The sequence below is a fragment of the Rhodanobacter denitrificans genome (genome assembly GCF_003335105.1).
GTDB classification, from domain to species: domain Bacteria; phylum Pseudomonadota; class Gammaproteobacteria; order Xanthomonadales; family Rhodanobacteraceae; genus Rhodanobacter; species Rhodanobacter denitrificans_A.
In genome coordinates, this window is the sequence record NZ_QFWQ01000013.1 from 1 (window position 1) to 45,308 (window position 45,308).

Consider the following 45,308-nt stretch of genomic DNA (forward strand, 5'->3'; position numbering starts at 1 on the left):
CGTGGAAACGGGGTAGAACCCCTGCCATATTCTGTCCGTTGAAGGCTAACGCTGGAGTTGAGCGGCGGCTGAGCCGTCCGCCTCGAACGACATGTTAGCGCTCACCAGCGGCAAGCCCCATAGCAAGCGACGCCAAGCCCAAATAGAAACTGCACGGCCAGGAGCATGCGTATAGCGAAGGTGTAGCGAATAAAGGTGCCCTGGGCGGCGGCATCTATGGCGAAGAGCCTGTGAGACTCAGGGAAGGTTGCCTCGATCTCTTTGAGCGCGGGAATAGTGAGATTGAGCAGTTGACGGCTCCGAGCATCCACGAGCGAGAAGACGACGGCGAGCAGAGCCGTAAACAGGCCGAGAAAGACCAGTAGTTTTGGGCTTAGACCGTGCTCTAGCGCTGTGAACACGCCGCCGTCGGCAAAGATGGAGAGAAGCACAAAGAAGTTGAAGCCCCTAAGGCGCTGCTCGGCGTTGAACTTGAAGTGATCCCAGACAAGATCTTTGCCGTCCATGTGGTCCCCTGTGAACGCAAACGCTGGAATTAAGCGGCGGCGGAGCCGTCCGCTTGGATGACTGGTTAGAGGGGTCAGCCGGAAAGCCAGAGGTTTGACGGATCGCACGAGTCGTGCGAACCAGGCCAGAAAAGCTGGCCACCTTGCTCAACGAAGTGACCTGCAATATCCGATAGGAGACGAAACGAAAGTAGTGCGGCTTGCCAAGAATCTATGCCCGTTATGTCGGGCAAGCGCTGCTTGATGCCTATGGCTTCGATGGGACATGACCATGAGACGTCGCTCGATTGATAGGCAGCGCCAACTCGCAACGTGAGAACGAATCGGGTGCCATCGGCGGCAACAGCGTCCAGAGTTCGTTCGGCGATCGGAGACTCCAAAGTGAAACCCTCTAACTTAAATTCGATTGTTGAATGAAGCCTAATCCCGCAGCCTAACCCGATAAAGCGGGCTACAGGTGCCGGAAACTTCCTACACAGATCAACGATTTCCCCTGCTCGCGCCGCCTATACCTGCAGCCTAATCCTGCAGCCTTTCCCCCCGAGGCGGCGGCCATGCAGCGATCCTCTCACTGGGAGCCGGTACCGGCAAGCGCGGTCGATGGTGGTACCCCTGCGCGACCGCGGCTACTCGACGAGATGCGTGCGCGCATGCATCGCCTGGGTCTCTCCCTGCGCACGGAGGAGGCTTATGTCGGCTGGGTACGGCGTTTCATCCTTGCCAATGGCAAGCGGCATCCGCGCGAGATGGGCGCGCCCGAGGTCGAGGCGTTCCTGACCGGACTGGCGACGCACGGGCAGGTGGCCGCTTCTACGCAGAACCAGGCGCTGGCCGCGCTGCTGTTCCTGTATCGCGAGGTGCTGGGGATCGAGTTGCCGTGGCTGGACAACATTCGTCGCGCGAAGAAGCCGGAACGCCTGCCGACCGTGCTGACGCGCGAGGAAGTGGCGGGGATGCTGGGGCAGATGAGCGGCGTGACCTGGCTGATGGCGGGTCTGCTGTACGGCGCCGGCCTGCGCCTGATGGAGTGCGTGCGGTTGCGCGTGCAGGACGTGGATTTCGCGCGACGCGAGATCGTGGTGCGCCAGGGCAAGGGTGGCAAGGACCGGCGCACGATGCTGCCGGTGCTGGTGGCCGAGGCGCTGCAGGGCCAGCTGGCCGAGGCGCGCCGGCTGCATGAGCGTGACCTGGCCGCCGGCTTCGGGGCGGTATGGCTGCCGCATGCGCTGGAGCGCAAATACCCGAACGCTGCGCGGGAATGGGTCTGGCAGTACGTATTTCCGGCCAGCACGCGCAGCCTCGATCCGCGCAGCGGCGTCGAGCGGCGGCATCATCTGGACGAGACCGTGCTGCAGCGTGCGGTGAAGGCGGCGGTGCGGCGGGCGGGCATCGCCAAGCCGGCCACGTGCCACACCCTGCGCCACTCCTTCGCCACTCACCTGCTGGAGGCAGGGTCGGACATACGCACGGTGCAGGAGCTGCTTGGCCACAAGGATGTATCCACCACCCAGATCTCCACGTGCTCAACCGCGGCGGCCACGGCGTGCTCAGCCCGCTGGATCGTTGAGGGCAGGGTCACGCGCATCGCCGCGGCCGGTTCTAGGTGCGGCGCGGCCAGTTCAACTCCACGCTGTGCTCCGCCCCGTCGTCGGCGAGCGGGATGCGGCCGTCGGCCTGCGCTTCGCCATCCAGCCACAGCGTGCTCGGGGTGCCGGCGTCGCTCTGGCGCAGGCGGATCCGGTAGAGCGTGTCGTGGTGGCGGTAGTCGACGGAAAAGCCTTCCCATTCCGGCGGCAGCACCGGCGCGAAGCGCAGCTTGCCGGCTTCCAGGCGCACGCCGAGCAGCGACTCCACGATCAGCCGGTACATCCAGCCGGCGGAGCCGGTATACCAGCTCCAGCCGCCGCGGCCGGTGTGCGGGGCGACGGCGTAGACATCGGCGCTGACCACGTAGGGCTCGACCTTGTAGACGTCCATGCGCGCGGCGTCGGTGCCGTGGCTGACCGGGTTGATCATGCGCAGCAGTTCCCACGCACGCTCGCGGTCGCCGAGTTCGGCGAACGCCATCGTGGCCCAGATCGCCGCATGCGTGTACTGGCCGCCGTTCTCGCGCACGCCGGGCACGTAGCCCTTGATGTAGCCGGGGTCGAGCGCGGATTTGTCGAACGGCGGCGTCAGCAATTGCACCAGGCCGGCGTCGCGGCGCACCAGGTGGGTGTCCAGCGAGCCCATCGCCTGCAGTTGGCGTTCGGGCGAGCCGAGCCCGGACAGCACCGACCAGCTCTGCGCGATCGAGTCGATCCGGCATTCGTCGTTGCTGCTGGAGCCGAGCGGCGTGCCGTCGTCGAAGTAGGCGCGGCGGTACCAGGCGCCGTCCCAGCCGTGCTGCTCCAGCGCGGTGCGCAACTTGGCCACTTCGCCTTCGCAGCGTTGCGCGAACGCCTCGTCGTCGTGCAGCCGGGCCACCTCGGCGAAGCGGGTCAGCACCTCGCCGCTGAAGAAGCCCAGCCACACGCTCTCGCCGCGGCCCTGTTCGCCGACCCGGTTCATGCCGTCGTTCCAGTCGCCGCCGCCGATCAGCGGCAGGCCGTGCGCGCCGCGCTGCGCGAAGCTGTGTTCGATCGCGCGCACGTTGTGGCGGTACAGCGTCTCGTGCAGGCCGGAGGATTGCGGCAGGTCGTAGTACGACTCCTCGCCGGGGTGCAGGGCGCGGCCCTCGATGTAGCCGACGCGCTCGTCCAGCACGCCGCGGTCGCCGCTGGCCAGCACGTAGCGCGCGGTGGCCAGCGGCAGCCACAGGTAGTCGTCGGAGCAGGTGGTGCGCACACCGCGGTCCAGCGGCGGGTGCCACCAGTGCTGCACGTCGCCTTCGGCGAACTGGTGTGCGGCGCACAGCAGCAGCTGCGCGCGCGCCAGCGCGGGCGCGGCGTGGATCGTCGCCATCGAATCCTGCAGCTGGTCGCGGAAGCCGAACGCGCCGCCGGACTGGTAGTAGCCGCTGCGCGCCCACAGCCGGCAGGCGATGGTCTGGTACAGCAGCCAGCCGTTGGCGAGCACGTCGAGCGCGGGCTCCGGCGTGCGTACCTGCACCGCGCCGAGCACGCGGGCCCAGTGCGCACGCACCTTGTCCAGCGCGTCGGCGGCGCTGCCGCTGCCGCGGAAGCGCTGCACCAGCGCGCTGGCCTCGGCGGCGTCCCGGCCCAGGCCGAGGCGGAAGATCAGCTGACGCTGCTCTCCGTCGTCCAGCGTCACCATCGTCTGCAGCGCGGCGCACGGATCGTGGCCGGCGCCGAGCCGGCCGGACAGGTGGGCGCGTGCCAACCCGGCCGGCGCGCGCATGCTGCCGTTGCGGCCGAGGAATTCGCTGCGGTCGCCGTCGATGCCGCGCGCGGGGTCCTCCACGTCGAGGAACGCTACCCGGTTCGGGAACTCGCTGTTGTACGCGTTGCGCGCGAACAGCGCGCCGCTGGCCGGGTCCGACTCGGTGACCACGTGCATCGCGGTCTTCTCGCGCAGGTCGCCGAGCAGCCATTCGACGTAGCCGGTGACGCTGAGCCGGCGCGCCGCGCCGGAGTCGTTGCGCAGCTTCAGCACCGAGAACTTCACCGACGCATCCAGCGCCACGTAGATCCACAGCTCGGAGTGGATGCCGTCCTCGTGGTGCTCGAACACGCTGTAGCCGAAGCCGTGGCGGGTGATGTAGTTGCCGCTGCCGCCGCAGGGCAACGGGGTGGGCGACCACAGCTGGCCGGTTTCCTCGTCGCGCAGGTACAGCGCTTCGCCGCCGCCGTCGCCGACCGGATCGTTGTGCCACGGGGTGAGCCGGAACTCGTGCGCGTTCTCGCCCCAGGTATAGGCGCTGCCGCTGTCGGAGATCACCGTGCCGAACTGCGGGTTGGCCAGCACGTTGCACCACGGCGCGGGGGTGGCGCTGCCGGCGGTCTGGGTGATCACGTACTCGCGGCCGTCGGCGCTGAAGCCGCCGTGCGGATTGGCCAGCTGCAAGCCGCCCGCGGTGTCGGCGCCGAGCATGGCGCTGCCGATGCGCCGGGGCCGGCTCGGCTCGAAGCGCGGTGCATGCGTTTCCACGTGGCGGCGGTTGATCTGCTCGGCCAGGCTGCCGCGGCTGTCGCCGAGCACCATCCGCGCGCTGGCCAGCATCACCAGCCGGTCCTCGCCGGACAGCTGCTGCCCCGGGCGCACGAAGATGCCGCCGGGGCGGTCGAGCAGGCTGGCCTCGCTGCCGGAGGCGATCAGGCCCATGATCAGGTCGTGCAGCTCCTGCCGGTAGCCGGCGCGGTCCTCGTTCCAGATCACCAGGTCCACCGCCAGCCCCTTCAGCCGCCAGTACGCGTGCGCCTGCACCAGCTGGCGCACCAGCTCGATCCGCGACGGGCTGGCGATCTGCAGCAGCACGATCGGCAGGTCGCCGGAAACCGACTGGCCCCACAGCCCGGACTGGCCGCGCCGGTTGCCGCGCAGCAGCGCCGAGTCGGCGCGCAGGCTGGCATTGGGGTACAGGATGCCGGTGGCCATGTGTTCGTACAGCTGGGCGTCGGCGAGGCTGGCGTTGAGCTGGCGCAGCAGCACCTGGCTGTGGGTCCAGGCCAGGTCGAACACGCGGTCGGCGAGGTTGCGGTCGCGGTACTTGCCGATCAGCCGCAGGCAGTCGTCGCGCTGTTCGGCGAAGCCGGTGACGAAGTCGATGGTGGCGGTCTGCTCCGGCTCCAGCGTGATGCGGCAGCGGATCGCCACGATCGGGTCGAGCACCGCGCCGGCGCTGTTGGACAGCTGCGCCTGCTCGCGGTCGAGCATCTGCGGCTCGGCGGTGTCGCGACCGCGGCCGATGAAGCGCGCGCGATCGGTCTCGTAGGAAATCTGGCTGATGTCGGCATCGTGCACCGCCAGCAGGTGGAACAGCCACGGCGGCCGCTCGTCGGCGCTGCGCGGCCGCCGCGTGCACACGATCGCCTGCAGCGCCGGCAACAGCTCGGTCTGCACGAACAGCTTGCTGAAGGCGGGGTGCGCCGCATCGGCGGCCGGCGGCGCCAGCACCACCTCGGCGTAGCTGGTCAGCTCGATGGTGCGCCGGGTGCGGCCGCGGTTGGTGAGATGGGTGCGCCGCAGGCTGATGTCGTCTTCCGGCGACACCACGATCTCGGTGTGCGCGTCGAACTCGCGTTCGCGCACGCGGAACTCGGCGCGCGCGTCGGAGAAGATCGCTTCGTACAGCTCGGTCTTGCGCCGCGTAGGCTGGTAGGTGGTCGACCAGCAGTCGCCACTGGCGACGTCGCGCAGGTAGCAGAACATGCCCCAGCAGTCGCGCGTGATGTCCTCGTGCCAGCGGGTCAACGCCAGGTCGCCGCGGCGGACGTAGCCGCCGCCGGCGCTGCTCAGCATCACGTGGTAGCGGCCGTTGGAGAGCAGCTGCACCGCCGGTCGCGGGCGGTCCGGATCGGTGAACACGCGCAGCCGCGCCTCGACCGGTCGCGCCGCGCCCTCCGATTCGGGGAAGCCGGAGGCGTGCAGGTACTCGGCGGCGGTCTTCGGCACGCGCTCCTGCAGCAGCAGGCCGGTGGCCTGGAACTGCGGGTCGGCCTCGAAGCGCCGCTGCATCGGCCGGCCGAGCAGCGCGTGGCCCAGCGCCAGCAGGCTCATGCCCTGGTGGTGCGCCATGAACTGCCGCACCAGCGCCGAATCCTGTCCCAGCGGCAGCCGCGCCGGGGTGCAGTCGATCGCCTCGTACAGGCCGTAGCGGCCGCCGGCGCCGGCTTCGGCCAGCCGCTGCAGGTTCCGCGTCGCCGCCGCTGGCGCCACCATCAACGCCAGCGCGGTGGCGTACGGCGCGATCACCACGTCGTCGCCCAGTCCGCGCTTCAGGCCCAGTCCGGGCACGCCGAACGCGCGGTATTGGTAGGTGAAGTGCGCGTCCAGCATGTTGTAGCCGGATTCGGAAATGCCCCACGGCCGGCCGAGCTGGTTGCCGTACTCGATCTGCCGCGCCACCGCGGCGCGGCAGGTCTGGTCGAGCAGGGTACCCTCGTAGCTGGGCATCACCAGGTTCGGCATCAGGTATTCGAACATCGAGCCGGTCCACGACAGCAGCACCGGTTCGCCGCCCACGGTGGTGAGCAGGCGGCCCAGCGCGAACCAGTTGTCCTGCGGCAGCTGGCCCAGCGCGATGCCGACGAAACTGGCCAGCCGCGCCTCCGATGCCAGCAGGTCGTAGTAGCCGGCGTCGAGCCGGCGCTGGTCCGCGTTGTAGCCGATCGCCAGCAGGTCGCGCGCACTGTCGTACAGGAAGCGGAAATCCATCTCGGCCAGCTCGCCGGCCTGTTGCGCCAGCTGCTCGATCGCGGCGACGCGCTCGGCCGCGCGTTCGCGCACCGCGTCGGCGCCGGCCTCGGTCGGCCAGCACAGCGGCTCGATCCGGGCCAGCTGGCGCAGGACGGGGATGCGGCTGAAGCCGGCGTCGTCGTCGTCCGGCGGATCGAGTTCGAAGGCGAGCGCCTCGTCGACCAGCTGATCGGCCTGGCCGAGCAGCGCATCGAGCCAGAATGCCGCGTCGCCGCCGGGCTCGGGCGCGAGGATCGGCACCAGCGCGCGGGCGTGTCCGTCCAGCCGCTGCAACAGCGCCAGCGCGTCGCTGCTGCGGGTCGGCGGCACCTCCAGCGCGTCCTGCAGTGCCTGCTGCAACGGCCGCAGCGCGCGGGTGGCGTCTGCATCGAGCGCGTCCTGCAGCAGCGCCAGCGTGTCGCCCAGGCCATGCAGCACGCGCGGCTGGAACACCGGCTCGTCGACCAGCGCCAGCAGGCCCCGGCGCAGGGTCAGCAGGTGGCCGGCGAGGTTGCCGCTGTCCACCGCCGAGACATACAGCGGCGGCAGCGGCTGCAGGCTCTGCGTGTCGTACCAGTTGTAGAAGTGGCCGCGGTGGCGCGGCAGCTGCTGCATGGTGGCCAGGGTCAGCCGGGTGCGTTCGAGCAGGCGGCCGCCGTCGATGAAGCCGAAGTCGTGCGCGGCCAGGTTCGCCAGCAGCGCCATGCCGATGTTGGTGGGCGAGGTGCGGTGGGCGATCGCCGGGCCGGGCTGCTCCTGCAGGTTGTCCGGCGGCAGCCAGTGCTCGTCGGCGCCGACGTGGACCTCGAAGAACGCCCAGGTCTTTCGCGCCAGCGTGCGCAGGAAACGCCGCTGCGCCGCGCTGGGAGCGAACGTGTCGGGCGCGCGCGGCTGGCTGATCCACCAGGCGATCGCGGGCGAGCCCAGCCACAGCAGCAGGAACGGAACCGCCAGCCACAGCGCCATGGGGCGTTCGAGCGCCAGCACGATGCCGAGCAGGAGCGCCAGCGCCGGGCCGATGCCCATCAGCCGCCACAGCGCCGCCGGCGCACTGCCGCCGCGCCGCTCGACCTCGCCGGAGGCCCGCCACTGCAGCAGGTGGCGCCCGCTGACCGCCATCCGCCACAGCGTGCGCACGATTGCGTCGAGGTGGTACAGCGCCTCGTGCGGCAGCCAGGCCAGCCCCAGCGCCATCCGCGCAAGGTGCTGCATGCCGGTGCGGAAGCTGGCGCGCAGGTGCTGGTCGAGCTGCACCTCGCGCGGCTTCTGCACCAGTTCCAGCAGCGCCGACAGCAGCGCCGGCAGCAGCACCATCGAGAGCACCGCCAGCGTCCACGAGAACGCTGGCACGATCGCCAGCCAGCCGACCAGCAGCAGCGCCAGCACCGCCACCGGCACCAGGCTGCGGCGCAGGTTGTCGAGGATCTTCCAGCGCGACAGCGCAGTCAGCGCGTTACGGCGCCAGCCGTCGTGCGCGGTCGGCGCCCACGGCAGCAGCCACGGCAGCAGCTGCCAGTCGCCGCGGATCCAGCGGTGGCGGCGCTTCACGTCGTCGCCGTAGCGGGCCGGGTAACCTTCGAACAGCTCCACGTCGCAGAGCAGGCCCGAGCGCGCGTGGCAGCCTTCGACCAGGTCGTGGCTGAGGATGCGGTTCTCGGGGAAGCGGCCGTCCAGGGTGCGCTCGAACGGATCGATCGCGTAGATGCCCTTGCCGATGAACGAGCCTTCGCCGAACACGTCCTGGTACACGTCCGAGACCATCTGCGTGTAAGGGTCGATGCCGGCGTCGCTGCCGTACAGCTGCGCGTAGCGCGAGCGCGCGGTGCTGGGCAGGCTGATCCCGACGCGCGGTTGCAGGATCGCGTAGCCGCTGACCACACGGCGCCGTTCGGGGTCGTACACGGCGCGGTTGAGCGGGTGGTCGATGGTGCCCACGAACGCCTGCGCGGTGTCGCGCGGCAGCTCGGTGTCGGTGTCCAGGGTGATCACGTACTGCACCGGCGGGAGTCTGGCGATGTCGCCCACGACCAGCATGAAGCAGTGATGCCCGTTGCCGCGCAGCAGCGCGTTGAGGTCGGCCAGCTTGCCGCGCTTGCGCTCGTGGCCCATCCAGCACTGCTCGCCGGCGTTCCAGCGGCGTGGGCGGTGGAACAGGAAGAAGCGGTCGGCGCCGGCGCTGGCGTAGCGCTCGTTGAGCGCCTCGATACGCCGCCGCGCCAGCTGCAGCAGCGCATCGTCGCCGGGCAGCGATTCATGCTCCGCGTCGGCGAAGTCGGTGAGCAGGGCGAAGTGCAGGTGGTCGTCGCGGTTGCCGAGGAAGCGCACCTCCAGCGCCTCGACCAGGTTCTCCACGTCCTGTCTGGCGGCGATCAGGCTGGGCACCGCCACCAGCGTGCGCGCGCTGGCCGGGATGCCGTGCGCGTAGTTCATCCGCGGCAGCCGCCGCGGCGCGATCGTCAGCGTTGCCATCCAGTTGAGCAGGCTCAGGCCCAGCTGGCTGGCCAGCACGATCGCCGGCAGTGCGATCGCGACGACTGCCCACGTCGGCAGCGATCCGTGTGCGGCGACGACGACCAGCGGCCGCGCGAACGCGAACGTCAGCAGCGCCAGCAGGCCCAGGTAGATCGGCAGCGGCGCACGGTCGAAGCCGCGCCGCAGCCGTTCGCGCAGCCGCGGGCGGATGCCGAGGCGCTGCTCCAGCCGGGGCCGGCCGCGGTCGATCAGGTAGTAGCCCACGTGTGCGGACAGCGGCGCGGTGTCGTCGCGGACCTCGTCCCGGCCCAGCGCCTCGGCCGCCTCGGCCACTTCCAGCTCGGTCAGCCGGTGCTTTCGCGCGATCGCCTCCACCACGTGGCGGTAGCGGTCGCGGGTGGCGAAATCCATCGCCGCGTAGACGCCGGCAGGGTCCTCGCGCAGGCAGCGTTCGACCAGGCTGCAGCGCTCGACGAAGTCGCGCCAGTCGATCGCCGACAGCGTGCGCAGGCTGCCGATGCTGTTGCCGATCGAGACCTGGTTGGCGGCCTGCTGCTGCGCCTCCTGCTGCACCAGGTGCTCCACGCTCTGCCCCGACGCGGCCAGGCGCTGCTCGATCCAGCTCAGCGGCAGTGCCAGCGCCGGGCTCTGGCCCTGCAGCCGGCGCGCCATCTCGGCCACGAACGGGCCGTTCATAGGCGGGTCCGAGCGCGCCATGTCGGCCACCACCAGCACCACCGAGTTCGGGTCGCGTTCGGCGGTGGCGGTCATGTTTTCGGCCCAGCGCGCGCCCTTGCCGCGGCTGCGCCAGTCCGCCATCACCCGCGCGGCGACGCGGCGCAGGTTCTCGATCAGCGCCAGCCGCAGCATGATCGGGATCGCCCACAATTCGCCCAGGCTGAGCGGGGCCACGTCCTGATAGGCATCGACGAAGCGGCGCAGACTGTGCGTGTCGACCCGTCCATCGCCGTGCGAAATGATCTCCAGCGCGATGTCGTACACCCGCGGCAGGCCCGCCGAGGGGCCGTTCGCCAGCCGCGGCAGCTCGCGGCTGTAACCCTTGGGCAGGTGCCGCCGCGCGATGCGGATCTGCTCCTCGATCAGGTAGAAGTTGTCCAGCAGCCACTCGCCGGCAGGAGTGACCCGGCGCCGTTTGCGGGTCGCGCTGGTCAGCCGCTCGCAGGTGTGCGCGAGCACCGCCTCGTTGTCCGCCAGCCGTTCCAGCAGCAGATCCATGCTCGAGCGCGCGCTGAGCCGGTGCTGGCCCGCCAGCGCGCGGCCGTGCCGCTCCATCTGCTCGATGCTGAACAGTTCCGCGCGCAGCGCCGGCTCCTGTTCCGGGCGCGTGCGCGCGGCGGCGCGGCGGCGGCGGAACGCCTCCAGGCGTCGCAGCTTGAGCAGATCGAGCAGGTTGCCGATGTTCACAACGGTTTTCCTCGAGCCTCGCACCGGACCGGCCGCGAGGCGTCCATGCGGGCGGAGCGTCGGCGTGGTCCGTGGGGGAATGGCCATCGCCGCTGTGCCCGACCCTACGCGTCGGCATGTGAAGGGCGCGCACGCTAGGATGGATGCCCGACCTTCACCGGAGTCATGCCGTGCCGCTGCAGATTCGCGCCGCCACCCTCACCGACCTGCCCGCACTGGCCGCCTGGAACGCGGCGATGGCGTGGGAAACCGAACACCGGCGGCTCGACCCGGCGACGCTGGAACGCGGCGTGCGCGGCGTGTTCGAGCAGCCGCGGCGGGGCTTCTACCTGGTCGCCGAACACGATGGCGCCGCGGTCGGCTGCCTGCTGGTGACCTTCGAATGGAGCGACTGGCGTTGCGGCGATTTCTGGTGGATCCAGAGTGTTTACGTGCTGCCAGCGTCGCGCCGTGCCGGCGCGTTCCGCGCGCTGTACGCCGAGGTGGCGCGGCGCGCCGCCGCCGCCGGCGCGGTCGGCCTGCGCCTGTACGTGGAGACCGAAAACCAGCGGGCGCAGGCCACCTATGAAGGGCTCGGCATGCAGCGCTGCCACTATTTCATGTACGAGGCGCTGCTGGCGGAACCGGTTTCGTAGGGCGGGCACGGCCCGTCGCTCTGCATCATGGGACGGCGCGAGAGCCGGCGGGCGTTGCCCGCTCTACGGGTTCGTCACTGGGCGCGCTCGGCCAGCAGCAGCTCCTCGAACGCCGCCGCCGGCACCGCCGCGCCGAACAGGAAGCCCTGCAGCTGTGAACAGCCGGCGTGGCGCAGGAAGGCGGCCTGCTCGCGCGTCTCCACGCCTTCGGCGATCACCTGCTTGCCGAGGCTGCGCGCCATCGCGATGATCGCGCTGGTGATGGTGGCGGTGTCGCGGTCGCTGGCGAGGTCGCGCACGAACACGCGATCGATCTTCAGCGCGTCGATCGGAAAGTGCTTCAGGTACGACAGGCTGCAGTAGCCGGTGCCGAAGTCGTCCAGCGACAGCCGCACGCCGCGCCGCTTGATCCGCTGCAGCAGGCCGGTGGTGGCGTCGCCGCCGGACATCACCATGCGCTCGGTCAGTTCCAGCTCGAGCAGGCCGGCCTCCAGCCCGCTCTGTTCCAGCACTTCGTCGAGCCAGTGGTAGAACTCGGGATGCTGGAACTGCAGCGGCGACACGTTGACCGAGACCGGGATCGGCCGGCCCAGGTCGCGCCACCGCTGCGCCTGCAGGCAGGCCTGGCGCAGCACCCAGGCGCCGATCGGCAGGATCAGCCCGGAATCCTCGGCAACCGGCACGAACTGGTCCGGCGTGTACAGCTCGCGCCCGTCCACGTGCCAGCGCAGCAGCGCCTCGGCACCGACGATGCGCCCGCCGTGTGCTTTCACCTTGGGCTGGTAGTGCAGGTCCAGCTCGTGCTGCGAGAGCGCCTGGCGCAGCGCCGCTTCGATCCGCCGCCGCGCCCGCGCCCGCTCGTTCATCGACGCGGTGAAGAAGCGGTAGCCGTGCAGGCCCTGCGCCTTCACCGCCATCAGCGCGGTCTCCGCGTGCTGCAGCAGCGCGTCCGGCTCGATCGCGTCGTCGGGGTACACGCTGATGCCGATGCTCAGGTGCAGGCCCAGCTCGGCCACGCCTTCGACGCAGGTCTGTTCGCCGTGGTTGATCAGGGTCTGGCACAGGCTGGCCGCCTCGCCGACGCTGTCCAGGTGCGGCAGCACCACCACGAACTCGTCGCCGCCGTAGCGGCTGAGCAACTCGTCGCCGGGCAGGCAGCCGTGCAGCCGGGCGGCGAACGCGCGCAGCACGCGATCACCCACCGCATGGCCGTGCTGCTGGTTGACCTGCTTGAAGTTGTCGATGTCGATGTACAGCAGCGCGGCGCGCTGCTGGCGCCGGTTCGCGGTGGCGATCGCCTGGCCGACCTGCCCGTGCAACTGGTTGCGGTTGGGCAGCCCGGTGAGCGTGTCGTGCTGGGTCAGGTGGATCATCTTCAGCGCCAGCGCGCGGGTCTCGCTGACATCGTGGAACACCAGCACGCCGCCGATCACGTTGCCGGCGTGGTCGTGGATCGGCGCGGAGGAATCCTCCACCGGCGTGTCGAAGCCGTGGCGATGGCGCAGCAGGGCCTTGCCAGCCAGGTCGACGATGGTGTTCAGCTCGATCGCCCCGCGCAGCGGGTTGGCCACGGCGTGGCCGTGCCGGGCGTCGATCAGCTGGAAGATCTCCTCGATCGGCCGGCCCTGCGCCTCGGCACCGCCCCAGCCCGTCATCGCCTCGGCGATCGGGTTGAGCGAGGTGACGCGCAGCTGCAGGTCGGTGGTGATCACCGCGTCGCCGATCGAGCGCAGGGTCACCTCGGCCAGCTCGCGCTCGCGGTGCAGTGCGTCCTCGAACGCCTTGCGCTGGCTGATGTCCTGCACCTGCAGGACGAAGTACAGCGGCGCGCCCTGCCCGTCGCGCACCAGCGACACGCTGAGCAGGATGTGCACCACGCGCCCGTCCCGGTGGAAGTTGCGCTTCTCCAGCTGGTATGACTCGCGCTCGCCGGCGAGCAGCTGCGTCATCAGTTCCGCGTCGGCGGCCAGGTCGTCCGGATGGGTGACGCCGGCGATGTCCAGCGCCAGCAGCTCCTCCTCGCGGTAGCCGAGCATCTGGCACACCGCCGCGTTGACGCGCAGGAAGCGGCCGTCCGGGCGGGTCAGCGCCATGCCGATCGCGGCATGCTGGAACGCGCTGTAGAAGCGCTGCTCGCTCTCGTGCAGCTGCAGCTCCAGGCCGCGTCGCTCGGTGATGTCGACCAGCGCGGTGAAGATGCCGCGGACGCGGCCATCGGCGTCGAAGTCCGGCTGGAAGTTGCCGTGCGCGTAACGCCGCTCGTGGCCGTTGTACAGCTCGCCCTCGTAGCTGGCCATGTGGCCGGCGTAGGCACGCTCCAGCGCCGCGCCGGCCAGTTCGTGGTTGCGCCGGCCGACCACGTCGATCAAGCGCCGGCCGATCAGCCGCTGCGGGTCGATGCCGAGCCAGCGGCGATGGGTGTCGTTGGCGAAGCGGAAGCGCTGCTCGAGATCGAGATAGGCCAGCAGCGCGGGCGCGCCGCGCGAGACGTGCGCGGGCCACTCGAAATCATCCGGAAGCGATGGCAATACCTCGGCAGGCGTAGGCGGCCGCATGGTCATTCCGTCAGCATGGCGCCCCCCTCGGCGCGCCGCCATCATGCGCCGAGTTGATGCGCTTGCCCAGCCGTCGCCGGCGGGCATTCTTTCCCGCCTGCTCAGTGCAGGGCGGTCGCCGGTGCGCCGAGCCGGCCGGCGTCGTCCAGCACCACGCGGCCCAGCGCGTGCAGCTCGGCGGCGATCCCGTAGCGGTCCGCCAGCAGCGCCAGCAGCGGTCCCAGCGCCTGCGGCTGCAGCGGATAGCCGTGCGCCAGCGCGCGGGCATGGCCGCCGTCGCCGCGCTGCGCCACGGTAACCGCCACCACGCCGAGGCCGGGCGCTTCGTGCGCGAACAGTGCCGGCGGGTCGTAGCCGGGATCCACGGCGGCGAGGGTCTCCGCCAGGTAACCGCTGGCGGCTTCGCTCGCGCCTGCGCCGGGCGGCTGCAGCTGCAGCGGCAGCTGGTGTGCGTCGAGCAGCGCGGCGTACTGGCGAAGCTCGAACACGATGCCGGCGAAGTCGTGCGCGCGCTGCCTGATTCCGTCGGGGTCGAGCGCGCCAGCCTGTCCGGCCAGCCACTGCGAAGGCGACTGCGCCAGTACCTTGCCATCGGCATAGCGCAGGGCCAGCCCGCGCGCGCTCATCGTCGATTCTTCCTGGTGCGGCTGGAGCAGCGCCGCCTCCAGCAGCACCCACAGCGGCGCCAGGTTGACGTGCTCGTACTGCACGCAGGTCAGCGCGAGCAGGTCGTTGCGGCTGAAATAGCGCGCGTGCTCCAGCCGGATGCCGAGCGCGCGCATCAGCCAGTCGGCCGTGCGCGTGCCCATCTCGCCGCGGCCGACCAGCTGGACCTCCAGCTGCTCGGACAACTCCTCGGCCTGTTCCGCCGGTACCAGCAGGCTCATCGGCAGCAGCCGCATCGGGCCGTCGGCGTAGACCGCCGACGGTTCCAGCGACTGCGCCGGCATGTGCCCCTCGTGGGTGCCGAACGCGACCACGTTCTCCAGATGGCCGCGCGGCACGCGCCGGGCCAGCTCTTCCAGCGTGGTCCACACCGGGAAGCCCGGCCGCAGCAGCTCGACCTGGTCGAACAGCGCGGCGGCCAGCGCCAGCCGCGCGGCGTCGACCTGCGGCACCAGCCCGTGCAGGTCGGCGGCGACCAGTGCGGCCAGCTCGGCTGCCTCGTCGCGGGTGAAGGTCATCCGCGCCGCCGGCTCGCCCGCGACCGGTTCCAGTGCCAGCACGACTGGCAGGGCGAGCAGCGTTTTCGATTCCACGAGCGAGGGTCCGCAAGACATGAAGAGACCGGATTCTACCATTCAGCGATTTGGGCTTTCGCCGCGCGGCATGGCGGGTTAGCCTTGACAAACTTGAGTGGTGGACTGTCCTGAGCATGGAAAACACGCAAAAGCGCGTCGGGGTGATCGGCGGCGTGCGCATTCCGTTCTGCCGCAACAACACCGCCTACGCCGACGTCGGCAACTTCGGCATGTCGGTGAAAGTGCTCGGTGCGCTGGTCGAGCGCTTCGGCCTGCACGGGGTGGAGCTGGGCGAGGTGGCGATGGGCGCGGTGATCAAGCACTCGTCCGACTGGAACCTCGCGCGCGAGGCACTGCTGAGCTCCGGGCTGGCGCCGACCACGCCGGGCATCACCACGGCGCGCGCCTGCGGCACCTCGCTCGACAACACCATCATCATCGCCAACAAGATCGCCGCCGGACAGATCGAAGCCGGCATCGCCGGCGGTTCCGACACCACCTCCGACGTACCGATCGTCTACGGCGCCCGCCTGCGCAAGCGCCTGCTGGCGATGAATCGCGCGAAGACGCCGCTGGACAAGCTGAAGGTGGCGCTGCGCGGGTTCTCGCTCGGCGAGCTGAAGCCGTCGTTCCCCGGCGTGGCCGAGCCGCGCACCGGCAAGTCGATGGGCGACCACTGCGAGCAGATGGCGAAGGAGTGGCATATCGCCCGCGAGGCGCAGGACCAGCTGGCGCTGGACAGCCACCACAAGCTGGCCGCCGCGTACGATGCCGGCTTCTTCGAGGATCTGCTGGTGCCGTTCCGCGGCCTGCGGCGCGACGGCTTCCTGCGCCCGGATTCGAGCCTCGAGAAGCTGGCCGCGCTGAAGCCGGCGTTCGACAAGAGCTCCGGCCACGGCACGCTCACCGCCGGCAACTCCACCGGCTTGTCCGACGGCGCCGCCGCGGTGCTGCTGGGCAGCGATGCGTGGGCCGCGCAGCGCGGCCTGAAGGTGCAGGCGTACCTGCGCGATGCCGAGGTCGCCGCGGTGGACTTCGTGCACGGCGAGGGCCTGCTGATGGCGCCGACCATCGCGGTGCCGCGCATGCTGGCGCGCCACGGGCTGAGCCTGCAGGACTTCGACTACTACGAGATTCACGAGGCGTTCGCGGCGCAGGTGCTGTGCACGCTGCGCGCGTGGGAGTCCGCCGACTACTGCAAGCAGCGGCTCGGTCTGGACGCGCCGCTCGGCTCGATCGACCCGGCGAAGCTCAACGTGCACGGCTCCAGCCTCGCCGTGGGCCATCCATTCGCCGCCACCGGCGCACGGATCGTCGCGACGCTGGCGAAGCTGCTGGAACAGAGGGGCTCGGGCCGCGGCCTGATTTCGATCTGCACCGCCGGCGGCATGGGCGTCACCGCGATCCTCGAACGGTGATGGGCCGGCGGCTTCAGCCACGATTCGCCCTGGCGGGTGCATAAAGGCCGCCATGTTCCGCCTGCGCACCACCACCACCCTCAGCCTGCTCGCGCTGGCCGCCGGCGTCGCCGGTACCGGCTGGCTCAGCACGCAGACCGATGTCTGGCCCGGTCCGCCGGCGCGTTATACCGTGCAGGTCGACGCGCCGACCGCGCTGCGCGCCCGCCCTGCCCCGCACCGCGCGCGCGGCGCGCACGGCCCGACGCGCGTGGCGCAGGTGCGCCGGTCGCTGCCACCGGTGGTTGCCAGCGACGAGGCGCAGGCCGCCGTCGCCGCACCCGCACCGACACTGGTGCCGCTGGCGACGCCCGCCGATACCTCGCAGTCGTGGGACCAGTTGCATGGTCACCTCGACGGCCGCGTGCTGCTGCACGTCGACGTCGACGCCAGCGGCCGGGTCAGCGCCGCCAGCCTGGCCGAGTCCAGCGGCGACCCGATCCTCGACACGCACGCCCTGCGCAGCGTGCGCGGCTGGCGCTTCATGGTGCCGCCGGACCACCCGGACGGCCTCAGCGGCGAACTGCCGATGCGCTTTTCCTCGCGCGGCGATGGCATCGCGAAGCTGCCGTAGGGTTTTGTCCGGCCGCAGTGACGCGGACAGTTCGAGAGCAAGAGCTTTCTCCCTCCAAAGGAGGACGAGAGCTCTTTAGCTCTTGGACAGCGATCTTTCCGGAGTGAAAGGCGCGGCGAGCGAGCTCACAGCACGCCCTTGGCGCCCACTCCGAATGCGGTGACCAGCCGCGTGATGATCAGTTTCGACGAGAGCGCCACGTCGGGGAAATCGCCGACCGGTTCGTAACAGGCGTAGAAATTCGGGTCGGTGGCCCGCAGCGGCTGGCAGCCGGGTTTGAGGTCGTAGCTGGTGGCGTAGCGGAACGGCCACAGGTCGAACAGCGGCAACTGCTCGGAGATGCTGCCGATGGCCTGGTTGATGTCGGTGAGCACCGGCACCTTCGACTGCCGCGGCGCGATCACCCAGGCGTTTTCCGGCTGGGTGATCCGGGTGATGCTGAGGCGCAGCTGATCGGCGAACGCGTGGTCGTAGACAATCACCCCGGCCTCGGTGTTGTAGCGGTCCGAGCGTGGGTCGAAGTTGTGCGAGCCCACCATCGCGAACGTCCCGTCGACCACGATCGACTTCGCATGCAGGCCGAAGCGGTGGCCTTGGCTGTGCAGCGGCGCCGGCCGGTTGCCGCTGCCGCGGCTGCCGAGCAGGTGGAAGCGGGCGCGCCTGGCCTTGGCCGGGCTCGCGGTTTCCGGCGGCAGGCCGGTCATGTCGGTGTCGAGGTTGGCCAGCTCGTAATCTTCCATCGCGCTGGGCGCATGCGGCTTCATCTCGTGGATCTCGAAGCCGAACTTCTTCAGGTAGCGCTTGCGGTGCTTGTACGACATGGCGTAAACCGCGAACGCGTCGGTCGATGCCAGCGAATTGGTCGAGACGATCACCTGCGGCGGCTCGCCGAGCCGGTGCAGGCGCCGGAAGATGCTCTGGGCGCGACGGCTCATCACCAGGTATGGCGTCTGCAGCACCACCTGCTCCTTCGCCTCGCTGATCATGCGCATGATGTGGCGGGTGAACTCCAGCGCGCGCTGCTTGTCCGGCTTGTCGGTCTTCGATGGCAGGTCGCTGAAGTAGTCGACCTTGCCCACGCGCAGCGAAGGGTCGACCAGCCAGGCCTGCAGCCAGGCCGGATCCTCGGCCGCCTGCTGCACCTGGGCGACCCGCAGCGGCCGCCGATAGTGCGGCGCCGGCCATGTCGGCGGCGCACTGTCGGCAAGGATGCGGCGGTTGACGTCGCGCAGGTGGGTGAGCGGGATCGAGCGCCGATGGTTCCAGAACAGCGTGAAGCTGGCCGCCATCTGCGCCGCGGCGGGGCCGCCGACCATCACGTCGCGGTCGATGTAGTCGAATGCGTCATCCCAGTTGAAGTAGCGGTTCTGGTAGTTGCGGCCGCCGGTGATGCCGATGCGGTCGTCCACCAGCAGCAGCTTGTTGTGCATGCGCTGGTTGAACTGCATGAAGCAGCAGACGATGCCGGCGGCGAATTCCAGCGGCTGGGTACGTGCCTTGTGGAAGGTGGGGTTGTACAGCCGCACCTGAAGGTTCGGGCTGACCCGCGCCAGCCGGTCGAGCAGAGCCGGGTCGTTGAACGAGAACAGCTGGTCGGCCAGGATGCGCACCTGCACGCCGCGCCGCGCCGCCTGCACCAGTTCGTCCAGCATCAGCTGCCCGGCGTCGTCCTGGTCCCAGATGTAGGTCTGCACGTCGATCGACTGGCGCGCTGCCCGCACCAGGTTGATCCGTGCGGCCATCGCCGGCTCGCTGTCGTCGAGCAGGGTGACCACGTGCACCGGCTGCTGCGGCGTGGAGGCGGCCAGCGCCTCGGTGGCGGCGGCCAGCAGTGGCGAGGGGATCGCGCAATGGTCGGCCCGGTTGCAGCCGGCGCTGCGGTCGGCGCTGGCGGCGACGATCGCATCGGCCCGGCGGATCTGCGCGCGCGACACCGTGCAGCCCTGCAACAGCAGCAGCGCGAGCAGGAGCGGCAGGGCGAATCGGCGCAGGACGGGCATGCGGGGATGATACGGGGGATGTCTGTTGCGCCCGTGTCCATGGCGCGTCGACGGCCGATGCGCGCCGGTCAGGGCGACCAGAACGCGTCCAGCCGGGCGTTGCCCGGCTCCAGCGTGTCGCCCAGGTGCAGCACCGCCAGCGCACCCGGCGGCATGCCGCGGAATTCGTCGGAGCGGCCTTCCACCAGCAAGGCAACCAGTCGCTCGATGCCGGGATTGTGGCCGACCAGCAGCACCGTGCCGGCGTCGGCTTGCTGGTCGAGCAGCGCCAGCAGTTCGCCGGGCGAGGCGTCGTAGATTTCGTCGGCCGTCTGCGGCACCGGCGCGCCGTCGATCGCGGCCAGCGCCAGCCGGGTGGTCTCACCGGTACGCCGGGCGGGCGAGCAAAGCACGCGGTCCGGCCGCAAGCCATGGCTGGCCAGCCACAGCCCGGCAGCCTGCGCCTCCCGCTCGCCGCGTGTGCTGAGCGGCCGCTGGCGGTCGTCGCCGGCGGTGTCCATCGGCACGGCTTCGGCGTGTCGCAACAGGATCAGTTCGTGCATGGAGGACTCCGGGGGTGGGTTGGCGTGGCGCGCGACCGGCAGCGGGGCACGCCTCACGATGGCTGGCGCTTGATCCAGCGCAGCAGGGCCTTCCAGTCCTGCTGGTGGCTGCGGACCTGTTCGGACTGGTAGTCGAAGATGCCCTTGCCGAGGCCGGCGAGCAGCACGTAGGCCTGGCTGTCGCGCAACTGCGCGGCGATCGGGAACGGCGACTGTTCGGCGAGCCGGGCCAGCGCGTCCTGGCTGGCGTGGGTCCACGGCTTGAGCCGGTTGGCGACCAGCGCCACCGGCAGCTTGCCGCGGTGGATCCGGCGGATCGACTGCAGCTCGCCGAGGAAGCGCAGCGTGGCATCGAGGTCGAACGAAGAGGGCAACACCGGCACCAGCAGCACATCGGCCACGTCGATGTAAGGCTCCAGCTCGCGCTCGTCGGCGCCGGCGGGGGTGTCGATCAGCAACTGCTGGGTGTCCGCCGGTACCCGCTGCAGGTTGCGCCGGCCGCTGTCGAAGGCCAGCACGCCCGGCACGCTTTCGGGCCGCAGTTCGGCCCAGTGGAAGCTGGAGTGCTGCCGGTCGGCGTCGATGATCGCGGTGCGCTGCCCTGACTGGGCCCAATGCGACGCCAGTTGCGTCACCAGCGTGCTCTTGCCGCAACCACCCTTGCTGCTTGCCACCAGCGTCGTAAGCATCGGATCACCCCTGCCACGGAAGGTGGTCCAAGCCTAGCGGGCAAGGTGGGAAAGGGGAATGCCCTGCGCGGGAGTGCGTGGACGGGGAGCGAGAAACGGGATGGGAGCCTTGAGCGATGCGGCGCACGCTATCAAGGCCTTTCCCGAATCCCGAATTACTGCGCCTTGCGCGGCTGCCAGTCGGCGGGGGCTTCGGTGGGGATATTGCGGTCACGCAGGGCGGCCAGCAGCAGGCTCGCCTCGGTACCGCCGTTGCGGGCCAGCGCCAGCAGATGCTGGGCCAGCGCCGGTTCGTCCTGCGCCCGGGCCAGCAGCTGGTTGAAGTTCTGCACCTGCCAGACCAGCTGGCGCCGGGCGTCCCTGGCGTCCTGCTGCTGGGCCGGGTCCTCCGCCAGCACCTCGCGCAGGTGCAGGCCGAGCGAGCGGGCGAGCGGGCTGGAGCCCCATTCGAGGGTCTTGCCCAGCTTCAGGCAGTCGGCCCGGATCGAGGCGTCCTCACTGGCGTTTTCGCACAGCTTGGCGACCAGCGGCAGGCTCGGCTGCGGCTGGGTACCGGCCAGCCCGAAGACCAGTACGGCCTGCATGCCGGCCGTTCCGCCCGGATGCGCCGGGTCCAGCGTGGCGGGCGGCGGCGGCAGCACGCCGACCGCGTTGGCCAGCGCCTTCAGGCTGGCACCGGTGTAGTCGTCGTACAGCTTGCCGGCGGCCGCCTTGGCCAGGTCCGCGCGGGCCGCGTCCTGCTTCATGTCGTGCGCGTCGACACCGAGCTTGATCAGCCATACGGCGGCGTTGTCCGGTGCCTGGCCAAGCAGGTGTTCCAGCGCGGCGGTATTCGGGCAGGCATCGGCTTGCGCGTCGCAGTCGGCCAGTTGCGCCCAGAACAGCGCGGCATCGGCACCGTCGACCTGGGTGGCGCGCTCGATCAGTCGGTGGAAGCTGTTTTCCGGCGGCTGGTTGAACAGCGGCCGGGCCAGCAGGGCAGCGCCGAGCAGCCGTTGCGGGTCGTCGTTCGGCGCCAGCACGCTGACCAGGTCGCGCTGGAACGCGAGCTGGGCCTTGTCGCGGGCCTGGGTCGCCTTGTCCGGGGTGCGATGGCCCTTGTCGGCAGTGGCCTTGCCGGCGAATGCCGGTGCGGCGGCGAGCGACAGGGCGCAGGCCAGGGCGAGACAATGCCATCCACGCATCATGGGTCGGTTCCGCAATCGGGCAAAGCGCGCAGCATACCTCCCGCGGATTAAGCGCGGCTGATCCAGCGGCCGTCGAAGACTGATCGAAGCGGCAAGGCTTGCTAGGATGGGTTCCCCGGCGCAGGGCCGCGCCCCCACGATCATCGTTCGGGAGACGCGTAGTGGATCATCTGTCGACATTCGCCGACGGCGCACCCTGGTTCGTCGGCTGGGGCACGCTGGCCCTGATCAATGCCGCCCTGGCGCAGGGCAAGAACCGCAGCGGCCTGCTGTGGTTCTTGTTGTCGCTGCCATTCGGCCCGCTCGCCACCTTGTTGCTGGTGCTGCTGCCGAAGGTGCGTTCGAAAATGTTTTGAGGGTCGGGATTCAGGAAACGGGAGTCCGCCAAACCGGATCCCGCTACACCGCCGCTCTTTCGAATCCCCCAATCCTTGCTCTTATTCGCCCAGCGCCTCGCGCATGAATTCCGGCTGGGCCAGCGCGGCCTTGTGGATCTCGGCGTTGTAGTAGCGGGTGGCGAAGTTCTTGGCGCTGGCGCCGCGCTCGCGGAAGCCGGACAGGTCGCCGCCCTTGCGCGCCATGGTGCAGCTCCACCAGCCGGTGGGGTAGCACGGCTGCGGGAACGGCAGCGTCTTCACCGCGCTGAAGCCGGAGGTGCGCATCGCCGAGCGCATCGACTTGATCAGTTCAAGATGCGCCAGCGGCGATTCGCTTTGCTGCACCAGCAGGCCGCCGTGGCGCAATGCCTTGTGGCAGCTGGTGTAGAACGCGGCGTTGAACAGGCCTTCGGCCGGCCCGACCGGGTCGGTCGAGTCGACGATGATCAGGTCCAGCGAGTCGGGATCGGCCTCGGCCATGTACTTGATGCCGTCGATGAACAGCAACTCGGCGCGCGGGTCGCCGTTCGCCTCGCACAGCTCTGGGAAATACTGCTCGGCCAGGCGGGTGACGCGCTCGTCGATCTCCACCTGCACCGCATGCTCGACTTCCTCGTGCTTGAGCACTTCGCGCAGCGTGCCGCAGTCGCCGCCGCCGATGATCACCACGCGCTTGGCGCGCGCATGGGTGAACAGCGCCGGGTGGGTCATCATCTCGTGATAGAGGAAGTTGTCGCGGCTGGTCAGCATCACGCAGCCGTCGATCACCATCAGGTTGCCCCAGTCGGTGGTCTTGTGGATCTCGATGGTCTGGAACGGGGTTTTCTCCGCGTGCAGCAGCTGCTCGGTGCGGAAACCGATGGAGGAACCGGAAGCCTGGTGGGCCTCGGTGAACCAGTGGGCTTCGTTCGACGTGGACTGCTGCGACATGGGGGTGTTCCTGGCGAACCGGGTGGAAGGACAAAGACCGCCAATTGTAGCGGCAACGGCGGTGAACGTCCCGAGAGCCCCCGGCGGCGATTTGCGCATATCGTCACAACCGCCCATTACAATGGCGCCCCGGCATGGCCGGCGCAGCGCGCCGGCCGCCGACAAGCCCGATCGGCCCCGCGGCGTGCGAGGCTTCCGGTCGCTCGGGCTCGTGCTCGTGTAGAGCTGAAAGCGTCAAGGCTCGCCGCTGCGACGACATCATTCGTTTGCACGAGGAGCAACGCTGATGGCGAACCATTGGACTGTCGACACCGCCCGTCATACCTACGCCGTGCCGCACTGGGGCGATGGCTACGTGGACGTGGACGATGCCGGCGAGATCGTGATGCGCCCGCGCGGCGCGTACGGCCCGGCGCTGTCGCTGCCGCGGATCGTCGAGCGCGCCTGTGCCGAGGGCCTGCGGCTGCCGCTGCTGGTGCGTTTCCCGGACATCCTGGCCGACCGCCTGGCGCGGCTGCAGGGCGCGTTCGCCAAGGCGATCGGCGAGTGGCACTACGCCGGCGGTTACACCGCGATCTACCCGATCAAGGTGAACCAGCAGCGTGGCGTGGCTGGCGAGCTGGTCGCCGCCGGCAGCCACGGCTTCGGCCTGGAGGCGGGCTCCAAGCCTGAGCTGATGGCGGTGCTGGCGATGGCGCGGCCGGGTTCCATCGTGATCTGCAACGGCTACAAGGACCGCGAATACATCCGCCTGGCGCTGATCGGCACCAGGCTCGGCCTGCGCGTGCACATCGTGATCGAGAAGCTGTCCGAGCTGGACCACGTGTTCGCCGAGGCGAACACGCTGGGCGTGGAGCCATTGCTCGGCGTGCGCGTGCGGTTGGCCTCGATCGGCGCCGGCAAGTGGCAGAACACCGGTGGCGACAAGGGCAAGTTCGGCCTGTCGCCGAACCAGGTACTGACACTGATCGAGCGGCTTGACGCGGCCGGCCTCAAGCACACGTTGAAGCTGCAGCACTTCCACATGGGCTCGCAGATTTCCAACGTGCGCGACATCGCCAACGGCATGCGCGAGGCCACGCGCTATTTCGTCGAGCTGTGCCGGATGGGCGTGCCGCTGGAGATCGTCGACGTCGGCGGCGGCCTCGGCGTGGATTACGAAGGCTCGCGCTCGCGCAGCCACAACTCGATCAACTACTCGATCGAGCAATACGCCGCCACCATCGTGCAGTCGCTGGCCGAGGCGGTCGAAGCCGAAGGGCTGGCCGCGCCGCACATCCTCACCGAGGCGGGTCGCGCGATGACCGCGCACCACGCGGTGATGGTGGTCAACGTGACCGAGGTGGAGCCGGTGCCCGCCGGTGCGATCCCGCCGCCGTGCGCGGACGAGCCGGCGGTGCTGCGCCGGCTGCGCGAGACCTGGGAGGAACTGGACCGGCGCCCCGCGCTGGAACTGTTCCACGAAGCCCAGCACCACCTCAGCGAAGGCCAGACGCTGTACGCGCTGGGCCAGCTCGCGCTGGCCGACCGCGCGCGACTGGACGAGATGTACTACGCGATCGCCAACGCCGTGCGCACGCGCCTGCTGCCCGCCGAGCGCTCGCACCGGCAGGCGCTGGACGAGCTGGACGAGAAGCTGGTCGACAAGTACTTCGTCAACTTCTCGGTGTTCGAGTCGATCCCCGACGTATGGGCGATCGGGCAGATCTTCCCGATCGCGCCGATCGCCCGGCTGGACGAGCGGCCGGCGCGGCACGGCGTGATCGTCGACCTCACCTGCGACTCGGACGGCCGCATCGACCATTATGTCGACGCCGAGGGCGTCGACGTCAGCCTGCCGCTGCACGCGCTGCGGAATGGCGAAAGCTACCGGCTCGGCATCTTCATGGTCGGCGCCTACCAGGAGACGCTGGGCGACATCCACAACCTGTTCGGCGACACCGATGCGGTCAACGTGCGCGTGGACGGCGACAGCTTCACCTTCGCGCATATACGCCGCGGCGACACCACCGACCTCATGCTTGACTATGTCGGCTACGACCTCGAGGCGCTGCGCCGGAGCTACCGCGAGCGCATCGCCGGCGCGGGCGTGACCGGCGCCGAAGCCGCGCAGCTGTACGGCGCGCTCGATGGCGGGCTCACCGCGTACACCTACCTGGCCGAGGACGTGCGCTGATGGCATGACGGTGGCACGGGCCTGGCCCAAGGTCCGATGGCGGCGGTCGCGGCGGTGCCTACAATCCGGTGGACGGGCGCACTGACGTGGCCGCGTCTCCCCCATTCCTCTCCGAAGGAGCAGCCCATGACAAGTCTCAACGGCAAGGTGGCCCTGATCACCGGCGCGGCCAGCGGCCTCGGCAAGGCGATCGCCGAGCTGTACGCGAAGAACGGCGCCAGCGTGGCGATCGCCGACATCAACCAGCAGGCCGCCGATGCGGTGGCGGCCGGGATCAACGCGGCCGGCGGCAGGGCGCTCGGCGTGGCGATGGACGTGACCAGCGAGGAGGCAGTCAATGCCGGCACCGACAAGGTGGTCGCCGCCTTCGGCCGTCTGGACATCCTGGTCTCCAACGCCGGCGTGCAGATCATCAACCCGATCGACCAGTTCGCCTTCGCCGACTGGAAGAAGATGCTGGCGATCCATCTCGACGGCGGCTTCCTCACCACCAAGGCCGCGCTGAAGCACATGTACCAGGGCGACCGCGGCGGCATCGTGATCTACATGGGCTCGGTGCACTCGCACGAGGCCTCGAAGCTGAAGTCCGCCTACGTTGCCGCCAAGCACGGCCTGCTCGGCCTGGCCCGCACGCTGGCGAAGGAAGGCGCGCCGCACAACGTGCGCTCGCACGTGATCTGCCCCGGCTTCGTGCGCACGCCGCTGGTGGAGAAGCAGATCCCCGAGCAGGCGAAGGAGCTGGGCATCACGGAAGACGAGGTGATCCGCAACGTGATGCTGAAGGACACCGTCGACGGCGTGTTCACCACCGTCGAGGACATCGCGCAGACCGCGCTGTACCTGGCCACCTTCCCATCCGCTGCGCTGACCGGCCAGAGCATCGTGGTCAGCCACGGCTGGTTCATGCAGTGACCAATCCTGATCCGGCGCCGTCGCTGGCGGAGATGGCGGCCCGCGATTACCGCGCCATCGCCCTGGTGCTGCAGGGCGGCGGTGCGCTCGGCGCCTACCAGGCCGGCGTATTCGAGGCGCTGGACGAAGCCGGCCTGCAGCCAACGCGCGTGGCCGGCATTTCGATCGGCGCGCTGAACGCCGCGATCATCGCCGGCAACGCGCCCGAGCGACGGGTGGAACGGCTGCGCGAGTTCTGGGAAGCGATCTGCCGCCCGCCGCTGTGGCCGGCTACGCCGGCACTCCCCTGGTTCGACGCGGTGGCGTGGCCCACCTCATGGCTCAACGGGCTGAGCGGCCTGGCTGCCTGGCGCGCGATGACCGAGGGCCAGGCCGGCTTCTTCCACCCGCGCCAGCCGCCGCCGTTCCTGGGCGGGCACGCCGCGCCGGGCAACGTGAGCTGGTACGACACCACGCCGCTGCGTGCCACGCTGGAGCGGCTGGTCGATTTCGACCGCCTCAATGACCCGCGGGCGATGCGCGTGGCGGTCGGCGCGGTGAATGTGCGCAGCGGCAACTTCGCCTACTTCGACAATCGCCGCGAACGCCTGCGCCCCGAGCACTTCATGGCCTCCGGCGCGCTGCCGCCGGGCTTCCCGGCGGTGGAGGTCGACGGCGAGTTCTACTGGGACGGCGGCATGGTCTCCAACACCCCGCTGTACGAGGTGCTGAGCGAACGTCCCGGTTGCGACACGCTGGTGTTCCAGGTCGACCTGTGGAGCGCTCGCGGCGCGCTGCCGCGCGACCTTGCCGACGTGGCCGAGCGCAGCAAGGAGATCCAGTACTCCAGCCGCACCCGGCTGGTCACCGAGTTCATGCGCCGCACGCAGGAGCAGCGCCGGCTGCTGCACGACGTGATGGCGCTGGTGCCGGCCGACCGCCGCAACGATCCGGCGTACCGCCACGCCGAGGCGCGCGCGGCGGCGGCGCTGACCAACGTGATCCACCTGATCTACCGGGATCGGCCGCACGAAGGCCATTTCAAGGACTACGAATTCAGCGCCGCCAGCATGTGCAGCCACTGGCAGAGCGGGCTGGACGACATGCGTCACACGCTGGCACATCCGCACTGGCTGGCTGCGCCCGATCCCGAACACCCCTTCGTGACGCATGACGTGCATCGCGGCGAGGCGGGTTAGCGCTTTCACCTGTTCAAGGGTCCGATGTTGAGCGGCAGCTGCCCAGGGGAACATCGAATAGCCTCGCCGCAAGCGCCGTCATCCCGGCGAAGCGCTTTTCAACAGCCGGAGGCTGGTCAAGCCGGGATCCAGCGCCGTTGCGCTTCAGGTCGCAGTCACTGGATTCCAGCTGGCGCTGGAATGACGAGCTTTGAGGCCAGCGCGATTCGCTCAACTGTCCCGCGCGACCTGCAGCCCCGCCGCCGACTGGCTGACCGGCATCACCTCGATGCGGCAGATGTCGAGATGCGGCGGCAGGTTGGCGATCCACCAGATCGTGTCGGCGATGTCGCCGGCAGTGATCGGGTGGCTACCGGCGTAGAGCTGGTCGGAGGCGGCCTGGTCGCCGCCGGTGCGTACCAGGGTGAACTCGGTCTCGGCCATGCCCGGTTCGATCGAACTCACCCGCACGCCGGTGCCGTGCAGGTCGGTGCGCAGGTTCTGCGAGAACTGGGTGACGAAGGCCTTGGTGCCGCCGTACACGTTGCCGCCGCGGTAGGCGTAGCTGCCCGCGATCGAGCTGATGTTGACGATCGCACCACGGCGCGCGATCAGCTGCGGCAGCAGCAGGTGAGTCAGCGTCACCACGGCGGTGACGTTGGTGTCGATCATCTGCTTCCACTGCGCCAGGTCCGCCTGCTGTGCCGGCGCGGTGCCCAGCGCCAGGCCGGCGTTGTTGACCAGCAGGTCGATGTTGGCGAACGCGGGCGGCAGGGCCGCGTGCGCTGCGCGCATCGCCGCCTCGTCGCGCACGTCGAACGCCGCCGTGTGCACGCGCTCCGCGCCATGGCGGTCCACCAGCGGCTGCAGCCGTTCGGCGCGCCGACCGCTGGCGATCACCCGCCAGCCGCCGGCCACGAAACGTTCCACGGCGGCGGCGCCAAACCCGGAGGTGGCGCCGGTGATCCAGGCAGTCATGGTTGTCATGCGTGCCAGTGTAGTGCGGGCGCGGATCCGGGCGAGCGTGCTGGCGGCCGTCCGGATCGCGCGGCATCACTCACTTGCCGGAGGCGATGTAGCTCAGCTCCGCGTTGTAGCTGTCCACGTGCGAGGACTGCTGCGTGGTGACGGCATTGAGCGATTTGCGCATCGCGTCGGCGTCGCTCTTGCCGTATACGCTCTCGACCATCTTCCAGAGATCGGGATTCGCTTCCGCGCCCAGGTCCGCCCAGCTCTTGGCGGGGAGCACCACGATGAAATCGGGGGCGCCATCACCGGCGTCCTGCACCCGGCCGATCTGGAAGTAGTGCGGCCACTGTGTCTTCTCGGCGGCGGCGGCAATCTTCTTCGCCACGGTTTCGAAGGTCGCGATGGGCTCATGGCCGGGCTTGAGCCGGAAGTAGATCACCTCGATCAGCGGGGGCGGCGCCATGCTCATGCCCTTGGGCATGTGGGTCATCTCGGGCATCGCCCGGAAGAACGCGCTCGTCTCGCTCTTCAGGTGCGGGTTGACGTCGGACTTGATCACGCCGAGGCAGGCCTTCACCGCGGCGTCCATCGCGTCGAAGCTGGCCCACGGCACCGGGTCGGAGACGTAGGAGTAGCTGTAGGTGTCGCCGGTTTGGTGCGTCCAGGCGGTCCAGTGGTACTTGAAGCCGTGCTGGTGCAGGCACTGGTTGAAGTTCCTGGTACCGGCCTCGTAGGCCTGCTGGTCCGCGGGCGCCACGGTGTCGGTGAAATCACGGATGACACGCACATCGTCCGCCGCCTGCGCGGTGGCACATGACAGCGCAAACGCCAGCACCGGCCAGACCGTACTGTTCTTCATACGAACCTCCCCTGGGCACTTGCCCCTTGCGTGGACAGGACATCCCCTGATCGTCAAATGGTGGACGATGGCTGCCAACGATGCGCGGCACCGGCGAAGCAGGACGTGAAGGCGGCGATGGGCCGGATTCACATTTTTTTAAGCTGGAAGGTCAATGAAAAGGCCGCGCTGTGAGCGCGGCCTTGAGGTTTCAGTGCAGCTGGACGGGTAAAAGCCTAGTGGCCTTCCTTCAGCGCGATCGCGTTGATGCCGGCGCCGGCCAGGCGCTGCTTGGTCGATTCCAGTTCCGTGGCCGAGCGGAACGGGCCCAGCCGTACGCGGTTGTAGGTCTGCCCGCCGATGCTGACCGACTGCACGTTGGCGACGAAGCCCTGCAGCGCGAGCTTGGCCTTCAGGGTCTCCGCGTCGGCGGCATTCGGGAACGCACCGACCTGCAGCAGGTAGCCGCTGCCGGTAGCGGGCTGCGGCACCGCACTGGCCGGTGCCGCAGTGACGTCCTGGGTGACCGTGGCCGGTACGTTCGCCGGCGCCGGCTTGGCTGCCTGCTGCGCCTGCAGTTGCGCCGCCTGCTGCTTCTGCTGCTGCTCGACGCGCGCCTGCGCGCTGATCTCGGCGTCGGGAATGCGCACTTCCTTCTCCGACAGCACCGAGTAGAAATCGAATTGCGGCTTCTTTGGCGCGTTGTCGCCGGCGCCCGCTTCGAGCACGCCCGGCGCGCTGCCGCGCTCGGCGGTTGCCTGCGGATTCGCCTGCGGACCGTCGGCCCTGCGCAGGCCGGTCAGCAGGCTGCCGCGCATCATCACCGCCATCAGGATTGCGCCGGCCACCAGGCCGACGACCGCGTAACCCCAGCCCGGGAAGCCGTTGCTGCCGTTGCGCACGGCCTGCCGGCCCCTGCCCTTGCGTGCTGCCATTACATCTTCTCCGGGGCGCCGAGGCCCAGCAAATCCAGGCCATTCTTCAACACCTGGCGGGTCGCCACCACCAGCGCCAGGCGTGCGTTGCGCAGCGCGGCGTCCTCGACCAGGAACTGGTGCGAGTTGTAGTAGGTATGGAACGCGTTGGCCAGCTCGCGCAGCCACGCCGCGACCACGTGCGGCTCCAGGTTCGCCGCGGCGGCCTCGACCAGCTCGGGATACTTCGACAGCTCGGTCAGCAGGATCTGCTCGTGCTCGTTGTCCAGCTGGTCGAGGTGGGCGAGGCCGGCGGCGAGGTCGACCGTGAAGCCTTTCTCCGGTGCCTGGCGCAGCACGCTGCAGACGCGCGCATGCGCGTACTGGATGTAGTAGACCGGGTTGTCGTTCGACTGCGAACGCGCCAGGTCGATGTCGAACACCAGCTGCGAATCGCTCTTGCGCGAGATCAGGAAGTAGCGCGTGGCGTCGCGGCCGACCTGGTCGATCAGGTCGCGCAGGGTGACGTAGCTGCCGGCGCGCTTGGAGATCTTCACCTCCTCGCCGCCCTTCATCACCGTGACCATCTGGTACAGCATGTAGTCGGGGTAGCCCGTGGGGATGCCGCAATCGAGCGCCTGCAGGCCAGCCTTCACCCGCGCCAGCGAGCCGTGGTGGTCCGAGCCCAGCACGGTGATGGCCTTGCCGTAGCCGCGCTGCCATTTCGACAGGTGGTAGGCGACGTCCGGCACGAAGTAGGTGTAGGTGCCGTCGGACTTGCGCATCACGCGGTCCTTGTCGTCACCGAAATCGGTGGTGCGCAGCCACAGCGCGCCGCCTTCCTCGTAGGTGTGGCCGTGCGCGACCAGTTCGCGCACGGTCTCTTCCACCTTGCCATCGCTGTACAGCGAGGACTCCAGGAAGTAGGTGTCGAAGCCCACGCCGAATGCCTGCAGGTCCAGATCCTGCTCGTGGCGCAGGCTGGCCACGGCGAAGCGGCGGATCGCGTCGAGGTCGTCGACGTCGCCGGCGCCGGTGACCGTTTCGCCGTCGGCGACCACCGATTCGCGGTCGAGGTAGGCGCGCGCCACCTCGGCGATGTAGTCGCCGCGGTAGCCGTTCTCCGGCCAGTTGCTGTCGTCCGGGGTGATTCCGCGGCTGCGCGCCTGCACCGAAATGGCGAGGTTGGCGATCTGCACGCCGGCGTCGTTGTAGTAGAACTCGCGCTTCACGTTCCAGCCGCTGGCGTCGAGCAGTCGGCTGAGGCAGTCGCCGATCGCCGCGTTGCGGCCGTGGCCCACGTGCAGCGGGCCGGTCGGGTTTGCCGAGACGAATTCCACGCCCACGGTCCTGCCGTGGCCACTGGCGTTGCGCCCGTAGGCGTCGCCTTCGGCCATGATCCGGTGCACTTCGGCGTGGTAGGCAGCTGGAGCGAGGAAGAAGTTGATGAAACCGGGGCCGGCGATCTCGACTTTCTCGACCAGGGTGTTCGCCGGCAGCGCGGCCACCAGTTTCTCGGCCAGTTCGCGCGGCTTGGCGCGGGCCGGCTTGGCCAGCAGCATCGCCACGTTGCTGGCGAAATCGCCATGCTCGCGGCTGCGCGCGCGCTCGATCACGAAACCGGGCAGGTCGAGGTCGGCAGGCAAGGTGGCGGCGCCTTGCAGGGTCTGGATAGCCTGCCGTACCAGTTCGCGCAGCTGTTCTTTCACGGATGGGGTCGGTTTCGTGATGGAACCGCCAATCCTAACAGACCGGCCCGCGGCGAAACGCGCCGCCATGAGCGATGACGGCGCGGGTCGGCAGGTTGATCCGGATATGACGGAATCATGATGCGCCGCCGCGAGGCCGCCTGTGGATAAGTCTGTGGGGAAAGCCGTGGGCCACGGTTCCCCGCAGCCTCGTGGATGCCAGCCACCCTGTGATAAAAAGAAATTATTCTTCAATATCAATACATTAAAACATCAATCTAGAGTCGACAGGTGGATAGGCCCGGCAGGGCCGGTATCACCGTTTTGTGCATAAGTTCCCGAGACTTGGCGACACTTCCGCTCGGTGAAGGCGTCATGATTTCGTCATGCCGCACTGCGACAATGATCTGGCCGGGGCATGAACTCCCCTCCATGTCACGGCCCGGGGACGCCGCTCTCCCCCACCTCCCACAATCGGCCTCGCGGCGTGGCTCGTGCCACGCCGTTTTTTTGCGGGGCGGTTTCAGAGCAGGCCGCGGGCGGCCATCGACACCGGTTCGCCGCTGCCGATTACCAGATGGTCGAGCACGCGGACGCCGACCAGTTGCAGCGCATCGCGCAATTCGTGGGTGATCGCCCGGTCCGCGGCACTGGGTTCGGCGACGCCGGATGGGTGGTTATGGGCGAAGATCACCGCGCAGGCGTTGTGCTGCAGGCAGGCTCGCACCACCTCGCGCGGGTGCACGCTGGCGCCGTCCACGGTGCCGCGGAACAGTTCCTCGAACGCCAGCACGCGGTGGCGGTTGTCGAGGTACAGACAGCCGAACACCTCGTACGGCAGGTGGCGCAGCCGCGCCCGCAGATAGTCGCCACTGTCGCGCGGGTTGCCCAGGCTGGGTTTCTCCAGCAACTGTTCGGCCAGGCTGCGACGGGCCAGCTCCAGCGCGGCGGCGATCCGCGCGCGCTTGGCCGGGCCCAGTCCGCCGACACGGATCGGCCGCTCGGGCCGGGCCAGCAAGGCGCCCAGACTGCCGGCGTGGGCCAGCAGTTCGCGCCCCAGCGCCAGCGCATCCTTGCCGCGACTGCCGTTGCCCAGCAGCACGGCAAGCAGCTCGGCGTCGGACAGCGTGCCGCTGCCGCGCGCCAGCAATTTTTCGCGGGGGCGCTCCCCCTCGGGCCAGTTGCGGATGCTCATGACCCTACCGTGCCGGAGGCTGTCGCCGCCGGGCAGCGGTATGCGCGAACGAATCCGGTAAGCTACATGTCTGCCCGATTGTCAGGCCCGCCTTACATGAGTCTTGCCCAACGTCGCATCCTGCTGGGAGTGTCGGGTGGCATCGCCGCCTACAAGTCCTGCGAACTGGTCCGCCGCCTGCGCGACCTCGGCGCCGAGGTGCGCGTGGTGATGACCGAGGGCGCCACACGCTTCGTCAGCCCGACCACCTTCCAGGCACTGTCCGGTCAGCCCGTGCGGGTGAGCCTGTGGGATGCGCAGGCCGAGGCGGCGATGGGCCATATCGAACTGGCGCGCTGGGCCGAACGGATCCTGGTGGCGCCGGCCAGCGCCGACCTGCTGGCGCGGCTGGCGCACGGCCTGGCCGACGACCTGCTGACCACCTTGTGCCTGGCCAGTGCGGCGCCGCTGTACCTGGCGCCGGCGATGAACCAGCAGATGTGGGCGCACCCGGCGGTGCAGGCGAACCTCGACACGCTGCGCCAGCACGGCGCGCTGATCCTGGGGCCGGCCTCCGGCGAGCAGGCCTGCGGCGACATCGGCAATGGCCGCATGCTGGAGCCGCACGACTTGCGCGATGCGCTGATCGCCTCGTTCGGCGATCGTTCGCTGGCCGGGCTGAAGGTGGTGGTCAGCGCCGGCCCCACCTTCGAGGACATCGACCCGGTGCGTTTCATCGGCAACCGCAGCTCGGGGAAGATGGGCTTCGCGGTGGCCGCCGCCGCCGTGCAGGCCGGCGCCGAGGTGACCCTGGTGGCGGGGCCGGTAGGTCTGGCCACGCCGGTCGGCGTGGCGCGGCGCATCGACGTGCGCAGCGCGGCGCAGATGCACGCGGCGGTGCTGCAGGCGGCGGTACAGGCGGATATCTACATCGGCGCGGCGGCCGTCGGCGACTACCGCCCGCAGGAGGTGTCCGCGCAGAAGCTGAAGAAGCGCGACGGCGGCGACCTGGTGCTGCGCCTGGGCGAGAATCCGGACATCCTGGCCAGCCTCTCGGCGCAAACCACGCACCCGTTCCTGGTCGGATTTGCCGCGGAGACGCATGATGTGGCCGCTTATGCGCAGGACAAGCTGCAGCGCAAGGGGCTGGACATGATTGCGGCGAATCAGGTGGGCGACGGCCTCGGTTTCGAGGCCGCCGACAATGCATTGACCCTGTACTGGGCCGGCGGCGCGGTGGAGCTGCCGCGCGCGGCCAAGTCCGAATTGGCGCGCCGGCTGGTCGCCCACGTGGCCGAACGCTACCGGGCGATGCGCGGATGACGATCGACGTCGAGCTGAAGATCCTCGATCCGCGCCTGGGCGACAGCATCCCGTTGCCGCAGGCGGCTACCGCCGGCAGCGCCGGCATGGACCTGCGCGCCGCGCTGGAGCAGCCGCTGACATTGCAGCCCGGCGAAAGTGCGCTGGTGCCCAGCGGCATCGCGATCCACATCGGCGACCCGGGCTGGTGCGCGCTGGTGGTGCCGCGTTCGGGGCTGGGCCACAAGCATGGGCTGGTGATGGGCAACCTGGTCGGGGTGATCGACGCCGACTACCAGGGGCCGCTGATGATTTCGTGCTGGAACCGCGGCAGCCAGGCGTACACCATCGCCGTGGGCGACCGCGTCGCCCAGTTGCTGCTGGTGCCGGTGGCGCAGGCACGGCTGAACATCGTGGCCGATTTCGCGCCGAGCGCACGCGGCAGCGGCGGGTTCGGCTCGACCGGCGTCCAATAATCAGGCGGTCGGCCCGGCAGCACCGGTCCGGCCCGCAGTACAGCCGCGGGGGCGGGTATGGCGTTGAACATCGGCAATGAACGGCTGCGGGGTTTCCAGGTCGACTGGCGTGATCTGCTGCCCCTCGCTGGCGGCACTGCCCTGCTGCTGCTGGGGTTGTTCTGCGCCTGGCAGACCTGGCTGATCGCCGACGAAAGCGATGCGATCCGGCGGGTGCATCTGGCCCAGGACGAGGCGGTCAAGGCACTGTCCGAGGAAATCGCCAGCCAGCGCGCCGGGGTCGAGAAGGTGCTCGCAACGGTGGATCCGGCGGCGCTGATGAGCGCCCCGGCGCAATCCGCCGCGGCGCTGCGCCAGCGCCTGCCGCAGGTGAAGACGCTGGAGCTGTACAGCGGCGACCTGGGCGAGGTGCTGCACGCCAACTATCGCGTGTTCGGCTATGCCAAGGCGGCCCAGCTGATGGGGGCGCAGAGTGCCGATGGGATGCCCCCGGCGCAGAGCGTCTCCTACGGCAGCGGCGACCGCCGGTTGAGCCTGGTGATTCCGCTGGGGCCGCCGCCGCAGGCCCAGGCCTGGGCCTGGGTCGAATTGCCGTTCGCGCCGCTGAAGCAGCGTTTCGACGCGATTTCCCCGGCCGGCGGCCGGCTCGACCTGCGTCAGGGCGACGATCGCGGCAACGTGCAGTTGTATTCGCATGGCACCGCCTCGGCCGAGGCCGAGGCGGTCGGCAAGCCGGTCCCCGGCAGCGCGTTCAGCGTGGGTGCCGGCCTGCCAGGCGCCTTCATCGTGTTGCCGCGGTCGTGGCTGCTGAGCGGGCTGCTGGCCCTGCTCGGCCTGGGCGGCGGCGTCCAGCTGCTGCGTCTGCGCCTGCGCTGGAAAGCGGCGCCGGAGGCGGAGGAGCCAGACGTGCCGCTGCCGGCCCGCCAGGTCGCCCTGGCCCGGGCGGCACCGCCGGAGCCGCCGGCCGCGCCGCCGGTCGCCGCGCCGGCCGGCATGGACCCAAGCATCTTTCGCGCGTACGACGTACGCGGCGTGGTCGGCAAGAGCCTGAACCGGGACGTGGCGCGGGCGCTGGGCCAGTCGATCGGCACCTTGATGGGCGAGAAGGGCCTGCGCGAAATCGTGGTCGGCCGCGACGGCCGGCTGTCCGGGCCGGAGCTGGCCGGCGCGCTGGCCGAGGGCCTGCGCGAGGCCGGCGTCGACGTGATCGATATCGGCGCGGTGCCGACCCCGGTGGTGTACTACGCCACCTATCGCTTCAACACCGGCTGTGGCGTGGCGGTCACCGGCAGCCACAACCCGCCCGACTACAACGGTTTCAAGATCGTGGTGGGCGGCGAGACGTTGTCCGAAGGCGCGATCCAGGACCTGTATCAGCGCATCGCCGGCGGCGCGCTGGCCGGTGGCGGCGGCGGCGGCCTGCGCCAGGTCGACGTGGTGCCGGACTATATCGAGAAGATCGTCTCCGACGTGCTGGCAGAACGCCGCCTGAAGGTGGTGGTCGACTGCGGCAACGGCATTCCCGGCGCGATCGCGCCGCAACTGCTGGAAGGCGTTGGTTGCGAGGTGGTGCCGCTGTACTGCGACGTCGACGGCACCTTCCCCAACCATCACCCGGATCCGTCGGACCCGCACAACCTGGAAGACCTGGTCCACGCCGTGCGGCAGACCGGCGCCGACCTCGGTCTGGCGTTCGACGGCGACGGCGACCGGCTCGGCGTGGTCAGCCGTTCCGGCGAGATCGTCTATCCGGACCGCCTGCTGATGCTGTTCGCGCGTGACGTGCTGTCGCGCCAGCCTGGCGCCACGGTCATCTACGACGTGAAGTGCACGAGCCACCTCAAGGGGCAGATCCTGGACGCGGGCGGCAGCCCGCTGATGTGGCGCACCGGGCATTCGCTGATCAAGGCGAAGATGCGCGAGACCGGCGCCGAGCTGGCCGGCGAGATGAGCGGGCATTTCTTCTTCAAGGAGCGCTGGTACGGCTTTGACGATGGCCTGTATGCCGCCGCGCGGCTGCTGGAGATCATCGCCGGCGACCTGGAGGGGCGCAGCGCGGAGGGGATTTTTGCCACCCTGCCCAAGAGCATCTCCACGCCGGAGCTGAAGGTCGAGCTGGCCGAGGGCGAGCACTATCGCTTCATGGACAAGCTGCGCCAGCAGGCCAGCTTCGAGGGCGCCAGCCTGATCACCATCGACGGCCTGCGCGCGGACTGGCCGGACGGCTGGGGTCTGGTGCGCGCGTCGAACACTACGCCGGTGCTGGTGCTGCGCTTCGAGGCGGACAACCCGGTCGCGCTGAAGCGGATCCAGCAGGTCTTCCGCAACCAGCTGCTGGCGGTGGACGCCGCGCTGAAGCTGCCTTTCTGAGAAGCCGCGGGCCCTGTCGCCGGGGTCCGCACGCAGGCGCCCGCTTTCCGCGGTGGAAAACGGGCGCTTGCGTCGACAGGAAGATGCCCGCCACGGCTATGGCGGAAGGAGGACGCCGCCGGTTCCCCGGCTGACGTTACTGCGCCGGCTGCGCCTGCGCCGCCCTGAGTTCGCGGTAATGCGCCAGCTGCCTGGCCTGCGACTGCACGGTCTGTTCGCGCAAGGCCTGCTGGCGGCGCAGCGTATTGCGCTGGCCGGCGACCACGTTGCGCTGCTGGGCGATGCTGTCGGCGAGTGTCCTGGGTACGGTGCCCTTGGCGTTCTCGATGTCGGCGGCGCGGCCGAGCAGGTCGGTCAGCGCCTTCTCCTGGCTGCGCAGGTTGATCTGGGTGGTGTGGATCTGCTGGTCGACGGTGTCCAGCGCCTGTTGCTGCGAGATCTTGTAGGACTCCTCATCCGGGTAGGCCGACAGCATCTGGGCATCGGCGTTCGCCTGCTCCTGTGCGGCCCGTTGCCGGGCGGCCTGTTCGGCGGCCAGCTTGTTGGCGGCGGCGCGCTCCTCGGCGGTCAGCTGGCGCGGCACGTGCTGTATCACCATGCCGCGGTCGTTGACCAGGTCGTAGCCGTATTTCATCGCCTCGGCGGTGAGGCTGTCGCTGAAATGCATCAAGCCCTGGGCGTCATACCACTTGTAGCGGATGTTGCCACTGTTCTGTGCGTGTACGGACACGCCGGCGAGCAGCATGACGGTAGCGGCGATGAGCAAGGTAGTGCGCATGAACTCCCCCTTGGGGAGCCGAGTATAGCCGCCGTCGCGGCGCTGCCTAGCGCGGCGCTGGCGGCCATGATCGCCACTGTGACCGGGTTCGCTGGAGTGCGTCGGCCAGTACGCCGCGATCAGTGCCGCACCCCATGGCGCTCGCGGTAGGCCAGCAGGCGGGCGTATTCGGTCGCCAGCTGCGGCTGTTCGCCGGCATATGCCAGCACGTCGTCGAGGCTGGTGATCGCGATCACCGGAATGCCGTAGTCGGCCGCCACCTCCTGCGCGGCGGAGCGCTCGCCCTGGCCGCGCTCCTGCCGGTCCAGCGCGATCAGCACGCCGGCCGGGGTGGCGCCCTGGTCACGGATCAGCGCCAGCGATTCGCGCACCGCGGTGCCCGCGGTCATCACATCGTCCACGATCAGCACCCGGCCCTTCAGGGGTGCACCGACCAGCACCCCACCCTCGCCGTGATCCTTCGCCTCCTTGCGGTTGTAGGCCCAAGGCAGGTCGCGGCCGTGGCTGTCGGCCAGTGCGATCGCGGTGGCGGCGGCCAGTGCGATGCCCTTGTAGGCCGGGCCGAACAGCATGTCGACCGCGATGCCGGCCTGCACCACGGCGGCAGCGTAGGCGCGGCCGAGCTGGGCCAGTGCGGCACCCGAGTCGATCCGGCCCATGTTGAAGAAATACGGACTCTGGCGGCCGGATTTCAGGGTGAACTCGCCGAAGCGCAGCACTTCGCGGCGCAGGGTGAGTTCGATGAAGTCGCGCTGGTAGTCGTGCACGGATCGTCTCGCAAACGGTGGAAGTCGGGGCCGCGGCAGCGGGCGCTGCGGGCCGGCATGGTCGCCATGGTACAGCCGCCGTGGACCAGCCCGTTGCGGGCGGACACGCGGACGACGGAGCGGGCCGGCATGGTTGCTATGATGACCCGCCGCCCGAGGAGTTCGCATGCGCATCATCAGCTTCAATGCCAACGGCATCCGTTCGGCCGCCAGCAAGGGCGTGTTCGACTGGTTGCGCCGGCAGCGTGCCGACGTGGTCTGCCTGCAGGAAACCAAGGCGCAGGAAGGCCAGCTCACCGACCCGATGTTCCGCCCCGATGGCCACCATTGCTTCTACCGTGACGCGACCAGCAAGAAGGGCTACAGCGGTGTGGCGATCTATGCGAAACGCGAGCCCGACCAGGTGCTCACCGAACTTGGCTGGGACGAATTCGACAACGAGGGGCGGTACATCGAGGCGCGCTTCGGCAAGCTCAGCGTGGTTTCGCTGTACTTCCCCTCCGGCTCCTCCGGCGACGAGCGCCAGCAATTCAAGTTCAAGGCGATGGAGTGGATCACGCCGATCTTCGACCAGTGGTTGAAGAGCGGCCGCGACTACGTGATCTGCGGCGACTGGAACATCGTGCACACGAAGAACGACATCAGGAACTGGAGCTCCAACCAGAAGAATTCCGGCTGCCTGCCGGAAGAGCGCGCGTGGCTGGACCTGCTGTTTCAGGAGCGCGGCTGGGTGGACAGCTTCCGCGCGGTCAAGCCGGACGCGGTCGAATACACCTGGTGGTCGAACCGTGGCCAGGCACGTGCGAACAACGTGGGGTGGCGCATCGACTACCAGGTCGTCTCGCCAGGCTTGCGGGAGCGTCTGAAGGCCTGCTCGATCTACCGCGACGAGCGCTTCTCGGACCACGCGCCGTACACCGTCGATTATGCCGACTGAGCCGGTGGCGACCCGGCCGGCGAAGCCGTCGGTATGGCAGGCGTTCGCGCAGCCGGCGGCATGGACGATGTTCCTGTTCGGCTTCTCCTCGGGCCTGCCGTTCCTGCTGGTGGCCGGCACGCTGGCGTACTGGCTGAAGGAAAACGGCATCGAGCTGAAAGACATCACGATGATCGCCAGCGCCGGCATGACCTACGCGTTCAAGTTCGTGTGGGCACCCCTGCTCGATCATGGGCGGATTCCGGGTTTCGCGCGACTCGGGCAGCGCCGCGGCTGGCTGCTGTTCGCGCAGCTGGGCGTGGTGCTCGGGCTGCTCGCGATGGCGCTGCTGACTCCGCGGCAGCTGGTGCCGTTCGTCGTCGCCACGCTGGTGGTGGCGTTCTTCGGTGCCACCCAGGACATCGCGGTGGACGCCTACCGCATCGAGATCGCGCCGATCGAGGCACAGGGTGCGCTGGTCGCCACCTACTCGCTCGGCTATCGCATCGGCCTGCTGCTCGCCGGCGCGGTGGCGCTGATCCTGGCCGACCACCTGCCGTGGCGGCTGGTCTACGCGCTGATGGCGCTGGCGATGGCGGTGCCGCTGGCGACCACGCTGGTCGCGCGCGAGCCGGACGTGCTGCGGATACGCGCCGTGGGCTGGCGCGACGCGATGCGCGAGAGCGTGATCGATCCGTTCACCGATTTCTTCCGCCGCTACGGCTGGGTGCTGGCCGGGGTGACGCTGCTGTTCCTGCTGCTGTTCAAGATGCCGGAACAGGCCACGATCGGCGGCATCATGAGCCCGTTCTACCGCGACATGGGTTTCTCCAAGACCGAGATCGGCACGATCACCAAGATCTACGGGATCTGGATCGGCATCGTCGGCGTGTTCCTCGGCGGCGCCGCGGTGGCGCGTTGGGGCGCGTGGCGCCCGCTCGGCGTCACCATCGTGCTGTGCGGCTGCAGCAACCTGTTGTACCTGCTGCTGATCGCCCATCCCGGCAACCTGCTGGTGCTGACCCTGGTGATCTCCGGCGAGAACCTCACCCTGGGCATGCTGGGGCCGCCGACCGTGGCGTTCCTCTCCTCGCTGGTCAACCGCCAGCACACCGCGACGCAGTACGCGTTGCTGAGCTCGCTGGTCAACCTGCCCGGCAAGCTGCTCGGCTTCTTCGCCGGCGGCATCGCCACCGCTACCGGCTACGGCGGCTACTTCGTCATCACGGTGCTGGCGGTGCTGCCGGCGATGCTGCTGTTCGCCGGCCTGTGGCGCTACTTCCGCGGCGAAGAGCGTGCGCGCGCCGCGGCGGAAGGCTCCGCCTGAGCCGCCGATCGTCGGAGCGTGGTTGCGCTCACAGCGGAATTGCCAAGTCGGCCACGAAATCGTCATCGCGACGTGTACCGGGGCGGCAGTTGTGCAAGCATCCATGGCACAGGGCATATGTAACATGGAGTGACGGTTATGCCGGACATGGTCCTGCAGCATGTCGACAGCCTGCTCGTCGAGCGCATCAGGTCGCTGGCCAGGGATCGCCAGTGTTCAATCAACGATGTGATGCTGCACGCGCTGCGCAACGGCTTGGGCATCTCGGCCGCGCAGCGACTGAGCGAGAGTCTGCGTGATCCCGACGCGCTAGCCGTCCTCGATGGCGATTGGGAGGCTGCGGAACAGGGGGTATTCCAGGAAGCGCTGCGCGCACTGGCGCAGACCCGGCCGACTCAGCTGGCGCCGGAAAGTATCGGTTATGCCGGGCGCGCGGCGGGCGCGGAATAGATCGCTCCCAGCACCCGCGGACCGCGCGCGCCGGTGACCGCCGGCAGGTTGCCGGGCAGGCCAAGCAGGCGCTGCCGTGCCAGCCACGCGAATGCGGTAGCTTCGAGGAAATCCGGGTCGATGCCGTAGCGCGAGGTGCCCAGCAGCACGCACGGCGCCAGCAGTTCGCCGAGACGGCGCATCAGCGCATCGTTGTGCACGCCGCCGCCGCAAGCCAGCACTTCCTCCGCCTGTGGCGCGTGCCGTGCGATCGCCGAGGCGATGCTGCGCGCGGTGAGCTCCAGCAGCGTCGCCTGTACGGCGGCCGGATCCAGCGTGGCGAGCGGCGCGTGCGTGGCCAGCCAGTCCAGGTGGAAGTATTCGCGCCCGGTACTCTTCGGTGGCGGCAGCGCGAAGTAGGGGTCGGCCAGCAAGGTATCGAGCAGGCCGGCGTCGACGCGGCCGCTGGCGGCATACGCGCCATGGCGATCGAACGGTTCGCCGCGCTGGCGCAGGCACCAGGCGTCAAGCAGGCCGTTGGCCGGGCCGGTATCGAAGCCGAACACGCTGCCGTCGGCGCCGAGCACGGTGATGTTGGCGATGCCGCCGAGGTTGAGCACGACCCGTGCGTGCCCCGGGCGCGCCAGCAGCATCGCGTGCAGCGCCGGCAGCAGCGGCGCACCCTGCCCGCCCGCCGCGACGTCGGCACGGCGGAAATCCGCCACCACGTCGATGTTGCAGCGTTCTGCGATGACATTGGGATCACCCAGCTGCAGGGTGAACGGGTACTCGCCGGCAGGGCGGTGGCGCAGCGTCTGGCCGTGCGAACCGATCGCACGGACGGCCGATGCGGGCGTGCCGCTGCGTTCGAGCAGTCGTGTCGCTGCGTCGGCGAAGCAGTGGCCGATCTGGACGTCCAGCCGTCCGAATGCATCCAGGTCAAGCGCGCCTTCGCCCTGGGCCAGCGCGAGCATCCGCCTGCGCAGATCCTCCGGCCAGGAGTGTGCGTAGCTCGCTTGCAGTTGCGGCACGCCCCGGCTGAAGCCGATCAGTGCGGCGTCGATACCGTCGGCGCTGGTGCCGGAGATCAGCCCGATATAAAGCGCCGAGGCGTCATCCATGCGCGGCGGGCGCTCAATTGTCGTGGTTGGCCGGGGCGCCGGCGCGCGCCAGCCTGATGCGGGCGTCGAGCTCGGTCAGTCGCGCCAGCTGCGGCTTCACCACCTCGGCCTTGAAGCGTGCCATCTGCGCGGCCGGCAGCGGCTCGGGCTTGGGCAAGGTCACCGTCTGTGGGTTGCGCTGCGCGCCGTTGACGCGGAATTCGTAGTGCAGGTGCGGGCCGGTGGCGAGGCCGGTCATGCCGACGTAGCCGATCACCTCGCCCTGGCGCACGCGTTCGCCCACATGCTGGCCTTTCACGAAGCGCGACATGTGGCCGTAGGCGGTGCTGATGGTGCTGCTGTGCTGGATCACCACGAAGTTGCCGTAGCCGCGCTCCCAACCGTGGTACTTGATCACGCCATCGCCGGCGGCATGAATCGGGGTGCCGCTGGGCGCAGCGTAGTCGACGCCCTTGTGCGCGCGCATGCGGCCGAGAATCGGATGCATGCGGGCGACGCTGAAAGTCGAGGAAATGCGGGTGAAGTCGACCGGGATGCGCAGGAACGATTTCTGGATCGGCCGGCCGTCCTCGCTGTACCAGCCGTAGTTGCCGTCAGCCTTTCTGAAGCGGTAGGCGGTATAGCGCTTGCTTTGGTTGATGAATTCCGCAGCGATGATGTTGCCCTGACCGTAGCGCACGCCGTCGCGATAGATGTCGTCGTAGATCACCGTGAAGCTGTCGCCCTCGCGCAGGTCCTGCACGAAGTCGATGTCGTACTTGAACAGGTCGGCGAGCTTGCCCACCATCGCCGCGTCCATGCCAGCCTGGTCGCCGGCGGCGTACAGGCTGCTGCGGATCACGCCGTGCGCCACCTGCTCGCGCAGGTCCATGTCGCGTTGCTGGACCGCCACGGTAGGCTGCGTGCCGTCGAGACGTATGGTCGCGCGGCTGGCCTGGTCGCGGTCGAAGCGGAAGCCGTTGAGGCTGCCGTCGGCACCGAGCAGGAAGTCGAATTCCTCTCCCGGGCGGATGCCGTGCAGCGCGGATCTGGCATCGCCGGCGGCATCCAGCACCTTCTGCAGGTCGGCCATGCCGAGGCCTCGCGCAGTGAAGATGTCCGACAATGTCTGGCCGGGCTGCACCCGCACCACCTGCCATTCGTCGACGGTGGCGGCCGAGGCATCCGGCGGCGCGACCTTGGGCAACGCCAACGGCAGCAAGGAATGCAGTTCCGGGGTGGGAGCGGGGCGCATTGCGCTGGCCCAGGCAGGCATGATGAAGCCGGACAACAGGGTGATCAGCAGTGCGGTGCCGGCGAGCACCAGGTGCTCGCGGTGCCAGCGGATCGGTTCGACCTCGCCCGAACGGTTGAACGACCAGTGTGCGCAACGCTCATAGAAACGGGAGTGGCGACGCTGCGCCTTGCGGCAGATAGCCTGCTTGCGGGTTTGCCGCGCCCCCTGATTTTCTTCTGCCATGCCCTGCGCGCCCCGCGATACAAAGTCGCAAACTGCGCGTACCATAACGGTCATGTGTAAATGGCGTCAACGCCTTTTCCATCAAGGGTTTGCGCGACATTCCCGGTTAACGCACAATTAACGTTGACGACGCAGTCACAACCTCGACTGCTGCCCGTCATCGTCATCCTCCAGAGAGATATGCATGAGCGAGCTCGAGCAGGCGCTGTCCACGATTGCGCGTGGCGCCGACGAAATCATCAAGCGGGAAGACTTGGCCGAACGGCTGAAGGGAGGTCGTCCGTTGCGGATCAAGGCCGGCTTCGATCCGACCGCGCCGGACCTGCACCTGGGCCATACCGTTTTGCTGAACAAGATGCGCCAGTTCCAGGATCTGGGTCATCAGGTGATCTTCCTGATCGGCGACTTCACCGGGATGATCGGCGACCCCACCGGCAAGAACGTCACCCGCAAGCCGCTTACCCGCGAGGACGTGTTGGCCAACGCCGAGACCTATGCCGAGCAGGTCTATAAGGTGCTCGACCGCGGCAAGACCGAACTGCGCTTCAACTCCGAGTGGTTCGGCAAGATGAATGCGGCCGACATGATCAAGCTCGCGGCCCAGCACACCGTGGCGCGCATGCTCGAGCGCGACGACTTCACCAAGCGCTACGCGGCGCAGCAGCCGATCGCGATCCACGAATTCCTCTATCCGCTGGTGCAGGGCTACGACTCGGTGGCGTTGAAGGCGGACGTGGAGCTGGGCGGCACCGACCAGAAGTTCAACCTGCTGATGGGCCGCGCCCTGCAGGAGCATCACGGCCAACCGCCGCAGATCGTGCTGACCATGCCGCTGCTGGAAGGCCTGGATGGCGTCAACAAGATGTCCAAGTCGCTGGGCAACTACATCGGCATCAACGAGCCGGCGATCGACATCGTCACCAAGACCATGAAGATCGGCGACGAGTTGATGTGGCGCTGGTTCGAACTGCTCAGTTTCGAGGTGACGCTGGACGAGCTGGCGCGGATGAAGCGGGATGTCGCCGGTGGCGCGCTCAATCCGCGCGACGCCAAGCTGCGCCTCGCGCGCGAACTGGCCACACGCTTCCACGATGCGGCCGCCGCCGAGCAGGCGGTCGCCGGCTGGCAGGCGGTGGTACGGGGCGAAGGAGATACCTCGCTGCTGCCACGGGCGGATATCACGGTGCCTGCTGAGGGCATCCGGCTGGCCGCCCTGCTGGCCGCGGCCGGTCTCGCCGGGAGCAACTCCGAGGCGAACCGCAAGCTGAAGGAGCGCGCCGTGCGCATTGACGCGAGTGTGGTGGAGGATGCGCAGCGAGTCTTCCATCCGGGCTTCGAGGGCGTTCTGCAGGTGGGCAAGCGGAACTTCGCGCGGGTCCGGCTCGTTTCCGCCTGAGTCGAGGGCTGGCTGGTTCGCCCGTTGGCGCAAGGGAAATCTCGGGGCAACTCAGCCGCTTGCGGCACTTGCACGAGATTCTTCTGAAGAAACGCTTGCCAAAATAATCCCACGTCGTATTATTCGCGCCCCGCAGTCGCCCAACGTCGTCAGACGGACCGGCGGGACCTCGAAGAAGAGCTTCTTTCAAGGTGTTGACGGACGTAAAAAGCG

General features: G+C 69.1%; 32 protein-coding genes and 1 pseudogene. 15 read left to right on the forward strand and 18 right to left on the reverse strand.

Translation table 11 applies throughout. The features are described 5' to 3' along the window. Positions 1-101 precede the first annotated feature (101 nt). Positions 102-506 carry a hypothetical protein gene (locus DEO45_RS16105; RefSeq protein WP_114345801.1) on the reverse strand — a complete coding sequence of 135 codons (405 nt, stop codon included), beginning with the start codon at positions 504-506 and terminating at the stop codon, positions 102-104. Between the two features lie 638 nt (positions 507-1,144). Here DEO45_RS16105 and DEO45_RS16110 point away from each other — a divergent pair. Continuing rightward, positions 1,145-2,073 (forward strand): annotated as a pseudogene (locus DEO45_RS16110) (integron integrase). A 32-nt stretch (positions 2,074-2,105) separates the two neighbouring features. Here the strand turns inward: DEO45_RS16110 and DEO45_RS16115 are convergent. Beyond that, the gene (locus tag DEO45_RS16115; RefSeq protein WP_114345803.1) at positions 2,106-10,739 is read right to left on the reverse strand and encodes a GH36-type glycosyl hydrolase domain-containing protein; all 8,634 of its coding nucleotides are present in this window, start codon (positions 10,737-10,739) and stop codon (positions 2,106-2,108) included. Positions 10,740-10,909: 170 nt separating this feature from the next. Between DEO45_RS16115 and DEO45_RS16120 the strand changes: the two genes are divergently transcribed. Then, complete coding sequence (locus tag DEO45_RS16120) at positions 10,910-11,374, forward strand: GNAT family N-acetyltransferase (RefSeq protein ID WP_223250911.1); 465 nt, start codon at positions 10,910-10,912, stop codon at positions 11,372-11,374. A 74-nt stretch (positions 11,375-11,448) separates the two neighbouring features. On the opposite strand, the gene DEO45_RS16125 is transcribed toward DEO45_RS16120, so the two are convergent. Both DEO45_RS16125 and DEO45_RS16130 read right to left on the reverse strand, forming a co-directional pair. Then, positions 11,449-13,929, reverse strand: a complete 2,481-nt coding sequence (locus DEO45_RS16125; protein WP_114345869.1) for a sensor domain-containing protein — start codon at positions 13,927-13,929, stop codon at positions 11,449-11,451. A gap of 101 nt (positions 13,930-14,030) precedes the next feature. After that, a complete protein-coding gene (locus DEO45_RS16130) occupies positions 14,031-15,188 on the reverse strand; it encodes a hypothetical protein (RefSeq protein ID WP_114345808.1) in 1,158 nt (385 codons plus the stop codon). Positions 15,189-15,304: 116 nt separating this feature from the next. On the opposite strand from DEO45_RS16130, the gene DEO45_RS16135 reads away from it, so the two are divergent. Together DEO45_RS16135 and DEO45_RS16140 are read left to right on the forward strand one after the other, a co-directional pair. Beyond that, complete coding sequence (locus tag DEO45_RS16135) at positions 15,305-16,588, forward strand: acetyl-CoA C-acetyltransferase (protein ID WP_114345810.1); 1,284 nt, start codon at positions 15,305-15,307, stop codon at positions 16,586-16,588. 52 nt (positions 16,589-16,640) lie between these two features. Further along, positions 16,641-17,201 (forward strand): energy transducer TonB family protein, encoded by a 561-nt coding sequence (locus tag DEO45_RS16140; RefSeq protein WP_114345812.1) that lies wholly within the window; start codon positions 16,641-16,643, stop codon positions 17,199-17,201. 125 nt (positions 17,202-17,326) lie between these two features. Here DEO45_RS16140 and DEO45_RS16145 read toward each other — a convergent pair whose 3' ends face one another. From DEO45_RS16145 to DEO45_RS16160, 4 genes are all read right to left on the reverse strand, one after another. Then, positions 17,327-19,201, reverse strand: a complete 1,875-nt coding sequence (locus DEO45_RS16145) for a phospholipase D-like domain-containing protein (protein ID WP_114345814.1) — start codon at positions 19,199-19,201, stop codon at positions 17,327-17,329. A gap of 68 nt (positions 19,202-19,269) precedes the next feature. Next, on the reverse strand, positions 19,270-19,743 hold the full coding sequence (locus tag DEO45_RS16150) for a SixA phosphatase family protein (protein ID WP_114345816.1): 474 nt from the start codon (positions 19,741-19,743) through the stop codon (positions 19,270-19,272). A 53-nt stretch (positions 19,744-19,796) separates the two neighbouring features. After that, positions 19,797-20,432: a ParA family protein gene (locus tag DEO45_RS16155; protein ID WP_114345818.1), complete on the reverse strand. Its 636-nt coding sequence runs from the start codon at positions 20,430-20,432 to the stop codon at positions 19,797-19,799. 155 nt (positions 20,433-20,587) lie between these two features. Further along, positions 20,588-21,619 (reverse strand): hypothetical protein, encoded by a 1,032-nt coding sequence (locus tag DEO45_RS16160; RefSeq protein ID WP_114345820.1) that lies wholly within the window; start codon positions 21,617-21,619, stop codon positions 20,588-20,590. 161 nt (positions 21,620-21,780) lie between these two features. Between DEO45_RS16160 and DEO45_RS16165 the strand changes: the two genes are divergently transcribed. Next, positions 21,781-21,975, forward strand: a complete 195-nt coding sequence (locus tag DEO45_RS16165) for an antitermination protein NusB (RefSeq protein WP_114345822.1) — start codon at positions 21,781-21,783, stop codon at positions 21,973-21,975. Positions 21,976-22,056: 81 nt separating this feature from the next. Here the strand turns inward: DEO45_RS16165 and speE are convergent, their stop codons facing one another. Continuing rightward, positions 22,057-22,926, reverse strand: coding sequence for a polyamine aminopropyltransferase (gene speE, locus DEO45_RS16170; protein ID WP_114345824.1), 870 nt, complete (start codon positions 22,924-22,926; stop codon positions 22,057-22,059). 286 nt (positions 22,927-23,212) lie between these two features. Between speE and speA the strand changes: the two genes are divergently transcribed. The 3 genes from speA to DEO45_RS16185 all read left to right on the forward strand — a co-directional run bounded on the left by speA (position 23,213) and on the right by DEO45_RS16185 (position 27,192). Then, complete coding sequence (speA, locus tag DEO45_RS16175) at positions 23,213-25,102, forward strand: arginine decarboxylase (RefSeq protein WP_114345826.1); 1,890 nt, start codon at positions 23,213-23,215, stop codon at positions 25,100-25,102. A gap of 126 nt (positions 25,103-25,228) precedes the next feature. After that, positions 25,229-26,014, forward strand: a complete 786-nt coding sequence (locus DEO45_RS16180) for a 3-hydroxybutyrate dehydrogenase (protein WP_114345828.1) — start codon at positions 25,229-25,231, stop codon at positions 26,012-26,014. Continuing rightward, a complete protein-coding gene (locus tag DEO45_RS16185) occupies positions 26,011-27,192 on the forward strand; it encodes a DUF3734 domain-containing protein (protein ID WP_114345830.1) in 1,182 nt (393 codons plus the stop codon). Before DEO45_RS16180 ends, DEO45_RS16185 begins: the two co-directional genes overlap by 4 nt. A 210-nt stretch (positions 27,193-27,402) precedes the next feature. On the opposite strand, the gene DEO45_RS16190 is transcribed toward DEO45_RS16185, so the two are convergent. From DEO45_RS16190 to radC, 5 genes are all read right to left on the reverse strand, one after another. Then, positions 27,403-28,158 (reverse strand): SDR family NAD(P)-dependent oxidoreductase, encoded by a 756-nt coding sequence (locus tag DEO45_RS16190; protein ID WP_114345833.1) that lies wholly within the window; start codon positions 28,156-28,158, stop codon positions 27,403-27,405. 70 nt (positions 28,159-28,228) lie between these two features. Then, complete coding sequence (locus DEO45_RS16195) at positions 28,229-28,999, reverse strand: hypothetical protein (RefSeq protein WP_114345836.1); 771 nt, start codon at positions 28,997-28,999, stop codon at positions 28,229-28,231. A 215-nt stretch (positions 29,000-29,214) separates the two neighbouring features. Then, entirely contained in the window at positions 29,215-29,913 is a 699-nt protein-coding gene (locus tag DEO45_RS16200) for an SPOR domain-containing protein (protein WP_114345838.1), read from the reverse strand. After that, positions 29,913-31,601: an arginine--tRNA ligase gene (gene argS / locus DEO45_RS16205; protein ID WP_114345840.1), complete on the reverse strand. Its 1,689-nt coding sequence runs from the start codon at positions 31,599-31,601 to the stop codon at positions 29,913-29,915. Before argS ends, DEO45_RS16200 begins: the two co-directional genes overlap by 1 nt. Before the next feature lie 502 nt (positions 31,602-32,103). After that, positions 32,104-32,775: a RadC family protein gene (gene radC / locus DEO45_RS16210; RefSeq protein WP_114345842.1), complete on the reverse strand. Its 672-nt coding sequence runs from the start codon at positions 32,773-32,775 to the stop codon at positions 32,104-32,106. Between the two features lie 96 nt (positions 32,776-32,871). Between radC and coaBC the strand changes: the two genes are divergently transcribed. From coaBC to DEO45_RS16225, 3 genes are read left to right on the forward strand one after another with little or no spacing between them, the layout of a single operon-like run. Then, entirely contained in the window at positions 32,872-34,077 is a 1,206-nt protein-coding gene (coaBC, locus tag DEO45_RS16215; RefSeq protein ID WP_114345844.1) for a bifunctional phosphopantothenoylcysteine decarboxylase/phosphopantothenate--cysteine ligase CoaBC, read from the forward strand. Continuing rightward, positions 34,074-34,532: a dUTP diphosphatase gene (dut, locus tag DEO45_RS16220; protein WP_114345846.1), complete on the forward strand. Its 459-nt coding sequence runs from the start codon at positions 34,074-34,076 to the stop codon at positions 34,530-34,532. The genes coaBC and dut overlap by 4 nt, the downstream gene beginning before the upstream one ends. A gap of 57 nt (positions 34,533-34,589) precedes the next feature. Continuing rightward, a complete protein-coding gene (locus DEO45_RS16225; RefSeq protein ID WP_114345848.1) occupies positions 34,590-36,902 on the forward strand; it encodes a phosphomannomutase/phosphoglucomutase in 2,313 nt (770 codons plus the stop codon). A 136-nt stretch (positions 36,903-37,038) separates the two neighbouring features. Here DEO45_RS16225 and DEO45_RS16230 read toward each other — a convergent pair whose 3' ends face one another. Together DEO45_RS16230 and pyrE are read right to left on the reverse strand one after the other, a co-directional pair. Next, a complete protein-coding gene (locus DEO45_RS16230) occupies positions 37,039-37,680 on the reverse strand; it encodes a DUF4124 domain-containing protein (RefSeq protein WP_114345851.1) in 642 nt (213 codons plus the stop codon). 119 nt (positions 37,681-37,799) lie between these two features. Further along, positions 37,800-38,447: an orotate phosphoribosyltransferase gene (gene pyrE, locus DEO45_RS16235; protein WP_114345854.1), complete on the reverse strand. Its 648-nt coding sequence runs from the start codon at positions 38,445-38,447 to the stop codon at positions 37,800-37,802. A gap of 166 nt (positions 38,448-38,613) precedes the next feature. Between pyrE and DEO45_RS16240 the strand changes: the two genes are divergently transcribed. From DEO45_RS16240 to DEO45_RS16250, 3 genes are all read left to right on the forward strand, one after another. Then, positions 38,614-39,384 carry an exodeoxyribonuclease III gene (locus tag DEO45_RS16240; RefSeq protein WP_114345857.1) on the forward strand — a complete coding sequence of 257 codons (771 nt, stop codon included), beginning with the start codon at positions 38,614-38,616 and terminating at the stop codon, positions 39,382-39,384. 4 nt (positions 39,385-39,388) lie between these two features. Next, the gene (locus tag DEO45_RS16245; RefSeq protein ID WP_428992454.1) at positions 39,389-40,690 is read left to right on the forward strand and encodes an AmpG family muropeptide MFS transporter; all 1,302 of its coding nucleotides are present in this window, start codon (positions 39,389-39,391) and stop codon (positions 40,688-40,690) included. Between the two features lie 138 nt (positions 40,691-40,828). Beyond that, positions 40,829-41,140 carry a hypothetical protein gene (locus tag DEO45_RS16250; protein WP_114345859.1) on the forward strand — a complete coding sequence of 104 codons (312 nt, stop codon included), beginning with the start codon at positions 40,829-40,831 and terminating at the stop codon, positions 41,138-41,140. Here the strand turns inward: DEO45_RS16250 and DEO45_RS16255 are convergent. After that, positions 41,110-42,240 carry an anhydro-N-acetylmuramic acid kinase gene (locus DEO45_RS16255; protein WP_114345862.1) on the reverse strand — a complete coding sequence of 377 codons (1,131 nt, stop codon included), beginning with the start codon at positions 42,238-42,240 and terminating at the stop codon, positions 41,110-41,112. The genes DEO45_RS16250 and DEO45_RS16255 overlap by 31 nt on opposite strands. 13 nt (positions 42,241-42,253) lie before the next feature. Continuing rightward, positions 42,254-43,699 carry an OapA family protein gene (locus DEO45_RS16260; RefSeq protein ID WP_114345864.1) on the reverse strand — a complete coding sequence of 482 codons (1,446 nt, stop codon included), beginning with the start codon at positions 43,697-43,699 and terminating at the stop codon, positions 42,254-42,256. 184 nt (positions 43,700-43,883) lie between these two features. On the opposite strand from DEO45_RS16260, the gene tyrS reads away from it, so the two are divergent. Next, positions 43,884-45,095, forward strand: coding sequence for a tyrosine--tRNA ligase (tyrS, locus tag DEO45_RS16265; protein ID WP_114345866.1), 1,212 nt, complete (start codon positions 43,884-43,886; stop codon positions 45,093-45,095). The last annotated feature ends 213 nt before the right edge of the window (positions 45,096-45,308 follow it).

Coding starts and splice junctions, on each gene's coding strand:
- DEO45_RS16140 (WP_114345812.1), top strand. CDS start 16,641: ATGTTCCGCCTGCGCACCACCACCACCCTCAGCCTGCTCGCGCTGGCC.
- DEO45_RS16225 (WP_114345848.1), top strand. CDS start 34,590: ATGGCGTTGAACATCGGCAATGAACGGCTGCGGGGTTTCCAGGTCGAC.
- coaBC (WP_114345844.1), top strand. CDS start 32,872: ATGAGTCTTGCCCAACGTCGCATCCTGCTGGGAGTGTCGGGTGGCATC.
- DEO45_RS16180 (WP_114345828.1), top strand. CDS start 25,229: ATGACAAGTCTCAACGGCAAGGTGGCCCTGATCACCGGCGCGGCCAGC.
- speE (WP_114345824.1), bottom strand. CDS start 22,926: ATGTCGCAGCAGTCCACGTCGAACGAAGCCCACTGGTTCACCGAGGCC.
- DEO45_RS16250 (WP_114345859.1), top strand. CDS start 40,829: ATGCCGGACATGGTCCTGCAGCATGTCGACAGCCTGCTCGTCGAGCGC.
- DEO45_RS16195 (WP_114345836.1), bottom strand. CDS start 28,999: ATGAAGAACAGTACGGTCTGGCCGGTGCTGGCGTTTGCGCTGTCATGT.
- DEO45_RS16260 (WP_114345864.1), bottom strand. CDS start 43,699: ATGGCAGAAGAAAATCAGGGGGCGCGGCAAACCCGCAAGCAGGCTATC.
- DEO45_RS16125 (WP_114345869.1), bottom strand. CDS start 13,929: ATGCGGCCGCCTACGCCTGCCGAGGTATTGCCATCGCTTCCGGATGAT.
- DEO45_RS16160 (WP_114345820.1), bottom strand. CDS start 21,619: ATGATGCGTGGATGGCATTGTCTCGCCCTGGCCTGCGCCCTGTCGCTC.
- tyrS (WP_114345866.1), top strand. CDS start 43,884: ATGAGCGAGCTCGAGCAGGCGCTGTCCACGATTGCGCGTGGCGCCGAC.
- radC (WP_114345842.1), bottom strand. CDS start 32,775: ATGAGCATCCGCAACTGGCCCGAGGGGGAGCGCCCCCGCGAAAAATTG.
- DEO45_RS16150 (WP_114345816.1), bottom strand. CDS start 19,743: ATGCACGAACTGATCCTGTTGCGACACGCCGAAGCCGTGCCGATGGAC.
- DEO45_RS16190 (WP_114345833.1), bottom strand. CDS start 28,158: ATGACAACCATGACTGCCTGGATCACCGGCGCCACCTCCGGGTTTGGC.
- DEO45_RS16135 (WP_114345810.1), top strand. CDS start 15,305: ATGGAAAACACGCAAAAGCGCGTCGGGGTGATCGGCGGCGTGCGCATT.
- dut (WP_114345846.1), top strand. CDS start 34,074: ATGACGATCGACGTCGAGCTGAAGATCCTCGATCCGCGCCTGGGCGAC.
- DEO45_RS16155 (WP_114345818.1), bottom strand. CDS start 20,432: ATGCTTACGACGCTGGTGGCAAGCAGCAAGGGTGGTTGCGGCAAGAGC.
- DEO45_RS16230 (WP_114345851.1), bottom strand. CDS start 37,680: ATGCGCACTACCTTGCTCATCGCCGCTACCGTCATGCTGCTCGCCGGC.
- speA (WP_114345826.1), top strand. CDS start 23,213: ATGGCGAACCATTGGACTGTCGACACCGCCCGTCATACCTACGCCGTG.
- DEO45_RS16105 (WP_114345801.1), bottom strand. CDS start 506: ATGGACGGCAAAGATCTTGTCTGGGATCACTTCAAGTTCAACGCCGAG.
- DEO45_RS16255 (WP_114345862.1), bottom strand. CDS start 42,240: ATGGATGACGCCTCGGCGCTTTATATCGGGCTGATCTCCGGCACCAGC.
- DEO45_RS16200 (WP_114345838.1), bottom strand. CDS start 29,913: ATGGCAGCACGCAAGGGCAGGGGCCGGCAGGCCGTGCGCAACGGCAGC.
- DEO45_RS16240 (WP_114345857.1), top strand. CDS start 38,614: ATGCGCATCATCAGCTTCAATGCCAACGGCATCCGTTCGGCCGCCAGC.
- DEO45_RS16145 (WP_114345814.1), bottom strand. CDS start 19,201: ATGCCCGTCCTGCGCCGATTCGCCCTGCCGCTCCTGCTCGCGCTGCTG.